This is a genomic window from Phaeobacter sp. S60, from assembly GCF_000826845.1.
GTDB lineage: Bacteria > Pseudomonadota > Alphaproteobacteria > Rhodobacterales > Rhodobacteraceae > Phaeobacter > Phaeobacter piscinae.
This window is the reverse complement of record NZ_JSWJ01000003.1, coordinates 513,932-571,602: the sequence shown is the minus strand read 5'-3', so window position 1 is coordinate 571,602 and position 57,671 is coordinate 513,932. Positions and strand designations below refer to the sequence as shown.

43 protein-coding genes and 2 tRNA genes (1 of these 45 cut by a window edge) are annotated in these 57,671 nt (G+C 59.7%); 24 read left to right on the top strand and 21 right to left on the bottom strand.

Translation table 11 applies throughout. The annotated features are described in order from the left end of the window. Nucleotides 1-1,060, bottom strand: partial view of a glutamate--tRNA ligase gene (gene gltX, locus OO25_RS04195; protein WP_040178621.1) — the 5' portion only. The gene continues 341 nt to the left of window position 1, outside the view; only the first 1,060 of its 1,401 coding nucleotides appear in the window; its start codon is at nucleotides 1,058-1,060; the stop codon falls past the left edge of the window. Between the two features lie 79 nt (nucleotides 1,061-1,139). Between gltX and OO25_RS04190 the strand changes: the two genes are divergently transcribed. Then, nucleotides 1,140-3,182, top strand: coding sequence for a ComEC/Rec2 family competence protein (locus tag OO25_RS04190; RefSeq protein ID WP_040178620.1), 2,043 nt, complete (start codon nucleotides 1,140-1,142; stop codon nucleotides 3,180-3,182). A gap of 409 nt (nucleotides 3,183-3,591) precedes the next feature. Here OO25_RS04190 and lexA read toward each other — a convergent pair whose 3' ends face one another. The 7 genes from lexA to OO25_RS04155 form a co-directional block, all read right to left on the bottom strand. Then, the gene (lexA, locus tag OO25_RS04185; protein ID WP_040169283.1) at nucleotides 3,592-4,275 is read right to left on the bottom strand and encodes a transcriptional repressor LexA; all 684 of its coding nucleotides are present in this window, start codon (nucleotides 4,273-4,275) and stop codon (nucleotides 3,592-3,594) included. Nucleotides 4,276-4,414: 139 nt separating this feature from the next. Continuing rightward, nucleotides 4,415-5,587, bottom strand: a complete 1,173-nt coding sequence (gene glp / locus OO25_RS04180) for a gephyrin-like molybdotransferase Glp (RefSeq protein ID WP_040178619.1) — start codon at nucleotides 5,585-5,587, stop codon at nucleotides 4,415-4,417. Continuing rightward, nucleotides 5,588-6,058 (bottom strand): cyclic pyranopterin monophosphate synthase MoaC, encoded by a 471-nt coding sequence (gene moaC, locus OO25_RS04175; RefSeq protein WP_040169280.1) that lies wholly within the window; start codon nucleotides 6,056-6,058, stop codon nucleotides 5,588-5,590. After that, a complete protein-coding gene (gene trpC / locus OO25_RS04170; protein WP_040178617.1) occupies nucleotides 6,058-6,870 on the bottom strand; it encodes an indole-3-glycerol phosphate synthase TrpC in 813 nt (270 codons plus the stop codon). Before trpC ends, moaC begins: the two co-directional genes overlap by 1 nt. Before the next feature lie 14 nt (nucleotides 6,871-6,884). Further along, nucleotides 6,885-7,538: a uracil-DNA glycosylase gene (locus tag OO25_RS04165; protein ID WP_040178616.1), complete on the bottom strand. Its 654-nt coding sequence runs from the start codon at nucleotides 7,536-7,538 to the stop codon at nucleotides 6,885-6,887. Then, complete coding sequence (gene trpD / locus OO25_RS04160; RefSeq protein ID WP_040178615.1) at nucleotides 7,535-8,563, bottom strand: anthranilate phosphoribosyltransferase; 1,029 nt, start codon at nucleotides 8,561-8,563, stop codon at nucleotides 7,535-7,537. The genes OO25_RS04165 and trpD overlap by 4 nt, the downstream gene beginning before the upstream one ends. Beyond that, complete coding sequence (locus OO25_RS04155) at nucleotides 8,560-9,141, bottom strand: aminodeoxychorismate/anthranilate synthase component II (protein ID WP_040178613.1); 582 nt, start codon at nucleotides 9,139-9,141, stop codon at nucleotides 8,560-8,562. The genes trpD and OO25_RS04155 overlap by 4 nt, the downstream gene beginning before the upstream one ends. Before the next feature lie 197 nt (nucleotides 9,142-9,338). Between OO25_RS04155 and OO25_RS04150 the strand changes: the two genes are divergently transcribed. Beyond that, nucleotides 9,339-10,994: a divergent polysaccharide deacetylase family protein gene (locus OO25_RS04150; protein WP_040178612.1), complete on the top strand. Its 1,656-nt coding sequence runs from the start codon at nucleotides 9,339-9,341 to the stop codon at nucleotides 10,992-10,994. A gap of 131 nt (nucleotides 10,995-11,125) precedes the next feature. Here the strand turns inward: OO25_RS04150 and trpE are convergent, their stop codons facing one another. The 6 genes from trpE to fabI form a co-directional block, all read right to left on the bottom strand. Beyond that, entirely contained in the window at nucleotides 11,126-12,637 is a 1,512-nt protein-coding gene (gene trpE, locus OO25_RS04145) for an anthranilate synthase component I (RefSeq protein ID WP_040178611.1), read from the bottom strand. A gap of 15 nt (nucleotides 12,638-12,652) precedes the next feature. Then, nucleotides 12,653-14,494: a peptidylprolyl isomerase gene (locus tag OO25_RS04140; protein ID WP_040178743.1), complete on the bottom strand. Its 1,842-nt coding sequence runs from the start codon at nucleotides 14,492-14,494 to the stop codon at nucleotides 12,653-12,655. A gap of 146 nt (nucleotides 14,495-14,640) precedes the next feature. Continuing rightward, the gene (locus OO25_RS04135) at nucleotides 14,641-15,831 is read right to left on the bottom strand and encodes an aminotransferase (RefSeq protein ID WP_040178609.1); all 1,191 of its coding nucleotides are present in this window, start codon (nucleotides 15,829-15,831) and stop codon (nucleotides 14,641-14,643) included. Between the two features lie 199 nt (nucleotides 15,832-16,030). Further along, complete coding sequence (gene gpt, locus OO25_RS04130; RefSeq protein WP_014874783.1) at nucleotides 16,031-16,534, bottom strand: xanthine phosphoribosyltransferase; 504 nt, start codon at nucleotides 16,532-16,534, stop codon at nucleotides 16,031-16,033. A gap of 49 nt (nucleotides 16,535-16,583) precedes the next feature. Beyond that, the gene (locus OO25_RS04125; protein WP_040178608.1) at nucleotides 16,584-17,198 is read right to left on the bottom strand and encodes a LysE family translocator; all 615 of its coding nucleotides are present in this window, start codon (nucleotides 17,196-17,198) and stop codon (nucleotides 16,584-16,586) included. Nucleotides 17,199-17,314: 116 nt separating this feature from the next. Then, complete coding sequence (fabI, locus tag OO25_RS04120; protein WP_024097099.1) at nucleotides 17,315-18,133, bottom strand: enoyl-ACP reductase FabI; 819 nt, start codon at nucleotides 18,131-18,133, stop codon at nucleotides 17,315-17,317. A gap of 167 nt (nucleotides 18,134-18,300) precedes the next feature. Between fabI and pdxH the strand changes: the two genes are divergently transcribed. The 5 genes from pdxH to OO25_RS04095 all read left to right on the top strand — a co-directional run bounded on the left by pdxH (nucleotide 18,301) and on the right by OO25_RS04095 (nucleotide 24,700). Then, nucleotides 18,301-18,906: a pyridoxamine 5'-phosphate oxidase gene (pdxH, locus tag OO25_RS04115; RefSeq protein ID WP_040178606.1), complete on the top strand. Its 606-nt coding sequence runs from the start codon at nucleotides 18,301-18,303 to the stop codon at nucleotides 18,904-18,906. Nucleotides 18,907-19,024: 118 nt separating this feature from the next. Then, a complete protein-coding gene (locus OO25_RS04110; RefSeq protein WP_024097101.1) occupies nucleotides 19,025-19,561 on the top strand; it encodes a cold-shock protein in 537 nt (178 codons plus the stop codon). A 4-nt stretch (nucleotides 19,562-19,565) separates the two neighbouring features. Next, complete coding sequence (locus OO25_RS04105; protein ID WP_040178604.1) at nucleotides 19,566-20,108, top strand: DUF192 domain-containing protein; 543 nt, start codon at nucleotides 19,566-19,568, stop codon at nucleotides 20,106-20,108. A 43-nt stretch (nucleotides 20,109-20,151) separates the two neighbouring features. Continuing rightward, nucleotides 20,152-20,228 (top strand) — tRNA-Pro (locus OO25_RS04100). Nucleotides 20,229-21,055: 827 nt separating this feature from the next. Then, nucleotides 21,056-24,700 carry a vitamin B12-dependent ribonucleotide reductase gene (locus OO25_RS04095; RefSeq protein WP_040178603.1) on the top strand — a complete coding sequence of 1,215 codons (3,645 nt, stop codon included), beginning with the start codon at nucleotides 21,056-21,058 and terminating at the stop codon, nucleotides 24,698-24,700. 193 nt (nucleotides 24,701-24,893) lie between these two features. Here the strand turns inward: OO25_RS04095 and OO25_RS04090 are convergent, their stop codons facing one another. Further along, the gene (locus OO25_RS04090) at nucleotides 24,894-26,063 is read right to left on the bottom strand and encodes an MFS transporter (protein WP_242406975.1); all 1,170 of its coding nucleotides are present in this window, start codon (nucleotides 26,061-26,063) and stop codon (nucleotides 24,894-24,896) included. Between the two features lie 545 nt (nucleotides 26,064-26,608). On the opposite strand from OO25_RS04090, the gene OO25_RS04085 reads away from it, so the two are divergent. From OO25_RS04085 to OO25_RS04055, 7 genes are read left to right on the top strand one after another with little or no spacing between them, the layout of a single operon-like run. Further along, a complete protein-coding gene (locus OO25_RS04085; RefSeq protein ID WP_040178602.1) occupies nucleotides 26,609-27,355 on the top strand; it encodes a FadR/GntR family transcriptional regulator in 747 nt (248 codons plus the stop codon). Beyond that, complete coding sequence (locus OO25_RS04080) at nucleotides 27,348-28,499, top strand: aminotransferase class I/II-fold pyridoxal phosphate-dependent enzyme (RefSeq protein WP_040178600.1); 1,152 nt, start codon at nucleotides 27,348-27,350, stop codon at nucleotides 28,497-28,499. Before OO25_RS04085 ends, OO25_RS04080 begins: the two co-directional genes overlap by 8 nt. Before the next feature lie 41 nt (nucleotides 28,500-28,540). Continuing rightward, complete coding sequence (locus tag OO25_RS04075; protein WP_040178599.1) at nucleotides 28,541-29,797, top strand: sugar ABC transporter substrate-binding protein; 1,257 nt, start codon at nucleotides 28,541-28,543, stop codon at nucleotides 29,795-29,797. Continuing rightward, nucleotides 29,779-30,729, top strand: a complete 951-nt coding sequence (locus tag OO25_RS04070) for a carbohydrate ABC transporter permease (protein WP_040178597.1) — start codon at nucleotides 29,779-29,781, stop codon at nucleotides 30,727-30,729. The genes OO25_RS04075 and OO25_RS04070 overlap by 19 nt, the downstream gene beginning before the upstream one ends. A 9-nt stretch (nucleotides 30,730-30,738) precedes the next feature. Continuing rightward, on the top strand, nucleotides 30,739-31,590 hold the full coding sequence (locus OO25_RS04065) for a carbohydrate ABC transporter permease (RefSeq protein ID WP_040169251.1): 852 nt from the start codon (nucleotides 30,739-30,741) through the stop codon (nucleotides 31,588-31,590). A 12-nt stretch (nucleotides 31,591-31,602) separates the two neighbouring features. Then, nucleotides 31,603-32,670, top strand: coding sequence for an ABC transporter ATP-binding protein (locus tag OO25_RS04060; protein WP_040178596.1), 1,068 nt, complete (start codon nucleotides 31,603-31,605; stop codon nucleotides 32,668-32,670). A gap of 42 nt (nucleotides 32,671-32,712) precedes the next feature. Next, the gene (locus OO25_RS04055) at nucleotides 32,713-33,966 is read left to right on the top strand and encodes an AGE family epimerase/isomerase (RefSeq protein ID WP_040178595.1); all 1,254 of its coding nucleotides are present in this window, start codon (nucleotides 32,713-32,715) and stop codon (nucleotides 33,964-33,966) included. 80 nt (nucleotides 33,967-34,046) lie between these two features. Here the strand turns inward: OO25_RS04055 and OO25_RS04050 are convergent. Next, nucleotides 34,047-34,121 (bottom strand) — tRNA-Asn (locus tag OO25_RS04050). A gap of 597 nt (nucleotides 34,122-34,718) precedes the next feature. On the opposite strand from OO25_RS04050, the gene OO25_RS04045 reads away from it, so the two are divergent. Further along, nucleotides 34,719-37,583 (top strand): hypothetical protein, encoded by a 2,865-nt coding sequence (locus tag OO25_RS04045; RefSeq protein ID WP_242406974.1) that lies wholly within the window; start codon nucleotides 34,719-34,721, stop codon nucleotides 37,581-37,583. A gap of 16 nt (nucleotides 37,584-37,599) precedes the next feature. Here OO25_RS04045 and OO25_RS04040 read toward each other — a convergent pair whose 3' ends face one another. The 3 genes from OO25_RS04040 to OO25_RS04030 all read right to left on the bottom strand — a co-directional run bounded on the left by OO25_RS04040 (nucleotide 37,600) and on the right by OO25_RS04030 (nucleotide 41,576). Then, entirely contained in the window at nucleotides 37,600-39,060 is a 1,461-nt protein-coding gene (locus OO25_RS04040) for a phosphatase PAP2 family protein (protein WP_040178594.1), read from the bottom strand. Between the two features lie 132 nt (nucleotides 39,061-39,192). Beyond that, nucleotides 39,193-40,965, bottom strand: a complete 1,773-nt coding sequence (locus OO25_RS04035) for an adenylate/guanylate cyclase domain-containing protein (protein WP_040169240.1) — start codon at nucleotides 40,963-40,965, stop codon at nucleotides 39,193-39,195. 122 nt (nucleotides 40,966-41,087) lie between these two features. Continuing rightward, on the bottom strand, nucleotides 41,088-41,576 hold the full coding sequence (locus OO25_RS04030) for an Lrp/AsnC family transcriptional regulator (RefSeq protein ID WP_040178592.1): 489 nt from the start codon (nucleotides 41,574-41,576) through the stop codon (nucleotides 41,088-41,090). A gap of 94 nt (nucleotides 41,577-41,670) precedes the next feature. Here OO25_RS04030 and OO25_RS04025 point away from each other — a divergent pair, with 94 nt between their 5' ends. Then, nucleotides 41,671-42,876 (top strand): methionine gamma-lyase, encoded by a 1,206-nt coding sequence (locus tag OO25_RS04025; protein WP_040178590.1) that lies wholly within the window; start codon nucleotides 41,671-41,673, stop codon nucleotides 42,874-42,876. Nucleotides 42,877-42,990: 114 nt separating this feature from the next. Beyond that, complete coding sequence (locus tag OO25_RS04020) at nucleotides 42,991-45,402, top strand: 1-deoxy-D-xylulose-5-phosphate synthase N-terminal domain-containing protein (protein ID WP_040178589.1); 2,412 nt, start codon at nucleotides 42,991-42,993, stop codon at nucleotides 45,400-45,402. 104 nt (nucleotides 45,403-45,506) lie between these two features. Here OO25_RS04020 and OO25_RS04015 read toward each other — a convergent pair whose 3' ends face one another. After that, complete coding sequence (locus OO25_RS04015) at nucleotides 45,507-48,758, bottom strand: chemotaxis protein CheB (RefSeq protein WP_040178587.1); 3,252 nt, start codon at nucleotides 48,756-48,758, stop codon at nucleotides 45,507-45,509. A gap of 271 nt (nucleotides 48,759-49,029) precedes the next feature. On the opposite strand from OO25_RS04015, the gene OO25_RS04010 reads away from it, so the two are divergent. From OO25_RS04010 to OO25_RS03980, 7 genes are all read left to right on the top strand, one after another. Further along, the gene (locus OO25_RS04010; protein ID WP_242406973.1) at nucleotides 49,030-49,695 is read left to right on the top strand and encodes a hypothetical protein; all 666 of its coding nucleotides are present in this window, start codon (nucleotides 49,030-49,032) and stop codon (nucleotides 49,693-49,695) included. 529 nt (nucleotides 49,696-50,224) lie between these two features. Beyond that, entirely contained in the window at nucleotides 50,225-51,361 is a 1,137-nt protein-coding gene (locus OO25_RS04005) for an ABC transporter substrate-binding protein (protein ID WP_040169230.1), read from the top strand. A 99-nt stretch (nucleotides 51,362-51,460) separates the two neighbouring features. Beyond that, nucleotides 51,461-52,381 (top strand): branched-chain amino acid ABC transporter permease, encoded by a 921-nt coding sequence (locus OO25_RS04000; protein ID WP_040169229.1) that lies wholly within the window; start codon nucleotides 51,461-51,463, stop codon nucleotides 52,379-52,381. Continuing rightward, the gene (locus OO25_RS03995; protein ID WP_040178582.1) at nucleotides 52,381-53,364 is read left to right on the top strand and encodes a branched-chain amino acid ABC transporter permease; all 984 of its coding nucleotides are present in this window, start codon (nucleotides 52,381-52,383) and stop codon (nucleotides 53,362-53,364) included. Before OO25_RS04000 ends, OO25_RS03995 begins: the two co-directional genes overlap by 1 nt. Then, on the top strand, nucleotides 53,357-54,127 hold the full coding sequence (locus OO25_RS03990) for an ABC transporter ATP-binding protein (protein ID WP_040178581.1): 771 nt from the start codon (nucleotides 53,357-53,359) through the stop codon (nucleotides 54,125-54,127). The genes OO25_RS03995 and OO25_RS03990 overlap by 8 nt, the downstream gene beginning before the upstream one ends. Next, nucleotides 54,124-54,813, top strand: a complete 690-nt coding sequence (locus tag OO25_RS03985) for an ABC transporter ATP-binding protein (RefSeq protein ID WP_040178578.1) — start codon at nucleotides 54,124-54,126, stop codon at nucleotides 54,811-54,813. Before OO25_RS03990 ends, OO25_RS03985 begins: the two co-directional genes overlap by 4 nt. A gap of 73 nt (nucleotides 54,814-54,886) precedes the next feature. After that, nucleotides 54,887-55,630 carry a glycosyltransferase family 2 protein gene (locus OO25_RS03980; protein WP_040178577.1) on the top strand — a complete coding sequence of 248 codons (744 nt, stop codon included), beginning with the start codon at nucleotides 54,887-54,889 and terminating at the stop codon, nucleotides 55,628-55,630. Nucleotides 55,631-55,691: 61 nt separating this feature from the next. Here the strand turns inward: OO25_RS03980 and OO25_RS03975 are convergent, their stop codons facing one another. Beyond that, on the bottom strand, nucleotides 55,692-57,242 hold the full coding sequence (locus tag OO25_RS03975; protein ID WP_040178574.1) for a trimethylamine methyltransferase family protein: 1,551 nt from the start codon (nucleotides 57,240-57,242) through the stop codon (nucleotides 55,692-55,694). Nucleotides 57,243-57,671: the final 429 nt, after the last annotated feature.

The following is a 57,671-nucleotide window of genomic DNA, read 5'->3' as shown; positions in this document are numbered from 1 at the left end:
CCTTGAGGCAATACATCGCACGTTCAAGATCGTTTGACTGAACGTCATTTAACTGTGGCTTGTCAGCTGCCGCCAGATAGGCCTGAAGCTCATTCCGCAGTGCAGCATCATCGCTGATGGCGATATGCTGACCGCAAAGGTTTTCCAGCTTCTTGGTATCAAACCGCGCCGGGCTTTTGCCGATGCCGTCAAGGTCGAACCAATCGCGCGCCTGCGCATCGGTAAAGAACTCATCATCGCCATGGCTCCAGCCCAGACGGGCCAGGTAGTTGCGCATGCCCGCAGCCGGATAGCCCATCGCCTGATATTCCTGCGCGCCCAAGGCACCATGGCGTTTGGAGAGTTTTTTGCCATCGGGGCCGTGGATCAGCGGGATATGCGCCCAGACCGGCACATCCCAGCCCATCGCCTCGTAGATCATCATCTGACGCGCGGCGTTATTGAGGTGGTCATCGCCTCGGATCACATGAGTCACGCCCATATCGTGATCGTCCACCACAACGGCCAGCATATAAACAGGGGTCCCGTCTGAACGCAGCAGGATCATATCATCGAGCTGGTCATTCTTGATCGTAACATCGCCCTGAACCTCATCGCGGATCACTGTGGTGCCGTCCTGCGGAGCCTTGATGCGGATCACGTAAGGCGCGTCCGGATGATCGGCCTCTGCCGCATCGCGCCAGGGCGAACGGTAGAGAGTCGATTTCCCCTCGGCTTTTGCCTGATCGCGGAAGGCCGCGATTTCTTCTTGTGTGGCGAAGCACTTATAAGCCTTGCCTTCCGCAAGCAGCTCACGGGCGACAGCGGCGTGACGTTCGGCGCCTTCGAACTGGCTGACCACCTCGCCGTCGTGATCAAGGCCGAGCCAGGCCATGCCCTGCAGGATTGCGGCCGTCGCCTCGGGATTGGAGCGCTCGCGGTCGGTGTCCTCGATCCGCAACAGGAACTTGCCGCCGCGGCCACGGGCATAAAGCCAGTTGAACAGCGCGGTGCGGGCGCCGCCGATATGCAGATAGCCTGTGGGCGAGGGGGCGAAACGGGTGACGACCGGTTTGGACATGGGGGTGATTTACCTTTTGGAAACCATGGAAGGGCTAGTTTTGTCGCCTGTCTACCGAGCCAGAAGGCAAGGAGCAAGCATGCGCGCCCTGGGCGTCCTTGATGGTCTGCTGCAATCCCAACGCGGGGATCTCTTTCCCTGGGTGCCGGTCTTGTTCGGGATTGGCATTGGTCTGTTTTTCTCACTCAGGGTTGAGCCGGGGCTGGCGCATTATCTTTGGGGCGCCGGGATGGGCTGCGCCGCGCTGGCGATGCTGTGGCGCGGCGACCGCCAGGATGCTGTGGTCTTTCTGGGCTGGATACTGCTGCTGGTCGCCCTCGGGTTTGCCACCGCCGGGTTGCGCGCCTATGCGGTTGAAGCGCCTGTGCTTCAGTACCGCAGCTATGGCGCGGTGGAGGGGCGGGTGATTGCCATCGACCGCTCTGCCCGTGACCGGCTGCGGATCACGCTGGACCAGCCTTATCTCGACCGCATCTCGCCAGATCAGACCCCTGCACGGGTGCGGCTGTCGTTGCCGGACGGGGCGCGGGTGCCGCGCATCGGCGACCGGGTGATGACCACGGCCCATCTGATGCCGCCACAGGGTCCGGTTGAACCGCATGGGTTTGATTTCCGGCGACATGCCTGGTTTCAACAGCTTGGCGCGGTGGGCTACACCCGTGTGCCGGTGCTGATCGTGAGCCACGGCCCGCGTGATCTGCCGGTTGAGCAGTTGCGCCAGCGGCTCTCCACCGGCATCCGTTCGCAGATGCCGGTGGCGACCGGCGGCTTTGCCTCGGCCATAACCACGGGCGATCGTTCGGCGATCCCCCGCGCGGCGCTGGAGGCGTTGCGGGCCAGTAACCTAGCTCATTTGTTGGCAATTTCCGGGCTGCATATGGGACTGCTGGCTGGTGTTGTCTTTGGCGGGCTGCGGCTGTTGTTGGCGCTTGCGCCAGCCATTGCGCAGCGTCTCGACACCAAAAAAGTGGCGGCGGTTGGCGCCTTGCTTACGGCCAGCGCCTATCTGTTGCTGTCTGGGATGCAGGTGGCCAGCACGCGGGCCTATATCATGGTGGCCATGATGTTGGTGGCGGTGCTGCTGGACCGGCGGGCGCTGTCGCTTCGCGCGGTGGCGCTGGCAGCAATGGTGATCCTGCTCATGCGTCCGGAAAGCCTGCTCAGCTCCGGATTTCAGATGAGTTTTGCAGCCACAACCGCCTTGATCGTGATCTTTGGCGGCCTGCGAGACCGGCTGACCCCGCGTAGTCCGCGCTGGCTGCGGATGGCGGCGGGTATTGTGCTGTCCTCGCTGATTGCGGGACTTGCAACCGCGCCATTTGGGGCCGCGCATTTCAACATGATTTCGCATTACGGGTTGTTGGCCAATGTCCTGGCGGTGCCGGTGATGGGGGCGCTGGTGGTGCCGGCTGCAGTTCTGGCGCTTTGCCTCGCGCCAGTGGGGGCATCATGGATTGGCCTTGCGTTGATGGATCTGGGGATCAGCTGGATCCTGTTTGTTGCCAATTGGGTTGCCGCTCTTGACGGCGCGCAGGGGGCGGTGACGATGCCGCCAGCATCGGTGCTGCCACTGGTGGCTTTTGGGGGGCTGTTGCTTGGCCTTTGGCGGGGGCGGTTGCGCCTTCTTGGTGTGCCGGTGCTGATTGGGGGGGGGATGATCTGGTATGGCAGCCCGCGCCCTGAGGTTCTGGTGGCGCCCAATGGCGGCATCGTCGGGGTCCTGACGGCGGAGGGCCGGGCCCTGTCGCGTGCAAAGGGGCATGGCTATGCGGCGGAACGTTGGACGGAAAATGACGGACGTTTGCAGACACAGGAGGAGGGCGCGGAATTGTGGCCGCTAATTGCCGGGTCAGAGGCGCCCGGTAAATCGGTCACCGCATATCTGGCGGCGACGGATCAACGGCTGACCCATGTGATCGGCAAGGCAGCGGCCGAGGCAATAACCGAATGTACAGCCGGTGAGGTGATCATCAGCGCCAAATCAGTGGCGCCGATCGGGGACTGTCTGGTGTTTGACGCAGATGCGCTGAATCGTCTGGGCAGCGTTCAGATGGATGCGGAGGGGCGCTGGATTTCGGTGCGAGATGTGGTGGGCACGCGTCTGTGGAGCCGCGATCCGTAGACATCACGATCAAGTCCATAACAACAATCCAATGATGTTTGGTGCTGACACTGACCGATGTTAACCATGATTTTGGTCGGTGATCATCCGGGCCTTGGCTCACTCAGCCTGCCGCTGACAGGGCGGCAACTACAGGATTGGTGTTTTAGACTGCACTCGCGTGGTGTCAGGATTCAGCGTCTGGCCAGTCTATGCTCGCTCAGCACCTAGGGCGCCAAGCGACGCAGACCAACCACAAGTGAGAGAGCGGCCAAAACAAAGGCTGCGTCTCGTTAGGCCTATGTCGCGTGACCTCATATCGTAGTGCCCCTCGCACACTGTTCGTCACGCAGGGCTCTTAACCTCATCAATGTGCCTGTCCCAAGATGCCGCACTTCCGCCTAGGACACGGGGGGGGGCGTGATGTCGATCAGTAGGTGCGGATGAGGCCGACGAGGCGGCCTTGCACCTTTACCTGATCCTGCGGGTAGCGGCGGGTTTCATAGGCAGGGTTGGCGGCCTCCAGCGCGATGGTGCTGCCCTTGCGATAGATGCGTTTCAGCGTGGCTTCTTGCCCCTCTACCAGGGCCACCACCACGTCGCCATTGTCTGCCACCGCCGTTTCCCGGATCACGACGATATCACCATCGTTGATCCCAGCCTCGATCATGGAGTCGCCGCGCACCTCCAATGCAAAATGCTGCCCTTGCGCCGAGAGCATGGAGGCGGGAACAGCGACCTGATGAGAGACCTGATTGATGGCCTCAATCGGAACACCGGCAGCGATGCGTCCCATCACCGGCAGTTCCATCGCGGCGATCATCGCAGGCGCCGATACCTGATTTGCAGGGCTCGGGGCAGGAGGTGCCACCTCCGCCGTCTGAGCGGTTTTGCCAAGGCTGTCCGGCAGGCGAATAATCTCAATCGCGCGGGCCCGATGGGCGAGACGGCGAATGAAGCCGCGCTCCTCCAGCGCGGTGATCAGCCGGTGGATGCCGGATTTGGACCGCAAATCCAGCGCCACCTTCATCTCATCAAAGCTGGGCGGGACGCCATCCTTCTGCAGGCGTGTGTGGATGAAATCCAGCAAATCCAATTGCTTCTTCGTCAGCATGACATCCCTCTCAACCGCTCGATGTTTCTCTTTGTTCTACGCATGTTCCCGTTTTGTGTCAACGGGTCCTTGCGTAAAACCTGTCATATCCAGAGGAATTGACGATGAATTGTTGGCAAAGTGAAAGCGGAGCGCCCTGTTAGATCACAATATAGGCGAGCGGTTCGCCCTTGCCTCGGGGGGGGTCATGCGGGGGACGAATGGCGAGGGCGTTGGACTCGGCCAGAAGGGTCAGCCGAGCGCTGTCCTGATCGTCGAAGACATGCAGATCGCCGCCGTTTAACCTGGCGCGCATATAATGTGTTCGCGGGCCGTTTGCAGGCAGGTCATGAGCCAGATCTGCGGTCGCTGGCTGCTGATCCAGAGGTGACAAACCTTGCATTAAGCGCAGCATGGGCAACAGAAAGATATGCCCGCAAACCATTGCAGAAACAGGATTTCCCGGCAGTCCCACCATCGCGGAGCGGCCCAGCGTTCCAGCCATCAGCGGCTTTCCCGGACGCATCGCAACCTTGTAGAACGCGCGCGACATGCCAAGCCCCTCGGTCACCCCGGCGACCAGATCGTGATCCCCAACCGAGGCCCCGCCAATGGTGACGATCAGGTCGGCGTCCTGCGCCAGATCCAGCGCCATGCGAAGGCTGCTTTCAGTGTCGCGGGCGATGGGCAAAATCCGGGGCTCAGCACCTGCAGCGCTCAGCATGGCGTCCAGCCCAAAGGTGTTGGAGGCGATGATCTGATCCGGGCCGGGGCTTTCGCCGGGCAGGACCAGCTCATCCCCGGTGGAGATCAGCGCCACTGTTGGTTTGCGGTGCACGGGCACCTCGGCGATGTTCATCGCCGCGAGCAGGGCGATATCCGCCGGTGTCAGGATGCGTGGCGCATCAACAGTGGTGCCGATTTGAAAATCGCCACCTTTGGCGCGGATGTTGTGGCCAGGTCCGGGATGCTCCGTGATGGTCAGCAAGGATCCGGTAATACTGGTATCCTCTTGTATAACAACGAAATTTGCACCTTCAGGCACTGGTGCGCCAGTGAAGATCCGCACCGCCTGGCCGGGGCCGACGCGCCCCTGAAACCCGTGGCCAGCAGCGCTTTCTCCGATGACTTTGAACATTGCATCCCGCTCGACCTCTGCCGACTTCACCGCGTAACCGTCCATGGCGGAGGCAGCAAAGGGGGGCTGGTCCCGGTTGGCGGACACAGGTCTTGCCAGCACGCGGCCAGCAGCGGCGCGCAGGGGAACGGTCTCCACCTCAAGCGGTGCCACCAGGTCAAGAAGTGTGGTCAATGCATCGGAAACTGAGATCATTTAGGCCTCGTATCGTCCTGATTTTCCGCCATCTTTCAATGTTACACGGATGCCGCCGATTTCCATCGCCTTGTCGACGGCCTTGGCCATGTCATAGACCGTGAGCGCGGCGGTAGAGACCGCGGTCAGCGCCTCCATTTCGACGCCGGTCTGGCCTGTGGTTTTCACGGTCGCCGTGATGTTTACGCCGGGCAGATCGGGGTCGAGGGTCAGATTCACGGCAACCTTGGTCACGGGCAGCGGATGGCAGAGCGGGATGATGTCCGGTGTCTTCTTGGCCCCCATGATGCCTGCAAGCCGCGCCACCGACAGTACATCGCCCTTCTTTGCGCGACCTTCTGCAATGATATCATAGGTTTCGCGCGCCATGGTGATGTGACCCACAGCGGTGGCGATCCGCGAGGTGACTGCCTTGTCCGAGACATCGACCATATGGGCGTCGCCCTTGCCGTCGAAATGGGTGAGGGGCATTACATTGCCCCCGGCATCAGCGGATTTGCGAGGATGTCACGGGTCGCGGCGGCCACGTCATCCTGACGCATCAGGCTTTCACCGATGAGGAAGCTGCGCGCGCCGTAGCGGGCCATATCAGAGAGATCCGCAGGCGTGGACAGCGCGCTTTCACAGACAATGGTCCGATCGGCGGGAACCAGACGGGACAGGGTGCGGGTGGTGTCCAATGTGGTCTCAAAGGTTTTGAGATTGCGGTTGTTGATGCCAAGGAGAGGTGATTTCAGCATGCAGGCGCGATTCAGCTCTTCCTCGTCATGAACCTCCAGCAGCACGTCCATATTCCAATCAGCGGCGGCGGCTTCCAGCTCTGCTGCCTGCGTGTCGGAGACAGAGGCAAGAATGATCAGGATACAGTCAGCACCAAGCGCACGGGCCTCAGCCACCTGATAGGGATCATACATGAAATCTTTGCGCAAGGCCGGGAGAGAACAGGCCTCGCGCGCCTCGGTCAGAAAGGATTTCGCGCCCTGAAAACTGGGGGTGTCGGTCAGCACGGAGAGGCAGGTTGCACCGCCGGCCTCATAGGCCTGAGCCAGATCTGCGGGGTGGAAGTCTTCCCGGATCAACCCTTTGGAAGGGCTGGCTTTCTTGATTTCAGCAATCAGCCCGTAGCCATCGCGGCTGGCCTGCATCAGCGCCTTGGCAAAGCCGCGTACAGGGCTGGCATCCCGGGCCTCGGCCTCAACCGCCTCGAGGGGTTTGGCTGCCTTGTCGGCGGCGATTTCTTCCAGCTTGTAGGCCTTGATCTTGTCCAGCACTGTTTCAGTCATCTTGACGCCTCCCGTCACGCGTTCCAGTCAATTGTCGGCTGGCCCTGCTCAGCAAGCCAGCGGTTCACCGTCGAAAAGGGGCGCGAGCCGAAAAAGCCACGCCGCGCAGACAGTGGTGAGGGGTGCGCGGTCCTCAGGATAAGGTGATCACCCGGTTGGATATATTTTTCAAGCCCTTGGGCCTGTTTCCCCCAGAGAATATAAGCCGTGGGACGCTGACTGGACAGGCTGAGGACCTCATGTGCGAGCTGCTGCCAGCCAAGGGTTTTGTGGCCGTTGGCCTCGCCTGCGGGGACGGACAAGACGGTGTTGAGCAGCAAAACGCCCTGACGTGCCCAGCCGCGCAGGTCGCCGGTCTGGCGTTCAACGCCAAGATCGTCGTGCAACTCTTTGAATATATTGTTCAAAGATCTTGGCAGCGGGCGCACATCGGGTTCGACCGAAAACGCCAACCCATGGGCATGACCAGGCGTCGGATAGGGGTCCTGACCCAGAATGACCACGCGGGTTTCTTCCGGCGGGGTCAGTGTGAGAGCCGCAAGGCGCTGGCCCGCTGACGGGAGGATATCGCGCGGATCCTCAGCCACCGACGCAGCAATGGCCGGGTAGCGGTCGGCAAAAAACGGCAGCTTGGACCAGCCACCCAGATCCGGCAGACCTGCGTTCATTTGTCAGCGGCAGCGGTGGTGATGCGGGCGACGGCGTCAATCTTGTCGCGGGCCGCACCGCTGTCGATGCTGGTGCGGGCCATCTCGGCGCCGGATTTCAGATCATTTGCTGTGCCCGCAACCACAAGGGCTGCGGCAGAGTTCAGCAAGACGGCGTCGCGATACGCAGAGGGTTCACCAGCCAAAAGGGCATCAAACGCTTTGGCGTTTTCTTCCGGGGTGCCGCCGACGATCGCCTCAAACGGGTGTACGGGCAGGCCTGCGTCCTCCGGGTGGAGTTCCATCTCAGTGACACTGCCATCGGGGGCTAGGGCTGCGACCCAGCTGACGCCGGTGATCGTCAGCTCATCTGTGCCGTCGGAGCCATGGACGAGCCAGGCCTGCTCCGATCCCAACTGGCCTAGGGTTTCCGCCATCGGGCGGATCAGATCACGGTTGAACGCGCCGGTCAGCTGTCGTTTGACGCCGGCAGGGTTGGTGAGTGGGCCGAGGATGTTGAAGATCGTACGCGTGCCGAGTTCCTGCCGGGTGGGCATCACATGGGCGATGGCAGGGTGGTGCATCGGCGCCATCATGAAGCATATACCGGCCTCGCGCAGCGCCTGTTCAGCCACCTTCGGGCCGACCATGACATTGATCCCCATCTGACCAAGCGCATCCGCTGCGCCGGATTTCGACGACAGATTACGGTTGCCGTGTTTTGCAACAACGGTTCCGGCCCCGGCCACGACAAAGGCGGTTGCGGTGGAGATGTTCAGCGTGCCCTTGCCGTCGCCACCCGTGCCGACGATGTCCATCGCGCCTTCAGGCGCCACAACGGGATTGCATTTGGCGCGCATGACCGCCGCTGCGGCTGCATATTCGTCGACGGTTTCGCCGCGGGTGCGCAATGCCATCAACAATCCGCCCATCTGGCTCGGCGTGGCGTTGCCCTCAAACAGATGGGTAAAGGCGGCCTCGGCCTCATCCCGGCTCAGGGCGCGCTCCGCAGCGGCATCAATCAGCGGCTTCATTGCGTTGCTCATGCGGGCACCTTCATCACGTTGAGGAAGTTCTTCAGCAGCGCGTGGCCGTGTTCGGAGGCGATGGATTCCGGGTGAAACTGGACACCATGGATCGGCAGCGTCTTGTGCTGCAGGCCCATAATGGTGCCGTCGTCCAGCTCGGCGGTGATCTCAAGACTGTCGGGCAGGGTGTCGCGATCAACAATCAAAGAGTGATAGCGCGTCGCCTCAAATGGCGACGGCAGCCCGGAAAAAAGGCCCGTGTCGGTATGATGCATGGTGCCCATCTTGCCGTGGACGATATCTTTGCAGCGCACGACGTTGCCGCCAAAGGCCTGTCCGATGGTCTGATGTCCAAGGCAGACGCCAAGCAGCGGGGTCTTGGTCTCAGCTGCAGCCTCGGTCAGGGCAAGGCAGATACCCGCCTGATCCGGATCGCAGGGACCGGGTGACAACAGAATGCCGGCCGGGTTCATCGCCATGGCCTCCTGCACATTCAGCGCGTCATTGCGGCGGACCTGCACGTCAGCGCCCAGCTCCCCCAGGTAGTGCACGAGGTTGTAGGTAAAGGAGTCGTAGTTGTCGATCAGCAGCAGCATAGTCGCGGGCTCGTTTAAGGGCTGGCGGGCCGGGGCCGCGCCGCAGTATAGTGGTCACAACATACATGTTCAGGGTTGCGCGGCAGCGTCAAGAGCACATCACCAACCGCAGGCGGGCCAAGCGTGCCCGACCGCCTTGGTGTGGCTTGGCCAACAGAATGCGACCGTTCCAGAAGGCAACGAGAGGCAGGACAGAGATGCGAGGGTTTCTTGGAGGCGTGAGTTTCGGGGCCTTGGTGGCCGCAGGCGGCGCCGTGGTATGGTCGCTGTCGGTGCCCTTACCCAAATCGGTTGAGGTCAGCGTCGCCGAACCGGTCCGCAGTGAAGTGCAGGCGCCTGCGGCGGAAACCCCGGTTGACAGTGCCGGGAGCGATCCGGATCTGGTGGAAACCCCACCAGCAGCGCTGGACCCGCAGGTGGTGGGTGATGATCTGGAAGCACTTGCGGATGCCGATACCGATCCCGCCAGCCGTCCCGACGTGGGTACAGAATTGGGCAGCGGGGATCGCGCCGCGCCCGGTGACGTCGGCGCGCCGGCAATCGATGTGGCGCGGGATGCGCCCGTCACCCCGGTTGAGGCTCTGCCGGCACCCAATGCCCCCAGTCAGGAGCAGCGTCTTGTGGTGGTGTCTGAACCAGCGCAGCCACCTGTGCCGCAGGCTGCGAGCGAAACGCCCTCCAGGCTGACGACAGCGCCGGATCAAGCCGCTCCCGAACCGTTGGGGCAGGATCAATCCGGGCCATCGGCCGAGGTTGAAAAGGGCAGAGATGAGGGGTCAGCGGCTGCCAGCTTTCCGGTGCCGAATGTGACAACCGGAGGTCCGGCCCTCAGCGGGCCAGAGGCTGGGGGCGACCAAGGACCAGCCTTGGGCGCGGTACCGGGCCCGACGGCGATTCCCGTGGTGCCGGGACTGGGGCAGGCCGGGCCAACGGAGGTGGGCACGAAGCCTGCCGCAAGCGCTGAACCTAAGACGGGTGCCGAAGGCCAGGACGAGGATACCGGGCCTCGACGGATTTCCGATCTTCCAACAACCACCCCCACGGCAGACCCGGGCAACACAGCGGATGAAACCGGCGGCCGCCCACGGATCGGGACCCCGGTCCGCCCGCTGACGGAGCGGGATCAGGCCAATGCACCGGCGGTCGGCAGTCAGACCAATGCGCAGGCGGATGGGGTGCCGTTTGAACGCAACGCCGAAGCCTTCACACCGGAGGCAGACCGCGCCCTGATGTCGATTGTTCTGATTGACGACGCCGATGCGATTGGTGCTGAGGCCTTGCAGGATTTCCCCTATCCGCTGAGTTTTGCGCTGGACCCAAGGGACCCAGAGGCGGCCGCGAAGATGGTACGCCACCGCGCTGCCGGGTTTGAGGTGATGCTGATCGCCGATCTGCCCCGCGATGCCGCTCCGCAGGATGCTGAGACGGCCTTGCAGGTCTGGTTGGAGACTCTGCCAGAGGCCGTCGCCGTGTTGGAAGGCGTGACCACAGGCTTTCAGGGCAACCGCCCGCTGGCCGATCAGATGGCCACGGCGCTTGGCGCGATGGGATACGGGATGGTGACGCAGGATGCCGGGCTCAACACCGTGCAGAAGCTCGCCCTGCGCGAAGGTGTTCCGGCCGGCGTGGTGTTTCGTGATTTCGACGGCGCCGGGCAGGACCCCCGCGCGATCCGGCGCTTTCTGGATCAGGCTGCGTTTCGCGCCGGGCAGGAAGGGGCCGTGATCATGCTGGGCCGGGTTCAGCCGGATACGATTTCTGCCTTGCTGATCTGGGGTCTTCAGGACCGGGCAAACCGGGTGTCGTTGGCGCCGATCTCGGCCTCTCTGCGCGCAAAGCTGCAGGCGGAATAAACGACGCGGCAGCTGGTTTTATGACAAAGGCGCCGCTCCGGTTGGGCGACGCCTTTGGGGCCTTCGGCGAGAGTATTTTGGGAAAGGTGACAGGCAGGCGCTCATGACAGGGTGCCCGCCCTGCCTTTGACCTAGCTGTTGCCGTTGCCGGTGAAGCGGGCCGCATCCGCAGCGGCGCGGCGGATGGCGTTGGATTTATGGACTGTCTCCATATACTCAGCCTTCGGGTCGCTGTCGTAGACAACGCCGCCACCGGCCTGGATATAGAGGTTCTGGTCCTTGACGATGGCTGTGCGCAGCGCGATGCACATGTCCATGTCGCCGCCGGCCGAGAAATAGCCGACGCCGCCGCCGTAGATGCCGCGTTTTTCCGGCTCCAGCTCATCAATAATTTCCATCGCCCGCACCTTGGGCGCGCCGGAGACGGTGCCTGCGGGCATGCCGGCAAAGAAGGCGTCCAGCGCGTCCTTATCCTCTGCCAGCTCACCGACGACGTTGGAGACAATGTGCATGACGTGGCTGTAGCGTTCGATGATGAATTTCTCGGTTGGGCGCACGGTACCGATTTTGGCAACCCGGCCAGTGTCGTTGCGGCCCAAATCCAGAAGCATCAGGTGTTCTGCCAGTTCCTTCTTGTCGGCCAGAAGATCCAGTTCCAGCGCCTTGTCTTCTTCGGGTGTGGCGCCGCGGGGCCGGGTGCCGGCAATTGGCCGAATGGTGACCTCCTGCCCGAAGACGCGGACGAGGATTTCCGGGGAAGCCCCCACCACCTGAAAGCCGCCGAAGTTGAAGTAGAACATGAAGGGCGAGGGGTTGGTGCGGCGCAGGGAGCGATAAAGCGCGAAAGGGGGCTGGCGGAATTCCTGGGTCCAGCGCTGTGCTGGCACCACCTGAAAGATGTCGCCCGCGCGGATGTAGTCCTTGGCCGTCTCCACCGCGGCCATGTAGCCGTCCTTGGTGAAATTGCTCACAGGCGGCGCTACCTCATCGGCATCGCCGAGATCGCGGCTTTCGGCGGGCATGGCGCGTTCCAGATCGCGGACCGCGTCCATCACCCGCTCAGCGGCCTGGGCGTAAGCCGCCTTGGCCGACTGGCCGTCGCTGGCCCAGGCGGGGGAGACCACGGTCACCTCACCCTTAACCCCGTCGAGCACCGCGATAACAGAGGGGCGCAGCATCAGCGCGTCAGGCAGGCCAAGCGGATCGGGGTTCACGCCCGGCAGATGTTCGACCAGCCGGATCATGTCATAGCCAAGGTAGCCAAACAGGCCGGCTGCGGCCTGCGGCAGATCATCCGGCAGGTCTATTTTGCTTTCGGCGATGAGGTCACGCAGGCAGTCCAGCGGGTTGCCGTCCAGAGGTTCAAAGGCATCAGCGTCAAAGCGGGCAGACCGATTGAGGGCGGCGCGTTCCCCGTGGCAGCGCCAGACCAGATCCGGTTTCATGCCAATAATTGAATAGCGCCCTCGCACCTCGCCACCGGTGACGGACTCCAGCATAAAGGCGTCCTTCTGGGCGCCTGTCAGCTTCAGCATCAGCGACACCGGCGTGTCGAGATCGGCGGCAAGCCGGGTGTAGACGACCTGGTTTTCACCGGCCTCGTAGGCCTTGGCGAAGGTGTCGAAATCGGGGGTCAGGGCCATTTAGGTCTGCCTTGATTACTGGAAGTTGGCCTGCACGGCATTGAGCGCCTGCGGGTCGATGCGCGGGGCCGCGCGGGTCTGGGCATCTTGGACGAAGGCTTCGAACAGGGCCTGTGCCAGCGCCTGATCAAGCTGGGTCCCCATCGCCTCGGCCAGCGCTGTCATTTCTGGCGTATCGGCCACCGGCAGGGTCTCAGTGAGGCGCACCACAACAGTGGCAGTTTCATCGCTGACCACGGCAACCTCGCCCTCTGCCAGATCAAAGACGCGGGCCATCAGTTGCTGTGGTGCCGCGTCGATATAGGCGGCGCGGGTCAGGCCGGTCTCTGACGTCAACTCAATACCCTCGGGGAGGTCAGCGCCAGTGCGCAGCATATCAGCCAGACGCTCGGCCTCGGCCTTCAGGGCATCCTGCAACCGTTTGCTCTGCCATGCCGCGCGCAGTCTGTCCTGCGCATCCGCGAAGGTTTCGCGACGCGGGTCCAGTTCCTCATCCAGGCGGATGGCAAACAGGCTGCCATCCTCAAGGAAGGCCACTTCGGGGAAGTCTTCGGCGGTGACGGCGGATGCGGCCTGACGGAACCCGTCATAGGCGGCGATGCCATCAGTGCTACCATTGTGCCAGTCGACCTTGCCAAGTTCCATGCCGGGTTCGTCGATCAGCTCCTCCAGCGTGGCACCGCCGGCCAGCATGTCGTTGATCTCCTCCGCGCGGGTTTCGATCAGGCGACGGGCGCGGTCGGTGGCCAGTTCGGCGCGCAGCTCATCCTTGACGTCCTCAAGGCTGGTCACGCGGGCCTCAAGGCGGCCATTGATGCGGAACAGGGCCGGGCCCAGATCGCTGTCGAGCGGACCAACCACCTCACCGACCTGTGCGGCAAAAACGTCCTGACCGGCGCTGCCAAGGTCACCCATGGTCACATCGCCCAGATCCACGTCCTGCAGGCTGAGGCCGCGATCCGCGACCAGCGCGTCAAAGGTGGTGCCGTTGATGTCGAGCTGCGCCTTGGCGCCGTCGGCGGCGTCCCGGTCAGCAAAGACCAGACGCTCCACCAGACGGCGCTCGGGCACCTGATATTCGGCGCTGCGGTCGTTGAAGAGCTTTTCAAGCGCTGCGTCGTCGATCTCGATCTCATCCACCAGCGCGTCGGGGCGCAGGGCGGCGTAGGTGATCACCTTGGTACGGGGCAGGGTGAACTGGTCGATATTGGCGTCATAGAAGGCGCGCAGCTGGTCTTCACTCGGCTCGACCGCGGTGAGGGCCACGCTGTCTTTGCTGACTGTCAGCCAGTCAAAGCTGCGGCGCGCGCCGACATAGCTGGTCAGTGTGTCGCGCAGGGTATCAGGCATTTCGGTGCCGGCCATGATGGCGCCCTGCACCAGGGTGCGGGCGGATTCGCGGCGCAGGTCGGCCTCAAACGCGGCCTCGGTCAGGCCGATATTGTCGAGTGCATATTGATAGGTGTCACGGTTGAAGGCGCCGGTGCCATCCTGAAAGGCCGGGATCCGGCTGATTTCATCAAACAGGTTCTGATCGCCAATCGACAGGCCAAGATCGCTGCTTTCCTGATCCAGGGCGGCAATGGCGATCAGACGTCCCAGCACCACGCGGTCCATACCAAGCGCGGTCATCTGGGCGATAGGGATGCGCTGGCCGGTCTGCGCCTCAAGCGCGCGCTGTTCGCGCTGCAATTCGCGAGCGTAATCATCGACCGAGACCTCCTGATCGCCAACCACGGCGACGGAGGACACAGAGCCTGTAAAATTCACGGCGCCAAATCCGGCCAGACCGATAATCAGCATCCCCATCAGGATCCAGACAAATGTATTTGATAGTTTTTTCATGCCTGCAGCCATGATGTCCTCGTATTGCCGGTCGCCGAACTGCACCGGGCAGTCGGGAATGCTGAAATGTCGAGGCTCTGAATACGCTGCCACCATGAAAGGGGCAAGGGACGACTGATCAGCCTCCATGTTCAGAGCGGGTGAGTGGGGTGGATGGGTCAGGCTGTCCAGCTTGCCAGTCGGTCAAAAAGCGTGCGGATGCCATGTGTGTCGACATTGGCGAAGGCAATACGGAACTGCCGTGCGCCGCTGGGATCGCCGTCCGGGGTGAACATGCTGCCGGGCAGCATCAGGACACCGACCTCTTTCACCAGACGTCTGGCCAACGCGTCAGAAGAGGCCGCAAAGGGATGGGCGACATAGGCGAAATAGGCGCCACAGCCGAGAAGTTGCCAGCCCTGCGCCGCAAGTGGCGCAAACCCCGCCTCAATTGCAGAACGCCGGTTGAGCAGTTCCTGCCGTTCACCCGCGAGCCAGTCGTCAAGGTTCTCCAGCCCCCAGAGCGCGCCGACCTGTCCCAGCTGGGCCGGACATATGGTGACGGTATCGAGGAATTTCTCCATCTCCAGCAGATGGTCCGGGCGGGCCGCAATCGCGCCGAGGCGATGGCCGGTCAGCCGGTAAGCCTTGGAGAAGGAGTAAAGATGGATCAGCGTATCCGACCAGTTCGGATCCTGAAACAGCGTATGTGGCGGGCCGTTGCGGCTGTCAAAGTCGCGATAGGTTTCATCCACGATCAGCGCCAGACCATGGGCGCGGGCCAGATCGTAGAACCGCTGCACCAGACCGTCGGGATATTCCACACCGCAGGGATTGTTGGGGGTTACCAGAACAATGGCGCGGGTTCTGTCGGTGATCAGTTTTGCGGCGGCATCGGGGCAAGGCAGCATGGCCTCTCCCACAGGCAGCGGGCAGGTCTCCACCCCCTGTATATCGAGCCACATTTTATGGTTGAAATACCAGGGCGTCGGCAGGATGACCTGATCGCCCTCACCACAGAGCGCCGCAATGGTCGCGGCAAAGGCCTGATTGCAGCCTGATGTGATCGCCACATCTGCCGCAGACAGATCAGCTGCGTAGTGACGGTTCATTTTGTCGGCGAGGGCTGCACGCAGCTCATCCCGGCCAAGCACCGCACCATAAAGATGGCTGCTGTCGTCGTTCAGGGCCGCCTCAGCAATGGCGCGGCGCAGCCCGTTCGGCGGTGGATCAGCTGGTGCCGCCTGACTGAGGTTCAGCAGCGGCAGATCTGCGGGCAGCGTCAGCCCCCGAAGCCAGCGCCGGGATTCGACAATCGGCGAGACAAAGGTGTCGCGGGTACGGGCATTTGGAAATGAAGCCTGTGGCATGGGTGTCCTGTTCTGCGTCGGCGTCTGTGGGTGAAACGGTGGCGCCTGTTTGGGCCACTCCGCCGCAAGTTCAGAGGTTTTGCAAGGGGCTTTGGTTGGGGGTGGTCAAATGGATAGCCCACATCTGCGCGCAAAAGAAAAAGACGCCCCCGAAGGCGCGTCTTGTTAGGTGGTCATTTGTTGCTTGGATCAACAGAGATCAGTCGGTGCCGCGATAGGGTTCGACATATTGCAGCGCCATATCCCAGGGGAAGAAAATCCAGGTGTCCTGGCTGACTTCGGTGATGAAGGTATCGACCATCGGTCGGCCCTTGGGCTTGGCGTAGACGGTGGCAAAATGTGCCTTCGGGTACATCTGGCGCACCAGCTCCAGGGTTTTGCCGCTGTCGACCAGATCGTCGATGATCAGCACGCCTTCCCCGTCGCCCATCAGCTCTGCGTCTGGGGCTTTCAGCACTTCGGCCTGTCCCTGATCCTGATGGTGGTAGGATTTCACGCCGATGGTGTCGACAATGCGGATGTCCAGCTCGCGGCTGACGATCATGGCCGGGGCCATGCCGCCACGGGTGATGGCCACCACGGCGCGCCAGGCGCCATTGTCGGGCCCTTGCCCATCCAGACGCCAGGCCAGTGCGCGGCTGTCGCGGTGCAGCTGGTCCCAGGAAATATGAAAGCCTTTTTCATGAGGCAGACGATCGGTCATGTTTTTGATGCTCCTGTTAGGATCTGGCGTCCGGATCGCACATCAGCCCTCAGAGGACAGCGATCTTGACCCCGAGGGCGGCGAGCAGGCCGCCAAAGACCCGGTCGATCACATGTTTCAGATTGATATACCCACGGCGCGTTTTCTCAAAGGAGAAGATACGGGCCACAAAGGTGTTCCAGGTGACTTCACCCAGAAAGATGCAGATAAGCAGCGCCGCGAGGGTGAATGGGCTGCTGCCATCGGGCACGGTGCCGACAAAGACAGCACCGAAAAAAGCTGCCGCTTTGGGGTTTGCGAACTGGGTGAGGATCCCCAGGCGAAACGCGGCAAAGGCGGTCTGCGGCAGTTGCGTATCGCTGACCTGCGACATCGGCTCATTGGCGTGACGCCACATGTTCCAGGCCATGTAGATCAGGAACAGGGCGCCGCCCACCTTCAGCAAGGTCAGCAGGAACGGGGCGTAGTCAAACAGCAGGTTCAGCCCGAACAGCGCGGCCGAGGCCCAGAGCACCGCGCCGGTGCCGATACCAATCGCCAGCGCCAGCCCGCTGCGCCAGCCATGGGCAAGGCCAACGCGCGCGGCCATAAGGACGGCGGGGCCGGGGCTGATGGCCGCCATCAGGCAGAGCAGGACGGAAGCGGTAAAGGCAGCCAGTGTCATAATGCGGTCTCTGTCATTGGAAGAGGCGCGCGTGGGCCGCGCGCCTGCTGTGTCTTGCTTTGTGATACTGCCGCAACTGGTGTGGCAGCTGGACCTGCGCTTGCTTACACGCGGCCTTACTTGCGTCCGGTGGCCGCATCGATGTCGGGGGCGTCGACCGCCTTCATCCCGACGACGTGATAGCCAGCGTCCACGTGCAGGTTCTCCCCGGTCACACCAGAGGACAGATCCGACAGCAGATAGAGCGCGGAATTGCCCACGTCATTGATAGTCACGTTGCGGCGCAGTGGCGAATTGAATTCGTTCCACTTCATGATGTAGCGGAAATCACCGATACCGGAGGCTGCCAGCGTCTTGATCGGGCCTGCCGAGATCGCGTTGACGCGGATGCCGTCTTTGCCCAGATCTTCGGCCAGATACTTGACCGATGCTTCCAGCGCCGCCTTGGCCACGCCCATGACATTATAATGTGGCATGACCTGTTCCGCACCGTAATATGTCAGCGTTACAGCGCTGCCACCTTCGGACATCATCTTTTCGGCACGCTGCATCACCGAAGTGAAGGAGTAGACCGAGATGTCCATAGTCATCTGAAAGTTGCTGCGGCTGGTGTCGACATAGCGGCCGCGCAGTTCGTTCTTGTCGGAAAAGCCGATGGCGTGCACCAGAAAATCCAGCTTTCCCCATTTCTCTTCCAGTGCGGCGAACAGCGCATCGACAGAGCCCTCATCGGCCACATCGCAGGGCAGGACGATATCGCTGCCCAATTGCGCCGCCAGCGGGTCGACGCGTTTTTTCAGGGCCTCGCCCTGGTAGGAAAACGCAAGCTCAGCGCCGGCGTCGGCGCAGGCTTTGGCAATGCCCCACGCGATGGATTTGTCATTGGCAAGGCCCATGATGAGGCCACGTTTGCCGGCCATCAGTTGACTAGACATGCAGGTTCTCCGCCTGTGATCTTCGAATTAGACGACCTTTAGTCTGTCACGCGGGACGCTTCAAGAGCGCTGTCTCTTGTCGTGGGGCCGATGTCGACCTAGGTTGCCATCAGCCACGCGCATTCACGCGCCAGCCAACCCAAACACAATAGACTATGAGGTGCGCCATGTCCGATCGCAGCGGTATCTTTGCGGGAGAGGATCCCTTTGCCATCGCCCGCAGCTGGCTGAGTGAGGCCGAGGAGAGCGAGATCAACGATCCCAATGCGATCGCGTTGTCCACGGTCGATGCAGATGGACTTCCGAATTGCCGGATGGTGCTGCTGAAGGAGATCGAGGACGCGGCCTTTGTCTTTTATACCAACTACGAGAGCGTTAAGGCACAGGAATTGGACGGGGCGGGCAAGGCTGCGTTTGTCATGCATTGGAAATCGCTGCGCCGTCAGGTGCGCGCCCGTGGGATCATCACCCGCGAGAACGGCCCGCAGGCGGATGAATACTACAAATCCCGATCTCTCAAGAGCCGCTTGGGGGCCTGGGCCTCGGCGCAATCGCGGCCACTGTCCAGCCGTGGCGCCCTGATGGCAGAGGTGGCGAAAGTGACTGCAACCAAAGGATCAAACCCGGATCGCCCTCCATTCTGGGGTGGCTACCGGCTGACGCCGCTGGAGATCGAATTTTGGGCCGATGGGGCATTCCGTCTTCATGACCGGTTTGTCTGGCGGCGCGAATCCCCCGATGCGCTTTGGACCGTGGATCGGCTGTGCCCTTAGGTTATCTGAGGGAAATAGCAGATTTGTGATATTGGCGGGTGTTTTTAGCTTGAACTCCGTTCCGAGAATAGAGCATCACCTACGGGTTAAATACTGAAGAATACGGTGGACTACGGCAGTGGCAGAAGACTTGAGCAGTTTGCAGCAAATACGCGGGCTGGTGAAATGGTTCGATCCGACCAAAGGGTTCGGATTTGTTGTCTCTGACGAGGGCGGACCGGATATCCTGCTGCATGTGAACGTGCTGCGTAACTTCGGCCAGAGTTCTATCGCGGATGGGGCCGAGGTTGAGTTGGTGACGCATCGCACAGAACGCGGTGTTCAGGCGGTGGAAGTCCTGTCGATCACGCCTCCGACGCGCGACGACAGCCCTGTGCTGAGCGATTTTGCCGAAATGGATTCGGATGTTCTTTATTCTGAGCCATTGGTGCCTGCGCGGGTGAAGTGGTTTGACAAGGGCAAGGGCTTTGGCTTTGCCAATGTGTTCGGGCGCGATGAAGATGTGTTCCTGCATGTCGAGGTTCTGCGCCAGTCCGGCCTGTCGGAGCTGCAACCGGGGGAGGCCCTGGGAATGCGGGTCATCGACGGCAAGCGGGGCCGCATGGCGGTTGAGGTGCTCGCCTGGGAAGCCGCCCTGCTGGAAAAGCAGGACTGAGAAGATGCAGCCCCTCTGGATCCGAATGTCACGCCCGGTCATGCGCCGATTGACAGCAGGAGCCAGAGCCGCAGCAGCCTGTATTCTGTCTGTCGTCGCAATTGTGGCAGCAGATGGCGCGTCCGCCCAAAACGGGTCGGAGGCCTGCCAGCCCAATCGGGTCGCTCTGCGCGGGCCCTGGGGACAGACCCAATTTATCGTGGAAATCGCTGATACTATTGAAGAACGTGCCGAGGGGCTGATGCATCGGCCGCATATGGCGCGTGGCGCTGGTATGCTGTTTGTCTATGAGACGCCGCAGCGGGCCAGTTTCTGGATGAAGAACACGCTGATCCCGCTGGATATGCTGTTTGTCGATGTGACCGGGACGGTTCGGCACATCCATCACCGGGCGATCCCTGGCGATTTGACACCGATTCCCGGTGGCGACAACGTCTTTGCGGTGTTGGAAATCAATGGTGGGCTGGCGGAGCGCTTCGGTATTTCTGTCGGCACCGAGCTGCGCCACGAAGTTTTTTCAAAATCAGGCGCAATTTGGCCCTGTTAGGGCTTTTCAAATCAGATTGGCAACGCTAGGAAGGCGCACGGTCCGGGGCGTGGCGCAGTCTGGTAGCGCACCTGTTTTGGGTACAGGGGGTCGTGAGTTCGAATCTCGCCGCCCCGACCATATCATCCTACGGGATGCAACGTAGACGCCGACTCGCCTGGTTCAGGCAGTCGGCGTTTCGCGTTCGGATACTCTCTGAATCGGACTGCTCGAAAGTCGATGCTCTATTTCGATGACGCTCGTTATCGCCGAAAAACCCACCAGCTGATCCACCTCTGCGTGTCCAGATCGGAGATTCGAAGTGGTTTCCATTTCGTAACCAAAATCGCGTCGGAGGCGGGTCTGTTAAGGGGCGCTTAACCAACTGTTGCGCTTTGGCGTCGAATTGGTTTAACGCTTCTTGTCATCATAGAAAAAAATCTCAGGGACACGCGCCAGACTTAACTTGCGGGTATTTCACTTTATCAACCCACGGAAAGGTTGTGTGTCGGTGCCTCGGATCGCAGTTCCCTCGAAGCCCCCGTTTATCACAACCACAGCAACCCCCTCTCTTGAAGGGGAATTATCGCATCAGGCACCTGAGAAGGCGGCGCATGTGTGGCGTAAAGAGATCAACTTTGAATCGCGGCTTCGTGATCGACCTCAGACCAATAAGCTATCGTCAATCAAAAAGTTGGTTACGAAAGGCTAAAAATGCCGTTGACCACATATGCTCGAATACGTCAAATTGTGTATGTCGGATGGCGCAGCACAAAATATGGTGGTTTTCACCCGGCGCTGCACCAGACGGAGCAAAGCATCAAGCGCTGGCGGAAATGGGGTTTCGGCCCTGACTCGCATCTTCTATGAGATGCGCAGCTCGGTGATTTGTTGCGAAAACCGACATGCGATACGTCGAAATAAGACGTGATTTGTGACAGTGGGACTGCAGAAAAGAGGCAGATGGCATGAAGATTGAACGGAAATTCACAAAATCTGGGCAGGACGCATATGCCGATCTGGACTTCGTTCCTGCAACGTCGGAAATCCGCAATCCGGACGGCACCATCGTGTTTCGTCTTGAGGGCGTCGAGGTTCCGGCGGGCTGGAGTCAGGTTGCTAGCGACGTTATCGCGCAGAAATATTTCCGTAAGGCGGGCGTGCCGAGCAAACTGAAAAAGCTCCGTGAAAAAGGCGTTCCTGAATTCCTCTGGCGCTCTGCACCAGCGGGGGATGATGTAGAGTTTGGCGGTGAGACCTCCTCCAAGCAGGTGTTTGATCGCCTCGCCGGTGCCTGGTGCTACTGGGGCTGGAAAGGGGGCTATTTCTCCACCGAGGAGGATGCGCGCGCTTATTTCGACGAAATGCGCTACATGCTGGCGACCCAGCGCGCCGCGCCCAACAGCCCGCAGTGGTTCAACACGGGTCTGCACTGGGCCTATGGCATCGACGGTCCGGCCCAGGGGCACCACTATGTCGACTATAAAACCGGCAAGCTGACCAAATCCGACAGCGCCTATGAACATCCCCAACCTCATGCCTGCTTTATTCAGTCGGTCTCTGACGATCTGGTGCAGGACGGCGGCATTATGGATCTTTGGGTGCGCGAAGCGCGCCTGTTCAAATATGGCTCCGGCACCGGCACCAACTTCAGCCATCTGCGCGGTGAGGGCGAGCCCCTGTCCGGTGGCGGCAAATCCTCTGGCCTGATGGGCTTCCTCAAAATCGGTGACCGTGCGGCTGGCGCCATCAAATCCGGCGGCACCACGCGGCGCGCGGCCAAGATGGTGATCGTCGATGCGGATCACCCTGATATTGAACAGTTCATCGACTGGAAAGTGATCGAAGAGCAGAAAGTGGCGTCCATCGTCGCGGGCTCCAAGATGCATGAGAAGATGCTGAACGGCCTGTTCGAGGCCATTCGCAGCTGGGACGGGGCCGAAGCCGATGCCTATGATCCGGCTGTGAACGACGGGCTGAAGCTGGCCATTCGCGAGGCAAAAAAAGTCGCGATCCCGGAGACATATGTCAAACGCGTGCTGGATTATGCCAAGCAGGGCCACACCTCGATTGAATTTCCGACCTATGACACCGACTGGGACAGCGACGCTTATAGCTCGGTCTCAGGGCAGAACTCCAACAACTCGATCCGGGTGACCAATGCCTTTCTGCATGCGGTGAAGAAAGACGCCGACTGGCAGCTGATCAACCGCGTCGATGGCAAGGTGGCCAAAACGGTGAAGGCCCGCGATCTGTGGGAAAAGGTGGGGCACGCGGCCTGGGCCTGCGCTGATCCGGGGATCCAGTTCCACGATACGGTCAACGAATGGCACACGTGCCCGTCTGATGGCGAAATTCGCGGTTCAAACCCGTGTTCGGAATATATGTTCCTGGACGACACCGCCTGTAACCTCGCGTCGCTGAACCTGCTGACCTTCCTCAAGGATGGGGAGTTCCAGGCCGAAGATTATATGCACGCCTGCCGCCTGTGGACCGTGACGCTGGAAATCTCCGTCATGATGGCGCAGTTCCCGTCGAAGGAAATCGCGCAGCGCTCCTATGATTTCCGCACGCTCGGCCTCGGCTATGCCAATATCGGCGGTCTGCTGATGAACATGGGCTTTGGCTATGACAGTGCCGAGGGGCGCGCGCTCTGCGGTGCGCTAACAGCGATCATGACCGGCGTGTCTTATGCGACCTCGGCAGAAATGGCGTCGGAACTGGGGCCATTTGCCCGTTATGAGCAGAACGCCAGCGATATGCTGCGGGTGATCCGCAACCATCGGGCGGCTGCGCATGGGTCGGTTGACGGCTATGAAGGCCTGGCCGTGAAGCCGGTGCCACTGGACAGCGCAAATTGCCCGGACCCGCGTCTGGCGGAACTGGCAATGAGCAGCTGGGATGAGGCGCTGGAGCTGGGCGAGCGTCACGGGTTCCGCAATGCGCAGGCGACCGTTGTCGCACCCACCGGCACCATTGGTCTGGTGATGGATTGCGACACCACCGGGATTGAGCCGGATTTTGCCCTGGTGAAGTTCAAGAAGCTGGCCGGTGGCGGCTACTTCAAGATCATCAACCGGTCGGTGCCTGCGGCGCTGGAGGGGCTGGGCTATTCCCCGGCGCAGATTGAAGAGATCGTCTCCTATGCGGTGGGCCACGGCACCATCGGCAACGCGCCGGGCATCAACCATACCTCGCTGGCCGGCCATGGGTTTGGCCCGACAGAGCTGGCGAAGGTCGATGCCGCACTGGAAAGTGCCTTTGACATCCGGTTTGTCTTCAACCAGTGGACGCTGGGTGAGGATTTCTGCACCGGCGTTCTGGGCATCCCGGCAACCAAGCTGAACGACCCGACCTTTGATCTTTTGCGTCACCTTGGCTTTGGCAAGGCCGATATCGAGGCCGCAAATGACCATGTCTGCGGGTCGATGACGCTGGAAGGTGCGCCGCATCTTAAGGAAGAGCATTATCACATCTTTGATTGTGCCAATCCCTGCGGCAAGAAAGGTAAGCGGTACCTTGGGGTTGAGAGCCATATCCTGATGATGGCGGCGGCGCAGAGCTTTATCTCGGGCGCGATCTCCAAGACCATCAATATGCCCAATGACGCGACCATTGAGGATTGTCAGAAAGCCTATGAACTCAGCTGGTCGCTGGGGGTGAAGGCCAATGCGCTCTACCGTGACGGTTCCAAGTTGAGCCAGCCGCTGGCCGCGGCGCTGGTTGAGGATGATGACGAGGCGGCGGAGGTTCTGGAAAGCGGCTCGCAGCAGGAAAAAGCCATCACCCTGGCCGAGAAAATTGTCGAGAAAGTGGTCATCAAAGAGGTGGTGAAATCCCATCGCACCAAGATGCCACAACGCCGCAAGGGCTATACCCAGAAGGCGGTCGTCGGGGGGCATAAGGTCTATCTGCGCACCGGCGAGTATGAAGATGGCAACCTAGGCGAGATCTTCATCGACATGCACAAGGAAGGGGCTGGCTTCCGGGCGATGATGAACAACTTCGCCATCGCGGTCTCGGTTGGTCTGCAATACGGCGTGCCGCTGGAGGAATTCGTGGATGCCTTCACCTTCACCAAATTTGAGCCTGCGGGCATGGTGCAGGGCAACGACTCGATCAAAAACGCGACCTCGATCCTCGACTATGTGTTCCGCGAATTGGCGGTGAGCTATCTGGATCGCACCGATCTGGCGCATGTCAAACCGGAAGGCGCCAGCTTTGACGATCTGGGCCGGGGTGAGGAAGAGGGTGTCTCCAACGTTTCCGAACTGAGTGAGACCGCCGCGACCCGGTCACTGGAAGTGCTGAAGCAGATTTCCTCCACCGGCTATCTGCGCAAGCGCTTGCCGCAGGAGTTGGTTGTTCTTCAGGGCGGCCAGACAGAGATGCTGGCGGATGGCACTGATCCTGTCTCTGCCTTGCAATCGCTGGTGCCTGAGACATCAACCGCAGCAGCGCCGGCAGTCTCCGGCGGCATGGATGCCCGGACCAAGGCAAAAATGCAGGGCTATGAAGGCGAGGCCTGCGGCGATTGCGGCAACTACACGCTGGTGCGCAATGGCACCTGCATGAAATGCAACACCTGCGGCGGCACCTCTGGCTGTAGCTGAAACGGGCTAGCAACGGAATGATGATCGTCGCGGCACAAGGGGTCTCGCGGCGGTTCGGAACCCGGGATGGGTGCGCTCATCCCGACACGGATCAGGACACAGGCAACGACCTCGGGCGGTAACAAGAACCACCTGATCCGTGCACCTGGAGGGGGAGGCCACTGTGCCTCCCTTTTTCTTGTTTGGTGATGGATCAGCTGCGTCTCAGAACGTGTGAGAACATAACGATAAAAACCGCAAGTGCGGCCAGGATAAGAAAGGCTGCGGGCAGCGATATCAGCTCAGCTGTGACGCCAATCATTGGCGGGCCGATCAAGATACCGCCGTAGCCAAAGGTTGCAACGCTGGCAATGGCCGCGCCTGCGGGCAGGTCCGGATCGCTGGCCGCCCGGCTGAAGGCCAGCGGCATGACCAGCGCATAGCCAATCCCCATCAGGGCAAAGCCGGCCATTGCCGCGCCATAGCTGCCCCAGCCGACCGCGATCAGCGCGCCGAGGCTGGCACTTGCTCCGGCAAGACGGCCTGCTGCGACGGCACCAATACGTGCGACGACAAGGTCGCCAACCAGCCGCATCGCCACCATCGCAACGGAGAAAACGGCAAAGCCAAGTGCCGCATCAGCCTCGGATGCACCAGTTGTCAGAACCAGAAAAATCGCGCTCCAGTCGGCCATGGCGCCTTCGCCGACTGCGCCGCAGAAGGCAACGAAGCCAACCGCCAACAAGGGACCGCGCGGCAGCAGGGACGGTTTGGCAGCACCCCCCATTGGGGCGGGGTTCGCCACCCAGGGGATCTGCGCCATATAAAGCGTGAGCAACGCTGAAACACTGCCGACCACGAGGAAGTGCATTGTGATATCGGCACCGATGGAAGCCGCACCATATCCGGAGAGCGCCCCGAGACCGGCGCCAAGGCTGAACATCGCATGAAAAGAAGACATCATTGGCCGCGCCGCGCGGGCCTCCACTTCGCTGGCCCAAGCGTTCATGGCGACATCCATGCTGCCATGGGCCGCGCCAAAGACGAACAAAGCCGCCGCCAGAAGCGGCAGGGTCGGGGCCAGCGCCAGCAACACCAGCCCCAGAACATAGGCCAGCGCCACCCGACGGGTGACACGGGCCGCGCCGATCCGGTCAGCCGCGCGTCCGGCCAATGGGAACGACAGAATCGCACCGGCCGCCATCAATAGCAGCAATAGTCCAAGCCCGCCCGGGCTCAGCCCGTGAAACTCGGACACCGCAGGAATGCGCGAGGCCCAGATGCCGAATAATGCGCCGTTCAACATGAACATCGACGATACAGCACGCCACGGACTGCGCAGCCTGAATGTCTGGCGGAGGTAATCTGAACGGGTTTCGGTCACAGGATAACCTTTGGAGGGCAAACGGCTGACGGGTATTTTCCGCAGGTTGATCTGAATCCGAAGCAGACGCAAGCGGGCGCACCGTGATTGGAAGCTGCCACTTCCCCGATTGGCAATTGACAGGATTGATGCGGGTGAAACTGCACTCTGATCTGTACGCCAGATACCGTTGTGCGGGCGGATATAGATGGCCGCCAGTGCCAGTGTCGAGGTACTGCGGCGCTATGTGTCTAGCTACCCGTCGGGTTGCGCGGCTTTTCATATCTGTGCCATCCCGTTGCAGGGCATTTTTGCAGTGGCAACAATTTCGGTGGACTACCATCGTGAGGACAGGTCGAATCATTCTTTGAGACGCCTTCACCACCCTCTCAGATACATTGCGTGCTGAGCAGTCATCGGGCAAATCGATGACACATAATTACCTTATCCATATGATAAACATATGTATTATATTGTCCGACAATAAAGTTGATAATGTCGGACAATACTGACATACTTTTCTGAGACGGGGTTTGGCACAAGGCCGACCCAAAGAGAGGCAGAGCATGGCAGTGCGTGATCCAAAACAATTCAGCCACAGCATGGCGCCACTTCCGGCGCGCAGCAGCAGCCGCGATGTTCTGGAAGCTTTGACGCATTTGATTGAGGTGGAGGGACTTGGCATCGGTGATCGGCTGCCACCGGAGGTCGACATTGCCCGCCAGCTTGGGATTGGTCGCGCCAAAGTACGTGAGGCGCTGACCGCCTGGCAGAACATGGGCATTGTGACCCGCAATAAAAAAGCCGGTACGCGGCTCGCCACCGAGGTGGTCTCCAACGCCATTCACCTGCCCGTGACGCTCAAGCTGGAGGCCGAGAGTCTGCTGCGGACCCACGCCGTGCGTCGCCCGCTTGAGATCGAAACCGTACGCCTGGCGACGCGCAATATCACGCCGCAAAGCGGCCGGATCATCATGGGGCGCGTGGGTGAGTTGATTGCGATCCATGGCGCCGGGCAGGACTGGCGCGCGGCGGACTATCGCTTTCACGAAGCGTTGCAGGAAGCCTGCGGTAACCCGCTGTTCGGTCAGCTGATCCAGCAGATCCAGCATGGCTTCAACGAGGTATATGAGGCGCCGTTTGGCAAACCGCATCTGGGCGAGGCGTCGATCCCGTTGCACCTGCCGCTCGCCGAGGCGGTGGTCGCCGGTGACGAGAGCGCTGCGGCTCAGGTCATGGAACGCATTCTGGATATGGTCGAGGCGGAGATCCGCGAGTCGATGCAGTCCATGGTGGAGGGACGCAATGACTGAGGGGGCGGATCTGGCGACATTGATGGCGGCGGTCATGGACGACGGGAGCGGTGCGATCACGCCGCCGATTGTGCAGACGTCGCTGTTCAGCTTTGACAGCTATGAGGCATTTGAGGACCGGATGGCGGGACGCAGTGACGCTGCGATCTACACGCGTGTGCAAAACCCGACGGTTGCCGCGTTTGAGGCGCTGATGGCCAAGGCGGAACAGGGGGAGGCGGCAGTTGGCTTTGCTTCCGGTATGGCGGCTATCTCGTCGACGCTGCTGGCCTTTGTCAAACCGGGGGACCGGATCGCCTGCGTCGAGCATGTCTACCCCGACAGTTATCGGTTCATGGAACGGATGCTGCGACCATTTGGGGTGGAGATCGACTATTACGCGCCGCATCAGCTGGAAGAAGAGCCGGAGCTGTTGAACGGGGTGCGCCTCGCTTATCTCGAAAGCCCCAGCTCGGTCGTGTTTCAGCCGCTGAACCTCAAGAAGGTGACAGCCCATGCCAAACGGCACGGCGTATTGACGATGATCGACAACTCCTGGGCCAGCCCGGTGTTTCAGAAACCGCTGGCGCAGGGTGTTGATATTGTTCTGCATTCCGCGTCCAAATACATCTCCGGCCATTCCGATACAGTGGCCGGCGTGGTGGTTGCGTCGCAGCAGCATATTGACCGGATCCGTGATCTGACACTGCCGCTCCTGGGCGCCAAACTGGCGCCGTTTGAGGCGTTTCTGCTGACACGGGGCCTGCGAACCCTCGCTGCCCGGATGCGTCAGCATCAGGCCACAGCGACGCTGTTTGTTGACCGGCTGGCCGCGCTGCCACAGGTGCGCCGGGTGCATTCTCCGGGGCCGAACGCGGTGCCGGGGCTGACCGGACGTTCTGGGCTGATGGCGGTCGAATTTGACGACAGCGTGGATATTCCTGCGTTTTCCAATGCGCTTCGCCATTTTCGGCTGGGTGTCAGCTGGGGCGGATTTGAGAGCCTGATCCTGCCAGCCCGTGTCGGGCTTGCACAAATTGGCGAAGAAAATTCGATGCAGCGTTTTGGCGTTTCGCCGAACCTCGTTCGGCTGAACCTCGGGCTGGAGGAGGCCGAGGACCTGTGGGCGGATGTCACATCTGCCCTCGCGACCAGCACGGTCTGACAGGGCCGTGTGCACCGTCACACGACAAGGGGAAGGACAAGATGAAAAAATTTCTGACAGGGATCACCACGGCAGCGATGCTGATGGGAAGCGCCGCCTATGCGGAGACAACGCTGAAGCTGGTCGAAGTGATCACCAGCCCGGAACGCACCAAGGTTTTGCAGAGCATCGTTGACGGGTATGAGGCCGCGAACCCGGATGTGACGGTTGAGATCATCAGCCTGCCTTGGGGACAGGCGTTTGAGAAGCTGGCCACGATGGTCGCCGGTGGTGATATCCCGGATGTCGTTGAAATGCCGGATACCTGGCAGGCGCTTTATGCAGGCTCCGGCCAGCTGGCCAGTCTGAGTGATCACGTCGCCGACTGGGAGCATGGTGCCACCCTCACAGAGAAGACCGTCGCCATGGGCAGTCAGGCCGGGGATCTCTATATGATCCCTTACGGGTTCTATCTTCGGGCGATGTTCTACAACAAGAATCTGCTTGCCGAAGCCGGGGTTGCGCCGCCGGAAACCATGGCAGACTTCATGGCCGCATCGGCTGCTGTGTCCGAACTAGAGGGCAAATCAGGCTACTGCCTGCGCGGCGGTCCCGGTGGAACCAACGGCTGGGTGATGATGGCGGCCGCCATGAACGGCACCAATGATTTCTTCACCGAGGATGGCAAAAGCCGGATGAATGAACCCGGCTCGGTTGAGGGGATCCAGTTCATGCTTGATCTCTACCAGAACGGTTACGCGCCGAAAGATGCGGTCAGCTGGGGGTTCAATGAGATCGTGGCCGGCTTTTATTCCGGCACCTGTGCGTTCCTTGATCAGGACCCGGATGCGCTGATCGCGATTTCGGAGCGGATGCCTGCCGAGGATTTTGCGGTCATCCCGATGCCTGTCGGCCCTTCAGGGAAGGCGTTCCCGACCATCGGTTTTGCGGGCTGGTCGATCTTCAAGGCAACAGCACATGAGGACAAAGCCTTTGATCTGGTCGCGGCCCTGTCCGCGCCGGAGGCCAACGGCACCTGGGCGAAACGTGTTGGTGTGATCCCGGTTCACAAAGGCGCGGATCAGGATCCTTATTTCCAGACCGAACAATTCGAAGGCTGGTTCAAGGAGCTGAATGGCGATCAGTATGAGCCCACAACCATGCCGACCTATCTGGAGAAATGGGGCTATTTTGCCAGCACGGTGGTTCTGGAAACCAGCCAGGAAGCACTGCTGGGTCAGCGCAGCGCACAGGATCTGGCGGATGAATGGGCAGAATTCCTGAGCGACGAACACGCCAAATGGCAGGCAAAGCAGTGATTGCGCGCGCAAAAACAACCGTCGTGTCCGGGGGAACCGGGGCACGACGCTCGCTCTACTGGCAGTATATGGTGGAGCCATTTCTATATCTGTCGCCGATGATCCTGTTGATCGGCAGCGTCATGTTGGTGCCGTTGATTGTCGGAATTTCCTATTCCTTTCAGTCGATTGAGCTGCTCAATCCCTTTGCCACCGGTTGGGTTGGCTTTGAGAACTATGAAAAACTGTGGAGTGATCGAAAGTTCTGGATCGCGCTGGAGAACACCGTCTTCTGGACCTTTTGGTCGATCTTCTTTCAGTTCTTCCTTGGGCTTGGTCTGGCGATGCTGCTGAATACGCAGTTCTTCGGTAAAAAGCTGTTCCAAGCGCTGGTATTCCTGCCTTGGGCGGTGCCCACATTTCTGTCGGCTTTGACCTGGGCTTGGCTGTTTAACCCGGTGATCGGACCGATCCCGCATTGGCTGGCCGCTCTTGGCGTGCTGTCTGAGCCTTATAATATTCTGGGTGATCCTGATCTGGCGATCTGGGGACCGATCACCGCCAATATCTGGTTCGGGGTGCCGTTTTTTGCGATCACGCTGCTGGCGGCACTGCAATCCATTCCCGGCGAGCTGTACGAAGCGGCAGAGATCGATGGCGCGACGCCTTGGCAGAGCTTCACCAAGATCACGCTGCCGTTTCTGGCGCCGATGATTGCCATCACGGTGATGCTGCGCACCATCTGGATTGCGAATTTCGCGGATCTGATCTTCGTGATGACAGGCGGTGGCCCGGCCAATTCGACGCAGATCCTGTCCACCTATATTTTCACCACGGCGTTCCGCAAATTGGACTTTGGCTATGCCTCGACCATTGCGGTGGCGCTGCTGATCATTCTGCTGGCCTATGCTGTCATCCTGCTTTGGATGCGCAAGCGGCTGGTCAAGATCTGAGGGTCTCCCATGGGTTCTGTTGCACGCTCAAACAGCCGCCATCCGGCGCTGGCGTTCGGGAAATACGCGGCCATTGCCTTCTATCTCGGCTTTGCGCTGTTTCCGCTGTACTGGCTGATGAAAATCGCAATCACACCGGATGCGCTGATCTTCTCCGAGGGCACGCGGATGCTGCCCTCGGCAGTAACGTTCGAGAATTTTGCCACGGTTCTGTTCGAGACAGAGTTCCTTGCCTATTTCCGCAATTCACTGACAGTATCGCTGGGGACTGCGTTTTTTACCACGCTGATTGCAGCCGGAGCGGGTTATGCCTTTTCGCGGTTTGTCTTTGCGGGCAAGCGGATCATCATCGCAGTGATGCTGATCACCCAGATGTTTCCGCTGTTGATGATCATTGCACCGATCTACAAAATCGTGGCCGACCTCGGACTGCTGAACTCACTCACCTCGCTGATCGTGGTCTACACCGCGTTCAATATCCCTTTCGCGACCTTCCTCATGCAATCCTTCTTTGACGGGATCCCGAAGGATCTGGAAGAGGCTGCGATGATGGATGGGTGCTCGCGGTTTCAGGCGTTGCGCACGGTGGTGTTTCCACTGACCCTACCGGGGCTGGGGGCGACACTTGGATTTGTCTTCACCGCCGCGTGGTCGGAGCTGCTGTTCGCGCTGATGCTGATCTCGAAGAATGACGCGATGACCTTCCCGGTCGGGCTGTTGACCTTCGTGTCGAAATTCTCGGTTGACTGGGGGCAGATGATGGCGGCCGGGGTGCTGGCGCTGGTGCCAAGCTGCCTGTTTTTCATTTTCATACAACGCTACCTCGTGCAGGGCCTCACGTCCGGCGCGGTCAAGGGATAGGGGGCCGGGATCATGGCACGGATCGAACTCAGAGATGTGGCGAAACGCTATGGCGCCGTGGAGGTGCTGCGCGATATCAATCTTGATATTCAGGACGGTGAGTTCATCGTCTTGGTGGGGCCATCGGGCTGCGGAAAATCTACGCTGTTGCGGATGATTGCGGGGCTGGAGCCGATCACATCGGGTGATTTCGAGATTGACGGCCAGCGGATGAATGATGTCCGTCCGCGCGACCGCGATATTGCGATGGTGTTCCAGTCCTATGCGCTCTACCCGCATATGGATGTGGCGCGGAATATGGGGTTCTCCATGGAGATCCGCAAAGATCCCGCCGAGGCGCGCCGCTCCCGCGTTGCCAAGGCGGCGGAGACACTGGGGCTGTCCTCCTTGGTTGATCGCCTGCCCAAGGCCCTCTCGGGCGGTCAGCGACAGCGTGTTGCGATGGGGCGCGCGATCATCCGGGATCCCCGCGCGTTTCTGTTTGATGAGCCGCTGTCCAATCTGGACGCTGCACTGCGTGTTGAGATGCGGCTGGAGATTGCCCGGCTGCACAAACAACTGGGCGCCACGATGATCTATGTGACCCATGACCAGGTGGAGGCGCTGACCCTCGCCGATCGCATCGTGGTGTTGAACGGCGGAGATATACAGCAGGTCGGCTCGCCGCTTGAGCTTTATGAACGCCCGGCCAACAAATTTGTCGCGCAGTTCATCGGCTCCCCCACAATGAACATTCTGCCGGTGTCCGGTGCGGCCTCTGGCGTGATGGCGAGCAATGGGATGATGCTGACGCTGGATCATCTGCAGGACACCGCTGCTGCGGTTGAGCTGGGCATCCGGCCAGAACATCTGGATGTAGTGGAGCCGGGTGAGGGGCATCTGACCGCCGTTGCCGATGTGGTGGAGCGTCTGGGCTCTGACACCAATATCTATGCCAAAGTTGACGGGATTGGGCCGCTGATGATCCGCAAGCACGGCAATGTGCCGGTGCGAAGTGGAGAGCGTCTGGGCTTGCGCCTGCAGGCCCAAAACGCGCATATTTTCGATGAGCGCGGCATTGCCCTCAGGCCTGCAGCCTGAGCCGCTGCGATCACGACCCTGGCAGCAAAAGGAGAGCCGCCGATGAGAACGCAGTCCGCAGTCGGAGATCTTTCCGCGCCCGGTGGCTGGTTGGAGGATGCGGGCCATCAGGCCTATCTGGTTGCAGATGCCAGGCGGCAGCTGGATTTCTTCGCAGGTAGTCTGCGGGCAGGGCCGGGGTTTCACACTCTGGATGCTGAAGGGCGACCCTTGCCGGATGACAAGCAGGAGCTGCACACCACCACACGGTTGGTCCATTCTTACGCGCTAGCGCATATCTGCGGCTATACGGGTGCCGACCGGATGATTGATCACGGCATCGCCTATCTCAACAGCCACCACCGCGATCAGATCCATGGCGGATACCTTTGGGCGCTGTCCGGGGATACGGTCGTGGATGATCGCAAACTGGCCTATGGGCATGTCTTTGTCCTGCTGGCTGCGGCGTCGGCGAAACTGGCCGGGCACCCCGCTGCGGATGCCTTGCTGAGCGATGTGGCGGAGGTCTTGGACCAGCGGTTCTGGGAAGCGGAGCCAAAACGGTTTGCCGACGAATGGAACCGCGATTGGACACCGTTTTCGACCTATCGCGGAATGAACGCCAATATGCACGGGGTGGAAGCGCTGCTGACGGCATATGAGGCCACGGGTGAGACGGTATTTCTGGACCGCGCAGGCCATATCCTCGATTTTTTCGTGGGCGAAGTTGCGCCTGCAGAAGGCTGGCGTCTGCCTGAACATTACACTGAGAGGTGGCAAGTCGACCGCAGCTATGCCGGGGATCCGATGTTTCGGCCCGCAGGGACCACCCCTGGCCATTCATTTGAGCTGGGGCGATTGATGTTGCAGCACTGGGATCTGGCAGGGCGGCGGGACACAGGCGCCCCGACACGCGCGCGCAATCTGATTGAACGCGCGCTAGCCGACGCCTGGTTACCTGATGGTGGCTTTGCCTATACGCTTGATTTCGACGGCAAGGTCGCGATGGGCAATCGGTTCTGGTGGCCGGTGACGGAGGCAATCGGTGCCGTTGCCACGCTTGTGAAACTGGACGCCAGAGACGCAGATGAGCATTGGTATCGCCGCCTCTGGGGATTTGCGCAGGCGCATTTCATCGATGAGACCCGCGGCGGCTGGTATCCTGAAATTGATGGGAATGGGCAGGTGACACGGTCGATCTTCACTGGAAAGCCGGACATCTACCACGCGCTACAGGCCTGCCTGCTGCCATTGGGGGCGCTGCCGTTGGGCCATGTGGCAGGGCTAAAGAAACTGCCCGCTCCGCTCTTGTCCTGAGCGTAGCGGCAGACGCATCAATAACACAGGTATGGAAGCCAAAAGGGCCTAGCGTATATACGCTAAGCCCTTGGAAACTTTGGCTCCGGCGGTAGGGATCGAACCTACGACCAATTGATTAACAGTCAACTGCTCTACCGCTGAGCTACGCCGGAATGTGGGGCTGATATATGGTTTCCGTTCTGGCGCGTCCAGAGAAAAAATGCGCTGGTTTCAAATTTTTTGCCTCCAAGGGGCAGATCATTTCTCAAACGGTCAGAGATCCAAAGTAGCCAACATGTCGCCGGGCCATCCGTGATGGTTTTGCAGCTTTCGCCGATCACTGGCGGAGTGTGCTGTCAGCCTACTGTTGGCGCTGAAACTATGGTAGGCTCATCCTGAGGTGGGGTTTGCGTTTGCAGCGCACCAGATGCTCGACGTGGCCGACGCCGCAAGTCCAGCAGCGCGCCTCCAATGAAAGGACGGGATTGAAAAACCGCGTCACTCTTTGCTGAACGGCGGCATATTATGTCGTTGCGTGTCTGCGGAGGGTCGTTCCTGAGGATGTCGGGTGAACATTTTGGCACAGACATAGCATGCCCTTCGGCGCATGCACCAAAGGGGATGATATGGCGAAACTGACACATCCTGGCAAATGGCCTCCCACTGACGTTTCTGAAGGTACAACACCGCGGGCTTGGTTGCGATATGAGTGGCAATATTCGGGGTCACGCCGCCCGTCGCGCCTGATATCACATCCGACGGTGCCTTATGTGACGGCTGCGCGTGTGGGCGGTGCTGATGGTGAGATTGATCGGGCGGCGCTAAGCACGGCGGTAGAACAATACCTCAAACAGCTGAAGCACTATGTGAACGCAACGCCGCCGCCGCTGGGTAAAGCGGATCCGATGCTGGATCTGTTGGCGGATGTCGCCGCAAGCGGCAGCCTGCTGCATTGGTGCGATATCTGGCCCAAAATCAACGCTGAGCCGAGCCGTCTTGAGGGGCAGATCGCCAGCTGGAACCTGTCGCGCCATCCAAAGAGCGCGATGCCGGGCACCGTGATCCTCGTGGCGACAGAAGGTATTCCTGACCCGATGCACGGGTCTTTTCTGATGCGGTTCCCGTCCGCCGGATTCCGCGTCCCGATTGAGGTGCGCGCCACTGATGATGGCTTTGACCTGATTATCCGTGGCCTGACGGCAGAGTTTCCCGGTGGATCCCACCAAGCGCTGTCATCGCTGTTGGCCGGGCGCAGTGATGCGGAAAAACAGTTGGTTCTAAGCGGCTTGTCGCGCAGCCTCTCCGGTGTTCCCTTGGGGTTTCAGACCGGTGTGGCACCGGCCACACTGGTTGCATCCTCTGAGACGGACACGGGCGACGCGCCCGTTGAGGCTGCGGTCTCAGACGACGCCAGCAGCGCGACATCGCCGCCACCCTCTGATACATCCTCTGTCCCGCCGACACCTCAAACGGATGCGCAGCCTGCGGCGCGGTCCTCGGTCTATCGGATGATCACGATGCTGGAGGATGATATTGCCAAACCGGCCGGAGTGGTGCCCAAGTCTCTGCTTTTGCAAGATATTCGATTTTCTGCGCAGCCCGAAAACGTCACCGACGGGGCCTGGGAAATCACCCTGACCCTGCTGGCGCGCGGGCAGGATACGCCGCGTGGCGAACCTGTGAGCTATCGTTTGACCGTTCGGGTGCGTCTCGCGGAGCCGGGCGCAAATGAGGTTGAGTTGCTCTCCGTGACGCGGGTGCCGCTTGTCAGTCATGCGGTGGCGGGGACGGGCGCTCCGCTACCGCCGCCGCTGCCTTTTGTGCGGGTATTTCCGGTGCCGCCGCCCGATTGGCGCGCCCCCTCGGGGCGGGTATCGCCACACCCCGCACCACCGCTTGCATGGCGCCGACCAACGCGGCCGGACATGATATTAGACCTGTTCCGGGAAAACCGGGCGATTGGGTTGGGTAGTGGCCTGAAGATGCAGCAGCCGGCCTATGAAGTGCGCAACTGTCCGCGATTTGTGCCGGGCGACGGGGTTGGAAAACTGCCAAAGACCCTGCCGGGAACAGGGCTGTCTGATCTGCCGCCGCGCCGCAATATATCCAGTGCGATCAGCGCCTATTGGCACAGCAAAACCTTCTTTGACACGATGCGCGGGCTGGGCCTTGCACCAGAGAGTTACATGGCGACGGCTGAGGGGCCGCTGGCCGTACACTACCGCTCGGGCATCGTGCCGGGACCGGGCCGGGATGGGCGAACAATCAATGCTCAGGTGCGCTATGAAGTGGCGCCGGATGCCACCCTTCAGAGCAAACCCAGTATTGATATGCATCTGGCGCTGGCCAATCTCAACCGTTGGGCGCGGGTGAAGGCTGGGACGCCGGGCAGTCAATTGGAGCCTCTGGGTATGGCCAGCTGCGGACGCTGGATGATGCATGAATTCGGGCATTACCTTTTGGCGGCCCGGATTGGGCAGCTTGAGTTCGATTTCGCCCATAGTGCAGGGGACTCGCTGGCGGCGGTGTTCTTCGATCCGCTGTCGGATCTGTCCAGCCCGGCCTATCCCGGCGACCCGAGGATGCGGGGGTGGACGTTTCCCTTTGTCTTCGCGCCGCGGCGGCACGACCGGACGCCCGCAATGGGCTGGGGCTGGTATGGGTTGCTGAATCGCTCTGTGATTGAGGATCCACCGGATTCCGGGACCGAGCATAAAGCCTATCTGACCGAGCAGATCCTATCGTCCACCTGCTTCCTGCTGTATCGATCCTTGGGCGGCGATACGCTTGCCGGTACAGAGGCTAACTGGGCACAGCGCACCCGGGCCTCTGATATGGCGCTATATCTGCTGATGCAGGGGATGGCCGGGCTGGCACAATCGCCGTCGCGGGCGGAAATGCTGGAGGTTGGCATGGAGGAGGCCGGTTGGAGCGCCCCGGCTTCCGTACCCTTGCCGAGAGGCGGAGCAGACTGGCAGCCCGCCACCTCTCACAAGGTGACGCGATGGGCCTATGAAACCATGGGCATGTTCCCCTCCGAGCCGAGTGAGATTATCAGCAAGGCGGGGGCGCCGCCGCTCGTAGATATCTATATTCGCGACCGCCGTCCTGATGTGTTCCCGACCGGGGACGGGCCGGTGAAGGTCGGACCGGGCAGCTATGTGCCCGTCTCGCTTCATTGGGCGGCAGATGCCGATTGGGTGATGCCCGGCTGGCTGCCGAGCTTTGGCAACAGAGGGGCGGTGGCCGCTGGTGGCGCGCGGCTGCGGGCGTGGGCTGGTTGGGTGCTTAATGACAAACCGTCGGCTCAGATTATGGAGCGCAGTGTTGTTTGGAACGGCCAGGTTGATATCGGACCGTTCGATATTGCGCCGGACGCGGCCGGCATGACGCTGGTGCAGACTGATCAGCAGCAGATTACACAGCTGACCACGGCGGCAGGCACTGCGGCCCCTGCAGGCACCCAGCTGGTGGTCTTTTATGAGCTGAGCCAGATCAATGACCGTGCCAACACCGACCCTGCCGCTGACTTTACGATCAAGATTGGCGCAGCGGCGTCACCGCCGACGAAGGTGCAGGCCCTTGTTGATCTGGTCGCGGGTGACAACAATCTGGGCCTGCATATGGCGTCCTAGGAGGTCTCTGCGATCCTCATGTTATGTCAGCGGAGACCCAGGGTGTCGGCCATTCGGTCTTCGCCTTCTCCAGGATACGATGCAGTGTGGGGACCGAGATATGCGCCCATGGGTCGCCGCTTGCCTCTGGGTTCACCGGGGCGCTGTCCATCAGGCAATACCAGATGCCTGCCGCGATGTGCCGTCCAGCGGTCGAGTCGGAGGGGTAGTGCACCCCGATCCTTTCACGGTTCACCGCAATCCGGTTCGCCATGGTCAGCAACGGCGAGGCGATCACATCACTGCCAAGCAGATCATTATAGGTCGGCTTGCGTAGCAAGGTGCCCGCCGGGATTTGCACATCCGTGCCTGAGCCATCAGATTTATACCCTTTCACCACCCCAAATCGCTGTGCCACGCCGGGAATTTCCAGCAACAGCAGGGACAGGAAATGCGCCAGAAACGCATGGCCGCTGGGAAAGGCTGGATGAGCGGGTGGCCCAAAGGGCACCGTCAGGCCGGGCCGCAGTATCGATGGGCGCACCCGTTTAAAATGGGCTTTATAGCTCATATAGGCGACATTGCCGACAGCCAGTCCAAGATCAATCAGTTTGAGCGTGAACGGATGGTCAAAGCTGTTGGCTCCCAGAAAATGGATCAAATAGGCCGGCAGGCCATCCGCCTGGATATCGCATTCAACCATATACTGTTGACGATCATCCTCCATATACATTTTGAGCACTTCGAGCTCAGCAACGATGATATCAAGGGCATCTTTGGCGGCGACCTGAGATTGCGTTGGGCTTCCTGTTTGAACATAGCGCCAACGTAGATCGTTTCGTTCCAGCCACCGGTCGCCGACATGGGCGGGATGCCAGTTCTGATATTGTGAGGCGAATTCCAGTGCTGCCATGGTGCCGGGTTCGGATCTGTCTGCTGCACGCAGCCATTCCCCAAGATTGGGATCAAATGGAAGCGCCCAGAACCGCAGAGCGGGATCCCAGTCCTCGGTGATCCATTCCAGCGTTATAGGGTATTGCGGTTGTCCCGGTGTCCCCTTGTCTTTTGGGATTTGATAGGGGCTGATGATCATCGACAGCGGGAACGGGTCACCGCCGTTGTTGTCGGGGCTAAAATCCAGCGTCCAGGGCAGCAGCCCCAGCTCCATTGGCGTCGCGTAGTAGCTGCGCAATGTGCCGATACCAGCGTCAGCGCCATTGCCAAGAAGATAGCCGTTGTCTTCCAGCCCGAGTCCCAAACCCGAGCCGAGCCCCAAACCGTTGCCGAGGCCAAGACCTGATCCTAGCCCAAGACCAAGGCCGGATCCCAAACCCAGGCCAAGCCCTAAGCCCTGACCTGCGCCCAATCCGTTGCCAAGTCCGAGGCCATTGCCCAACCCCAAACCATTTCCGAGGCCCAGACCATTGCCGAGGCCCAGCCCCAACCCGAGGCCCAGACCGTTTGACGCGCCTTGTGAACTGCCATGTTCCGCCATCATAAATCCCCCTTAAATCGTTGAATACGAGTTAAAAAACGTCCTACGTGGCTGCTGATATCTGGCCTTTGCCGGTCTGCCTCTCGGTTTATTTTGTTATTGTCGGGTATCCCGATTATGCGCTGTGGCTGCCGTCTATTCCGGCAGTCCTGCGCGTATCAATCCGTCGATCAGTCGCTCCAGAGCCTGCTTCGATTTAAGTGGATACCAAGTTGCAAATTTTGAGACCGAGAAGCCGGGATCCAGATCAAGAATTTCCTGAGCCACCTTGCGTGCGTTGTCTGCCTGACCGCTGAGGGCAAAAGACGCCGCAAGCAGACGCAGGCTCGCCATGAAGCGTGGTTTGTTACGGCGGGCGTTCTTCAGGAAACGGATCGCTTCCGGCATGTTCCCGTCAACAAACTCAGCAAGGCCGGCCGCAGTTAGGAAAAAGAAGCTCAATGGATCATAGGGGGCCAGCCGCCAGACATTGAGAAGCCTGTCGCGGGCCTCTGCACCGTCACCGAGATAGGCATATGTCGTCGCACTCAGCCCCCAGGCCAGCGGCAGGTTCATATTATGCGCTAGTGCATCCTCAAAGAGTTCCAATGCGTCTTCCGGGCTGTTTTCATGCAGGCTGAGCACATGGGCGCGTACCGACAGGGTCAGCGCGTCATCGGGGTCCAGTTCCACTGCGCGTCGGGAATGGTTGATCATGATCAAGATGTCGTCACGCGGGTTTCGAGAATGACCTTCCGCTAGAAAGAAATTCATACACCATGCAAGGTAGGCATGGGCCTGTGGGTAATTGGGATCGAGAGACACGGCTCGTTGCAGCAGGGCGATCGCCTCTTCATAGCTGCGGTCATCCAGCTGATAGAGTCGTGCGAGCGCCCGCAGCACACATTTATACGCATCCAGACTGTCGGTGCTTCGGGCGCTGATATGCTCCGCCTCCGTTGACAGCACTTTTGGTTCCAGCATCGCCAGCACACCGGAGGCGATCTCATCCTGAAAGGCAAACAGCTCCTGCAAATCTCCGCGGTAGGTCTGGGCCCAGATGGCGCGGTTGCGCAGCACATCCATCAGTTCAACAAAAATGCGCAGCTGATCCCCGTGGCGGTCGACCGAACCGGTCAAGAGATAGGAGACCCCAAGCCCGCGACCAATCTCGGCCGGGTTCTCATTGCTGCCTCGGAATTTAAGCGTCGAAGTGCGCGCCATGACAAACATTGTGCGGCTGCGGGACACGCCTGAGATGATTTCCTCGGTGATACCATCACCGAAATACTGCTCCTCTGCCTGCGCGCCGCGATCCTGAAATGGCAGCACCGCCAACGTCGGGCGGTTTTTCCAATCCGCATGGGGGTGTAAGGGAAGGGTGTCACCGCTGCCGTCACAGACTTGATAGACCTGAACTGGACGGTCGATGTTCTTCAGGAGCGGTGAGCCAAGATCTTGAAATCGCAGAGAGAGTTTCCCGCGCACGATGTCGCGAACCATTTTGGTCACCACTACCGTTCCCGGATCGGCAAGCTGATGAATGCGCGAGGCAACAACAACGCCATCGGATTGCACAGTGCCCTGATCGTCGATCACGTCGTCGATATTGATACCGATACGGATCTTCATCGGGTTGGCATCGTTGTCCGACTGGGCAAGTCGGTCCTGCACTGCCATAGCCCATCGCACGGCATCAGTGGCACTGGTGAATTCTACCAGTAGCGCATCACCAGCATCAGACCGCCGCACACCGTCGTACCGTTCCAGTTCATCTAGCAGCACTGTATCACGCAAATGACACCATCTGCGCACCGTTTCTGTGGTGCTGATCTCGATATGCCGCGTGTAATCGGCCACATCAGCAAAGGCAAACGCCGTGAGCCGCGTCGAGACTTTGGGAAGGATTGTCGGGATGGGCCCCTGCATGGATGATGTCCTGCCGCCGATAGGGGGGCAGTATATCGAATAGTATAGAATTATAAAGAATGTAGCGCGGGGGAGGTCGTATCTTTGCCGACCATCTGCAAATCAGCGAACCTGATGGGTGATCAGCCTCCGTTGCCCTCAACCTCAGGGTAGACTGCGGTCTTTTTCACGACGCCGTAGACAAAGCTGGTATCGATGGAACTGATGCCCCCGATGGGATGGAGCCGGGCGCGCACGAAGCGCTCATAATCTTCCAGATCCGCCACCACCACCCGCAGCAGATAGTCGGCCAGACCGGTCATTACAAAACACTCCAGCACCTCCGGCGTGTCGCGGATCTGGCGTTCGAAATTGGCCACCACGCTTTCTGTATGGTTCTCAAGGCTGACCCGGACAAAGACCGTGACCGGCAGCCCGTAGACCTTGGCATCGACGTCGATGCTGTAGCCCTGAATGACATTGGTATTTTCCAAAATACGCAATCGGCGCAGGCAGGGCGAGGGGGAGAGATTGACCTCTGCCGCGAGGTCGAGATTCGTCATCCGCCCATTGCGCTGCAGCGCCCGGATAATTCGCCGGTCAGTCACGTCTAGTCTGGGTATTTCTGGCATAATATGCCAATCCTTATGCTATTTGAGGGTAAATTAGCAACTAATCGCCCGTGTGACCATCCTAAGATGCTGGAAACGCAACAGGGTGATTTCCATGACAAAAACCGGTTCCAGCTTCTCCACACGCGCAATCCACCATGGCTATGACACGCAGTCGCAGCAGGGATCGCTGAACCCGCCGCTCTATCTGACGTCGACGTTCACCTTCGATTCCGCCGAGGCCGGCGGTGAGATGTTCACCGGCGAACGTGAAGGGCATTTCTACAGCCGGATCTCCAACCCGACTTTGGACCATCTGGAGCAGCGGATTGCCAATCTGGAAGGGGGCGAAGCAGGGCTTGCCACAGCGTCCGGCATGGGGGCGATCACCTCGACCCTGTGGTCGTTCCTTGCAGCGGGTGACGAAATCATTCTCGACAAGACGCTTTATGGCTGCACCTTCTCGTTTATGACCCACGGCCTGCCGCGTTTTGGCGTGAAGGTACGCCTGGTGGATATGACGGACCCAACCAATCTGGCTGAGGCGATCAGCCCGAAGACCAAGCTGGTCTATTTTGAGACGCCGGCGAATCCCAATAACCGCCTGATCGACATCGCCGCGATTTCCGAGATTGCACATAAAGCCGGTGCCAAGGTGGTGGTCGACAACACTTTTGCCACGCCGGTCATCACGCGACCGATCGAACTGGGCGCTGATATCGTCGTGCATTCAGCCACCAAATTCATCAGTGGGCACGGGGATGTCATTGCCGGTCTGGTGGTGGGCTCCAAGGAGGATATCACCCAGATTCGTTTGGTCGGGCTGAAGGATATGACCGGTGCGGTTATGTCACCCTTCAGCGCAATGCTGCTGATGCGCGGCCTGAAGACGCTGGAACTGCGCATGGAGCGCCATTGCAAATCCGCATTGAAGGTTGCCGAGGCTCTGCAATCGCACCCTGCGGTGGAGCGGGTCTATTATCCCGGCCTTGATGATTTTGCCCAAGGTGATCTGGCGCGACGGCAAATGTCGGGCTTTGGTGGCATGATCCCGTTTGAGGTGGTCGGCGGCAAGGCGGGCGGTATCGCCATGATGAACCGGCTTGAGATGGTCCAGCGCGCGGTCTCGCTAGGCGATGCGGAAACCCTGATCCAACACCCGGCCAGCATGACCCATTCGACCTATACCCCTGAGGAACGCGCCGAACATGGGATCGCTGAAGGTCTGGTGCGGATGTCAGTAGGGCTTGAAGGTGTCGACGATATCATCGACGATCTGATGCAGGCGCTGTCCTCGCATAACGCCTACGCTGCTGCCTGATTTCGGCTGTGCACGGGCGCGCGCCATTTGGGCGCCTATTGTAACTGCCGCGCCCTTCGGGGTGCCTTATGTAAAGCCCCCTCCGCACCCAGGCGGGAGGGGAACATTAAACTTATGCCAACGAGTTTGACCATGACCCCGACATCCGCCGCGCCGACACCCTCTTCTGAAATGCTCAAGACGATTGAGCAGCGGCTGCTATGGCTGTCACACTGGATGATCCACAACGCCAACCACCTGCGCGCCAAGGAAGATGGCATCAAGATCGGGGGTCATCAGGCCAGCTCCGCCTCCATGGTGTCGATCATGACCGCGCTCTATTTCAGCGCACTGCGGCCTGAGGATCGGGTGGCGGTGAAACCCCATGCCTCGCCGATCTTTCATGCGATCCAGTATCTTATGGGCAACCAGACCCGGGAGAAGATGGAGAATTTCCGAGGCTTTGGCGGCGTGCAAAGCTATCCGAGCCGGACCAAGGATATTGATGACGTGGATTTCTCCACCGGATCTGTGGGTCTGGGCGTGGCGATCACCTCCTTTGCGTCCATGGTTCAGGACTATATCACCGCGAAATCCTGGGGTGAGGACGCGCCGCAGGGGCGCATGGTGGCGCTGGTCGGCGACGCTGAGCTGGATGAGGGCAATGTCTATGAATGCCTTCAGGAAGGCTGGAAAAACGATCTGCGCAACACCTGGTGGATCATTGATTACAACCGCCAGTCCCTTGACGGGATCGTGCGCGAAGGATTGTTCCAGCGGATCGAGAAGATCTTTGACGCCTTTGGCTGGGATGTGGTGAAGGTAAAATATGGCGCCCTGCAGCGCGCCGCATTTGAGGAGCCGGGCGGCGACAAGCTGCGTCAGTGGATTGATGATTGCCCGAACCAGACATATTCGGCGTTAACCTTCATGGGCGGAGCGATCTGGCGCCAGCATCTGATGGAGGATCTGGGCGATCAGGGGGATGTGACTGCACTGATCGAGCGACGTTCGGATGCGGAGCTGGCGTCTCTGATGGAAAACCTCGGCGGCAATTGCGTAACCACCATGGCCGAGACCTTTGCCGCCATCGACCATGACCGCCCGGTTTGTTTCCTGGCCTATACGGTGAAGGGGTGGGGCACGCCCATCGCGGGCCACAAGGACAACCACGGCGGCCTGATGAACAAGACCCAGATGGCGGAATGGCAGCGCTATATGGGCGTCGCTGAGGGCGAGGAATGGGAGCCGTTTGCAACGGTCAAAGATGCGGCTGCGCTGCAAGGGTTTCTGGATCAGGCCCCGTTTTTTGCCAAGGGCGCGCGGCGTTATCAGGACGCGCGCTTGCCTGTGCCGACGGTGGAGGTGAAGACCGACCGCGAAATGTCGACACAGATGGGATTTGGCAAGATCCTTGATGACCTCTCCAAAGGCGACAGCGATCTGGCAACGAGGATTGTCACCATGTCTCCGGACGTGACCGGCACCACCAACCTTGGTCCTTGGGTGAACCGGCGCAAGCTGTTTGCCCGCACGGCCCAGGCGGATGCGTTCATCGAGCATAAGATCCCGTCGACCGCCAAATGGGAGTTTACACCGGACGGCCAGCATATCGAGTTGGGCATTGCGGAGATGAACTTGTTCTTGCTGCTGGGGGCTGCCGGCCTGTCTCAATCGCTGTTTGGCAAGCGGTTGATCCCGATTGGCACCGTCTATGATCCCTTCGTCGCGCGTGGCCTCGATGCGCTGAACTATGCCTGCTACCAGGATGCCCGTTTCATGATCGTAGGCACGCCATCTGGGGTGACATTGGCCCCGGAAGGGGGCGCGCATCAATCCATCGGCTCGCCACTGATCGGGATGAGCCAGGACGGGCTGGCTGCGTTTGAACCTGCCTTCGTGGATGAGCTGGCGGTGATTATGGAATGGGCGTTTGACTATCTCCAGCGCGACGGCGAGGGTGACCCGGATGAGCGCACATGGCTGCGCGATGAGACCGGCGGCTCGGTCTATTTGCGACTAACCACCAACCCGATTGAACAGCCCGGCAAACGTGGTGACGATGATTTCCGGCAGGGGGCCATTGATGGCGCTTACTGGCTGAAAAAGCCGGGGCCGAACTGTGATGTGGTGATCGCCTATCAGGGGGCCGTCGCGCCAGAAGCCATCAAAGCCGCTGCCGCCATTGGCGAGGGTCGCCGTGACGTGGGCGTGCTGGCCGTCACCTCAGCCGACCGGTTGAATGCGGGCTGGACCGCAGCGCAGCGGGCGCGGGCACGTGGCCTGCCGCAGGCGCAAAGCCATATCGAGACCTTGCTGGCCCAGCTGCCCAGCCATTGCAAGCTGATCACGGTGATTGACGGGCATCCCGCAACCCTGAGCTGGCTGGGGAGCGTTCAGGGGCATCAGTCTATTCCGCTTGGCGTCGAGCATTTTGGCCAAACCGGCACCATCGGCGATCTCTACCGTCACTTCGGCATCGACGCGCAAGCCATCACCGCAGCCGCAGATGGGCTAACCGCAGGCAAACGGCTGAAAGTCGTATAATGCTCGTGCCGTGGGGACTGGGCAAAACACGCAGAAATCGAATATAAAGAAAGGCGCAGTCACCTGCGCCTTTCTTAAACTGCTATTGCCGAAGTTAAAGCTGGTCAGCCGACAGCCTGTTGCGCCTCGCGGAAGATACCGACCAACCGTGTCACCTCGCCGTTTTCGTCGCGCACTGCCACGCCCTGGCTTTCCACATGAATCTCCGAGCCATCGGCGCGGATCAAACGTTTGATGAAGTTAAAGCCAGTGCCGGCTTCGATGGCCTCGGAGACGATGCGTTGAACGTCCTCGCGATCGTCAGGGTGGAAGAACGCAATTGCGCTGTCGATTTCCGGATTATAGCTTTCGGGATCTACACCATGAATCTCGTAGACTTTGGGCCACCAAAAGGGGGTCTGACCATCGGAGTCAATGGACCAGAAGCCAATCCCAACCATGTCTTGCACCATTTCAGCCTGCATCAGCAGCGCCTCAGCGTGTTTACGCGCCTCCACAGTTTCGGTCACATCAGTGCCAATGGTGAAGATGGTCGGTTCTTCAATGATATGATGAGGGAAGCGGTGGCGATCCATGCTGATCCAGCGGGTGCTCTCTTCATGAGGAAGGTTCACTTGCAGCAATTCATGATCAAAACCGTTTTGAGTGTCGAGAACTTTTGCATCATTCTCGAACATCTGCTCATCAACGCCGGCATCAGAGGCCAGGTTGAAGACATTTTTCGACAGCGCTTTGTCGCGGCTTGGACCGAGAAGTTCTGCGTAGGCCGAACTGATCCGCAGGATCTCTCCGCTACGGGTTCGGTTCATCAGCAACAGCTTGGAATTGTCGAGGATCATCTCCATCTCGTGCGCCATGCCGGGGAATTCTGACGCCACCATGGTCACCCCAAGGATCTGCCCGTTGACGTCGAAATAGGGCGAGCAGATCAGGTGGATGCGCGTCCCTTTAGAAGTGAATTCCTCAGTTACAGTTTGGCCAAGACGCAACGCTTCGCTGCAAATGGGTGCCAGTATCGGGAAACCTTCGGGCAGAGCGCATTGGCTGATGTGAGGGCTGGAGATCGGACGGCGAATGTTGAACATCCGCGTCGCTGCCAGAGTTGCCTGCGTGATCTGCAAGGCGCTGTCCGCCACGACAATCGCCAATGGCGTGCTCTCAAGAACGGAAATCAGCTCGCCTGTACGACCACTCAGCTCGGATGCCGTGACCTGCAGCTCCTCGTTGACGGTGATCAACTCTTCATTGGTGGATTGCAGTTCTTCGTTTGAGGTTTCGAGCTCTTCATTGGTGGCTTGTAGCTCTTCGTTGGTGGATTGGAGCTCCTCATTGAGTGACTGCAACTCTTCGTTTGAGGTTTCCAGTTCTTCGATGGTCTGCTGCAGCGCTTCTCGGGTTGTTGCAACCTCATTTTCCAGATTGCGAATCCGTTCGAAGGTCGCGTCGCCCTCATCGCCGACAATTGGCGCCGCGTTCATCCTGGACCGGTCGACGGTTACCGGGGTGAATACCACCAGTGCGGCGCGCTCGCTGATATCTTTGGCGATAATCGGATAGACATCTAAACGTATTTCTTCATCGTCATTTTCAGCCAGAAGATGACGGACGCCCCCCTTATGGGCGCCGTTCTTCAACGCGATGGTAATCAGGCTGCGGGCCTCTTCGCGCAGAGGACTGCGCAACAGGTCAAGATGCATCCGCAGCGAACTGGTCTCATTTACTTCGATAAACTGGCTAACGGACCCATAGACTCGCGCAATAGAGAAATCCTCGGTGACCAAAAGCGAGTTCTTGCCGAGAGACTGTGCCAGCGCTTCGAAAAGCTGACGATCGGTGGATGGACCTTGCTGTGGCGGTGGCTTGATTGTCGGCCGCTGCGCCATCATCGGAACCGAGGGCATATTGTAGGGTTGCTGTGCCTGATGGGCGCGCAGGGACCGCTTGCGATAGACATGCGACGTGGAGCGGTCCTGCACGAACAGTTCATCCGACCCCGCAACACTTTCCGCAGTGCCGAGGAACAGCAGCGCATGCGGTGACATCGCATAGTGGAACCGAGACATGACTTTCTGCTGAAGCGGATTGCCAAAATAGATTAGCAGGTTACGGCAACAGATCAGATCTACTTTCTGGAAAGGGGGATCCTGGCAAACATTGTGGTCGGAGAACAGAACTGCATTGCGTAGATTGTCGACCACCCGCACACCGTCGGTCTGACGGATCAAGTACTTATCCGCAAGCTCAGAGGGAATATCGTTCAGCGCCGCAAGGCTGTAGACCCCTTTGCGCGCCGTTTTCAACGCTTCCTTATCGATATCAGTCGCAAAAATCTGTACCCGCGATTTGAGCTGATTGGTCGGATTGCCAAGCGCCTCTGAGACCACCATCGCGATCGAATAGGCTTCCTCACCAGTGGCGCAGCCCGCGACCCATATTCGCAGCGCTCCGGGACCACGCTCCTTTATAAGCTGAGGCAGCAGCCCCTTCAGCAGTTCGAATTCTTCGCGATCACGGAAGAACCGCGTGACTGAGATCAGCAGGTCTTTGAACAGAGCATCAACCGCATGGGGATTGTTACGGCAGAACTGCGTGTACTCCTCTTGAGTTTCAATCCCAAGGGCTATCATACGCCGTTCAATCCGGCGGCTGATGGTTGTCTGCTTGTAGTCGCGGAAATCCACACGCGTGCGCGCCAATAGGATTTGAAGCAGGTCCGATACCGGCGAATCTCGCAGGCTGTTCTCGTGACGAAAGGAGGTAAAATCACGCGGTGAGGACAGGATTTTCTGCAGGTTTGCACCAATATCCTGGGGCCGTAGGACCAAATCTACGCAACCAGTCTGAACTGCGGCTACAGGCATGCCGTCGTATTTTGCGCTCTCGGCATCCTGAGCAATGGTGATGCCGCCGGCCTCGCGAATGGCTTGTACGCCATAGGCGCCATCACTGCCCGTCCCAGAGAGAATTATCGCCATCGAATTATCGCCATTTTGCTCCGCCAGACTGACAAGGAAGCGGTCCACCGAGGGACGTGGCGTTCCAGGTTCGGCATTTGGATCCTGCAACAGATGGAGACGACCGTTTGAGAAGATTACATCGCTTTTGGGGGGCGTAATATAGACAACATTGGCCTCAGGCACGGTGCCATTCTCTATGGTTCCGACCTTCAGCTGGGTCTGACGCGCCACCAGTTCTGTCATCAGGCTTTTGTGGTGTGGCGACATGTGCTGTACGACAACGTAGGCCGCAGGCACATCCACCGGGAGAGTGGCAACCAGTTCGCGGATGGCTTCTAGCCCGCCTGCCGACGACCCGATACCGATAATCGTCAGGTCTTTTGTAGTTCGCGTTGTCATATGTGTGCCTATCGTCTATCGTATGCTCTATCTATTAGCGCCTTCAGCACCAAGAGGTCCATGATCAATTAAAAAAAGGTCAAATTGGGATGCTGGTTTACTCGGGATGAGGGTATTGGGGGTGAAATGCATTATTGCAATCTATGGTTGCATAAGGCTTGACTGGGATTGTTACTCCAATCTACGCTGCATAAATAATTTATAAACGACTCCTAACTAGATATTAAAGCATCTCCAATTGTACAGGTTGGTTGTGATGAATGTGGTAACTATGACTGACAGTTCCGAGGCTGGAGAAGATCAGCGGCGGTTCATAGTGAACTTGATCGCCGATCAGGGTGAGGCTCCCCATGTACGGTCCTGCGAAGTGGTTAGTCCTGCATTTCGAAATCGAACATCCTTCGTAAACACGATGCCTCTTGATGAAGTGTTCTGCGATGCCATTGCGGATGGCCTGACTGACTGTGTCAATATGTTGTCGGGTGAAACACAGGTGATTTCGTTGCCATCGCTCATTCTTGAGGTGCCGGGCCTTGTTCTGGCAGGGGCACATGTTCTCTCAACTGTCGACGAAGACGGTAGCCAGTCGATCATCATTCGGTTTCGGTGTAGCGTCGGCGGTATCGGCTACGCTTTCCGCCCCGACGTGGGGTTCGGTGCCGGGCTTGAGGATTTGACCCGAGAGGTAAGCGCGCAGGTGCTGACGGATCTGGCATTGCCATTGCTCAATGTCCTTTCCGCGACGGAGGCCGGCCTGGTCGACGCAAAAAGTGCAATCGGGTCACTCAGTCAGCAGCTGGCTGACCGTGTCCACGAGATCCGCTTTCAGATTGAGCTTGTGAAGCGCTACACTGACGGTCTCGAGCGCCAGCGTAGAAGCAGTCAAAGTGCAGAAGCGATGAGAGAGCAACCGCGTCACCTCACGTCCTGTCAGTGAATGACATCGTTTGCAGAGCCCGACTGTATGTTTGCGCGCCGACGGCAGCATTACAACCTGCCATCGTATCGCAAATTCAATGTGTTGTTGTGATCGGCGTGCCTAAGACTACCGCTTGGTCACATTTCTCCTGAAATTTCCAGTTCTGTTCACGGCATCGCCAATCGCGCGCCCACTCCCGGCAGGCAGGCACCGTCTCAAACGAGGGTTAGAAAACCCGCTGCAACGTCGGGGCCGGACGTAAGGTTGCTGGTGCAATAAGTTTTAAGGTTAGATATTTTAATCTTGAAATAAATATGGACTTCAGCCTAGGCTTCCTTGAAGGACTGATGAAACGGTCCTTGGACATAGCGCGACCTGTCTCCTGCGCATGTGCTCTGCCTCCGGCATGAGCATATGCGTGTGGACTGACAAATCTGAAGAACGCCGCAAAAAGCTGGCGCCGTGCAGTCCAATCAGAAAGAGTAAGCGGCGGGGAGTTGCCACAGAAGCGGCCCTCATTGCTCAGACAGATCAGGGAGATGGATCAATGACGACACTGAAGACCATGGCGCTGGCAACAGCCGTATCAACGCTGGCCTTGGCCGCGAGCGCTGAGACCAAGATTGGTATGATCACAACACTCTCCGGCGGCGGTGCGGGCCTTGGCGTCGATGTGCGCGACGGTTTCATGCTGGCGATGGAGCAGGCAGGCCGCGATGATATCGAAGTGGTGATCGAAGACGATCAGCGCAAACCCGAAAGCGCCGTACAGATCGCTGATCAGATGATCCAATCAGAAAAGGTCGATATCATGACCGGCATCATCTGGTCGAACCTCGCTATGGCGGTGGTTCCGGCGGCCACGGCGCAAGGCGTATTCTACCTGTCGCCCAATGCCGGTCCGTCAGCACTGGCCGGAAAGCGTTGCCATGAAAACTACTTCAACGTGGCCTGGCAGAACGACAATCTGCATGAGGCGGCGGGTGCCTATGCCAATAATGCGAGCCTGAAGAACAGCTATATCCTCGCCCCGAATTACCCGGCTGGGAAGGATGCATTGACCGGCTACAAGCGGATGTATCAGGGCGATCTGGCCGGTGAGACATACACCAAATTGGGTCAGACCGATTACGCGGCCGAAATTGCTCAGATCCGCGCTTCCGGTGCCGACAGCGTCTATTTCTTCCTGCCGGGTGGCATGGGCATTTCCTTCCTCAAGCAATATGCAGACAGCGGTGTCGATCTGCCGGTTGTTGGCCCGGCCTTCAGTTTTGATCAGGGCATTCTGCAGGCGGTCGGTGGTGCTGCATTGGGGATCAAGAACACCTCGCAGTGGAACAAAGACCTCGACAATCCGGCCAACACGGCCTTTGTCACCGCCTTTGAGCAGAAATATGAACGCCTCCCTTCGCTCTATGCAAGCCAGGGCTACGACACCGCAAACCTGATCCTCAGCGCATTGGACAAGGCAAGTGTTGATGACAAGGAGGCCTTCCGCGCGGCGCTGAAGGCTGCGGAGTTCGACTCCGTTCGGGGTGATTTCAAATTCGGCGACAACCACCACCCGGTCCAGAACATCTACGTCCGCGAAGTCATTCAGGAAGGGGATGTTTTCACCAACAAGATCATCGCAACCGGTTTGGAAAATCACGCTGACGCCTATGCGGCAGAGTGCAAGATGTAAGACAATCTGAGGCGTGCGGGCCGGTGAGAGATCCGGCTCGCATCCTCCCATTCCAATGGCTGCGGAGGTGTGATGCCTCTGCCTTGGTGGAACGAATTCATGTCCCTCATACTTATACTGGAGCAGATCCTGAACGGATTGCAGTTCGGGGTGATGCTCTTTCTCATGGCGGCCGGCCTGACCTTGGTCTTTGGTGTCATGGGGCTGATCAATCTGGCGCATGGTGCGCTTTATATGGTTGGTGCCTTTGCCGCCGCGGTTGTTGCGGCTTGGACCGGTTCATTTGTTCTGGCCCTGATCGCCAGCCTGGCCGCCGCCGCAGCGGCTGGCGCGCTGGTCGAACTTCTGGTGATACGGAAACTCTATGACCGGGATCATCTGGATCAGGTGCTGGCCACGTTTGCGCTGATCCTGATCTTCTCCGAGGGCACGCGCTGGGTCTTTGGATCTTTCCCGCTGTTTCTGGATGTGCCGGGTTATCTGTCGGGTCCGATCAGCCTGCCGGGGGGCATTGAATACCCGCTTTATCGTCTGACCATCATTGCCATTGGTCTCGTGGTCGCAGCCGGGTTGTTCTGGCTGATCGCGCGCACCCGTATCGGGATCCAGATCCGCGCCGGCGAAAGTGACCGGGAGATGATTGCGGCACTTGGTGTCGATATTTCAAAGCTTTACACGCTGGTCTTCGCCCTTGGCGCAGCGCTGGCCGGGCTGGCCGGTGCCTTGGTCGGAGCCATTCAATCGGTGCAGGTCGGCATGGGTGAGCCGGTGCTGATCCTGGCCTTCGTGGTGATTGTCATCGGCGGCATCGGTTCGATCAAGGGAGCGATGGTCGGTGCATTGTTGGTGGGGCTGACGGATACATTGGGCGGCGTTTTCCTGCCGCAGCTGTTTGCGCTGTTCATGGAGCCTGCCAGTGCGACATCCGTCGGGGCATCGCTGGCGTCGATGCTGATTTACATCCTGATGGCGCTCATCCTGTTGGTGCGCCCGTCCGGTCTCTATGGGGGGCAGCACTGATGAGCCGTGAAAACCTGTTGAACGCTGCGGTGATCCTGCTGCTGCTCGCGATCCCGCTGTGGGCGCATATGGCAGAAGAGCCGTTTCTGATCACCCTCGCCACAAAAGTCGCAATCCTTGCGCTGGCTGGGGTTGGTCTCAATATTGCGCTGGGGATTGGTGGGCTTGTGAGCCTTGGCCATGCTGCATTTTTCGGGATCGGCGGTTATGCGATGGGAATCCTGGCGGCCCACGCGCAGAATTACGAACCGCTGGCCGAATGGCCGATGCTGATCGAAGGCACCAACCAAATGCCGGTGATCTGGCTGGTGGCGGTTGTCGCCAGCGCGCTTGCGGCACTGGTAATTGGCGCGCTGTCGCTGCGCACCTCTGGCGTCTATTTCATCATGATCACCTTGGCCTTTGGTCAGATGCTCTACTACTTTGCCATCAGTTGGTCAGCCTATGGTGGTGAGGACGGGCTATCGATCTGGGTGCGCAATGAGTTTCCGGGTCTGAACACATTGGTTCCTTTGCAGTTTTTCCTGATCTGTTATGCCATCCTTTGTGCGGCGCTATGGTTTGCCGCCCGGCTGGCGCGCGCGCCCTTTGGGCTGGCGCTTTCTGCTGCGCGTCAATGCGAGGCGCGGGTGGAGACGGTTGGCATCACCCCTTACCAGCTGCGTCTGACGGCCTTTGTTATCTCAGGCGCGATCACCGGCTTGGCCGGGGCGCTGTTTGCCGATCTGAACCGTTTCGTCAGCCCCACCATGCTCAGCTGGCATACCAGTGGTGAGATCATGATCTTTGTCATCATCGGTGGCGTGGGTCGGCTGTTTGGTCCAGTCATCGGCGCTGCGCTGTTCATCCTGCTGGAGCACCTTCTGGGTGGGATCAGCGATTACTGGCAGATCTATTTGGGCGGGCTGCTGCTGATCATCGTGCTTTACGCCCGTGGTGGCGTGATCGGTGCGATCAGCGGACGGGAGGTAGCCCATGACTGATCTAACGGGCGCAAAACGGGTCCTGGAGGTCAGGGATCTGTGCAAATCCTTCGGCGCGTTGCAGGCCAGCAAGAACATCTCACTGGATCTGCGCGCCGGTGAAATCCATGCGTTGATCGGCCCCAACGGCGCCGGAAAATCAACCCTTATCAAGCAGATATCCGGCGAACTTCGTCCTGACAGAGGGTCCATCTCGCTGCTTGGTCGCCCGGTTGATGACCTGAGCCGCGTCGCACGAGCCCGGATGGGGCTGGGGCGCACCTTTCAGATCTCCGCGCTCGCGATGGATTTCACGGTGTTGCAAAACGCGGTGCTTGGCGCGCTTGGTGCGCGGGGTGGCGTGTTTCGGTTCCTTGGCAATGTGATGCGAGACAAGGCACTGGTGGCGCAGGCGGAACAGGCGTTGGAGCGCGTGGGCCTGCTGAGCGATGCAAAGCGGCGGACCGCTGATCTGTCACATGGTCAACGGCGCCAACTGGAGGTGGCGGTGGCGCTGACGCTGCAACCGAAACTGTTCTTGATGGATGAGCCGATGGCCGGTCTTGGCGCGGGGGGATCGCAGGCGCTGACCGGGTTTTTGGACACACTGCGCCACGAGGCGCCGATCCTTCTGGTGGAGCATGATATGGACGCGGTCTTTGCCTTGGCGGATCGGATCAGCGTGCTGGTTTATGGCGAGGTCATAGCCACCGGCACCACCGATGAGATCCGCAACAACGCTGAGGTGCGACGCGCCTACTTGGGTGAAGAGGAGGCGGTATGATGTTGCTATCTCTTAAAAATGTTACTGCATCATATGGACCATCTCAGGCCTTGTTTGGTGTAGATCTGGACATTGGCGAAGGCGAAGTGGTGGCGCTGATGGGGCGCAACGGGATGGGTAAGTCGACCACAATCAAGACCATCTGCGGCATGCTGCCAGCGAGTGAAGGCACGCTGCATTTCGCCGGAAATGACCTGCGCAAGCTGCCCTCACATAAAATCGCGCGCCTGGGCATCGGGCTGGTTCCTGAGGGCCGCCGGTGTTTTGCCCCACTCACGGTCGAAGAAAATTTAAGAGCTGCCGCACGGCCCGGCCCCTGGGATTTTGCCATGGTGGCAGATCTCTTTCCCCGCTTGGCGGAGCGGCGCGATCAGACTGCGTCGTCTTTGTCCGGAGGGGAGCAACAGATGCTCGCCATTGGCCGCGCGCTGATGATCAATCCCCGGCTGCTGATCCTGGATGAGGCCACCGAAGGGTTAGCGCCAGTGGTGCGGCAGGAGATCTGGGCGGCGATTGCACGGCTGAAACGCGACAGTGGCCTGTCGATCCTGGTGGTGGACAAAACGCTGCGGGAACTCGCTGCCGTGGCCGATCGCGCGGTGATCGTGAACAAGGGCACGACGGTTTGGACAGGTGCGATGGGCGCGCTGACGCCCGAGCTGAAGGACCGCTATCTGGGCGTTTAGGCAGGTCCGCGGCTTGGACTTGCGCTGTGGCTTTGCTAGGCAGGGCAAAACAGCCCCGGCCAAGGAACCTGCCATGCCTGCAATCACCCTCTGCATTCCTGCCTATGCCATGGGCGGGGATGGTGCGCGTTACCTGGCGGATTCCTTTGACCATCTCTGCCACCAGAGTTTTAGCGATTTTGATATCGTCGTGTCAGATCAATCCGATGACATGGCGGTTGCGGATGTCTGCCGGGACTATGCCGACCGGCTGACCATCACCCATCTGTGGAACCGCGAGGGGCTGCGACAGGCATCGGTCAATGTGAATAACGCAATGGCCCATGCAACCGGCGATATTATCAAGGTTCTGTTCCAGGATGATTTGATCATAGATCCCAACGGGTTGACGCACATACATGATGCAATGGGGCAGGGGGCGGACTGGTGCCTCTGCGGCTCTGGTGTCACGCGGGACGGCAGCAGTGTGACCCGTCCGATGCGTCCCCGCCTGACGGATCGGTTGCATTTTGGCAAGAACACGGTGTCCAGCCCCTCGGTTCTCGCCATGCGCCGGACTTCGGCCATGGAGTTCGACGAAGCCTTGATCTGGCTGATGGATGTGGACCTCTATAAACGTCTGTGGGATGCCTACGGAGATCCCGTGGTGGTGCCAGACACAGTGATCGCCAACCGCATGCACGAAGGCCAGGTCAGCGCCTCTGTCAGCAAGGCGCTACGGCAGAAAGAGCTGCGATACATGCGCAAAAAATTTGCCAAGAGCACCAGTTTTCGTGGCTGGCTGGAATATTTGCGGCAGCGGCTGAAGGCCATCTGAGATCGGCGTCGAAGTTCACCTATGGGCAGTCCGTGACGATGCCCATAGGTATTTCAATGACTTATCTGGGCAGGTGAATGTTAAATCGCTCCCGCAGCGCCTGATCCAGAACCGGGTCGAATTGCGCCTGCGAGGCCTGGCTCAGGATTTGTTCCTTGCGGGCCACGGCCTTTTCTATGAGGTCGGGTTTGTCCAGCTCGGCCCATTCCTTGGGCGAGGTGCGATCCCCGAATGTCGGGTAGACAAAATCCTGCTGCATCCGGCTCAGCGTAGCGTCCGTACCCAGATAATGGCCCGTACCGCTAAGGCAGACTTCAGCGATCTGATCAATGGCAACGGTATCCTCGCTCACCTCAATCCCGCGCACGCAGCGCATGGCCTGACCAAGCATATCGTCGCTCAGGATCAGGGACTCAAGGCAGAACCCAAGCAGTGAAGCATGCATTCCGGCTGCTTCATACACCATGTTGCACCCCGACAGCCCCGCCATCACGTTGGAGCACATCTGCTCCCATCCGGCCTGCATGTCGGGCAGTTTGCTGTCAGAGGCGCCAGCGGCGGCCCCGCCCGGCAGGTCATAATAATGATGCATCTGCGCGCAGCCCGCCGTGAGCAGGGCCTGTTCGCCAGATCCGATCGACATCGCCCCGGTTCGCAGATCAAGCCCAAACGGCCAGGTGCCAAAAATCGCGGGCGCGCCGGGTTTGACAGCGTTGACGTAAACCAGACCGGCCAGGCATTCGGCCACCGCCTGCACAATCGCGCCGGCAATTGTTGAGGGGGCGGTTGCGCCAGCCATGCCAGCGGACAACAGGAGAACCGGCATGCCCCCCTTGATGCACAGCTCCATCACCTCGCAGCTTTCGGTGGCGAACTTCATCGGGGGCACAACGAAGCAGTTGGAATTGGACATAAACGGACGCTCGCGCCATTTGTCCTCACCGCCTGCAATCATATGCAGCATCTCCAGAGCCGGCGGCACATGGCTCGGCTCGGTAAAGGATGTTCCGATATGTTTCAGCGTGCCAGAGCAGCTTGCGTAGACCGTATTCAGGTCCATTTCCATATTGTCGAGAATATCGCGGCACACCATGGGCCGTTGCAGGAAATGGACATTGTCCAGCTGGTCGGTGATCCGGGCGGCGTCGTGCAGGTCCTGCACAGTTGAATCGCGGTATGTCCGACCATGAACGTCAACCACATGGACCGCAGCACCGGCGGTGCCATAATGCACCCGGCTACCGGAGAGTTCGAGATCGTTTTTGCCATCCCGGCTGAACAGGGTGACTGATCTGTTGGCCTTGGCAATCGTGTCCTCCACCAAGGCACGGGGGAAGCGGATGCGGCCATCGTCCCCTTCGATACAGCCCGCAGCTTTCAGATAGGCGACCCCGCTGGGGGGCGCGTCGGCAAGGCCGATCTGCTCCAAGGCATCCAGCGCGGCTTGGTGAATGCGTGCGACACCGGCGTCGCTGAGCGGGCGGTAAAGCCCGCCCTCCAACCCGGCCCGGATGGGGCGCAGATGGTCGGCAAGGGGGGCTGCACGGGCAGCACGGCGGGCAGCGCGGCCACCGCTGCGGGCCGCACGAGGGGAGTTTGATTGATCTGTCATAAGGTCTCTCTGGGTCTGAAATGAAATCTGAATGTCTCAGACCCGCCGCGGTCGTCCCCGTGCCGCCCGACCACGGGACGCGCCGATAGTGCGTCCGATCAGGCTGATGACCCACCGTTCCCCTGACTGTTTCCCTGGCTGGTTGGCTGCCATGTCGCTGCTCCATCGTGCTCTGGACATCGTTGCACAGGGGGCGACCGATTCTATCTCATTTGCGACTTTTGTGAAATTTGCGACCAATATTTCACAGTTGGTATATGTAGACTGTCACGCATACCTTTTGATGATACGCCTAAAAATCGAAACATTTTAGAGTCTTGCGTGACCATCTTCATCTATATCTATATAGCCTGTTCGGTCAGACTAAGAACGTCAACATGCTGAACCTGCTGTTAAGCATTTGCAGAGATACTGGTCGGAGATGGACAA

Coding starts and splice junctions, on each gene's coding strand:
- OO25_RS04190 (WP_040178620.1), top strand. CDS start 1,140: ATGCGCGCCCTGGGCGTCCTTGATGGTCTGCTGCAATCCCAACGCGGG.
- lexA (WP_040169283.1), bottom strand. CDS start 4,275: ATGCTGACGAAGAAGCAATTGGATTTGCTGGATTTCATCCACACACGC.
- glp (WP_040178619.1), bottom strand. CDS start 5,587: ATGATCTCAGTTTCCGATGCATTGACCACACTTCTTGACCTGGTGGCA.
- moaC (WP_040169280.1), bottom strand. CDS start 6,058: ATGCCCCTCACCCATTTCGACGGCAAGGGCGACGCCCATATGGTCGAT.
- trpC (WP_040178617.1), bottom strand. CDS start 6,870: ATGACTGAAACAGTGCTGGACAAGATCAAGGCCTACAAGCTGGAAGAA.
- OO25_RS04165 (WP_040178616.1), bottom strand. CDS start 7,538: ATGAACGCAGGTCTGCCGGATCTGGGTGGCTGGTCCAAGCTGCCGTTT.
- trpD (WP_040178615.1), bottom strand. CDS start 8,563: ATGAGCAACGCAATGAAGCCGCTGATTGATGCCGCTGCGGAGCGCGCC.
- OO25_RS04155 (WP_040178613.1), bottom strand. CDS start 9,141: ATGCTGCTGCTGATCGACAACTACGACTCCTTTACCTACAACCTCGTG.
- OO25_RS04150 (WP_040178612.1), top strand. CDS start 9,339: ATGCGAGGGTTTCTTGGAGGCGTGAGTTTCGGGGCCTTGGTGGCCGCA.
- trpE (WP_040178611.1), bottom strand. CDS start 12,637: ATGGCCCTGACCCCCGATTTCGACACCTTCGCCAAGGCCTACGAGGCC.
- OO25_RS04140 (WP_040178743.1), bottom strand. CDS start 14,494: ATGGCTGCAGGCATGAAAAAACTATCAAATACATTTGTCTGGATCCTG.
- OO25_RS04135 (WP_040178609.1), bottom strand. CDS start 15,831: ATGCCACAGGCTTCATTTCCAAATGCCCGTACCCGCGACACCTTTGTC.
- gpt (WP_014874783.1), bottom strand. CDS start 16,534: ATGACCGATCGTCTGCCTCATGAAAAAGGCTTTCATATTTCCTGGGAC.
- OO25_RS04125 (WP_040178608.1), bottom strand. CDS start 17,198: ATGACACTGGCTGCCTTTACCGCTTCCGTCCTGCTCTGCCTGATGGCG.
- fabI (WP_024097099.1), bottom strand. CDS start 18,133: ATGTCTAGTCAACTGATGGCCGGCAAACGTGGCCTCATCATGGGCCTT.
- pdxH (WP_040178606.1), top strand. CDS start 18,301: ATGTCCGATCGCAGCGGTATCTTTGCGGGAGAGGATCCCTTTGCCATC.
- OO25_RS04105 (WP_040178604.1), top strand. CDS start 19,566: ATGCAGCCCCTCTGGATCCGAATGTCACGCCCGGTCATGCGCCGATTG.
- OO25_RS04095 (WP_040178603.1), top strand. CDS start 21,056: ATGAAGATTGAACGGAAATTCACAAAATCTGGGCAGGACGCATATGCC.
- OO25_RS04085 (WP_040178602.1), top strand. CDS start 26,609: ATGGCAGTGCGTGATCCAAAACAATTCAGCCACAGCATGGCGCCACTT.
- OO25_RS04080 (WP_040178600.1), top strand. CDS start 27,348: ATGACTGAGGGGGCGGATCTGGCGACATTGATGGCGGCGGTCATGGAC.
- OO25_RS04075 (WP_040178599.1), top strand. CDS start 28,541: ATGAAAAAATTTCTGACAGGGATCACCACGGCAGCGATGCTGATGGGA.
- OO25_RS04070 (WP_040178597.1), top strand. CDS start 29,779: ATGGCAGGCAAAGCAGTGATTGCGCGCGCAAAAACAACCGTCGTGTCC.
- OO25_RS04065 (WP_040169251.1), top strand. CDS start 30,739: ATGGGTTCTGTTGCACGCTCAAACAGCCGCCATCCGGCGCTGGCGTTC.
- OO25_RS04060 (WP_040178596.1), top strand. CDS start 31,603: ATGGCACGGATCGAACTCAGAGATGTGGCGAAACGCTATGGCGCCGTG.
- OO25_RS04055 (WP_040178595.1), top strand. CDS start 32,713: ATGAGAACGCAGTCCGCAGTCGGAGATCTTTCCGCGCCCGGTGGCTGG.
- OO25_RS04040 (WP_040178594.1), bottom strand. CDS start 39,060: ATGATGGCGGAACATGGCAGTTCACAAGGCGCGTCAAACGGTCTGGGC.
- OO25_RS04035 (WP_040169240.1), bottom strand. CDS start 40,965: ATGCAGGGGCCCATCCCGACAATCCTTCCCAAAGTCTCGACGCGGCTC.
- OO25_RS04030 (WP_040178592.1), bottom strand. CDS start 41,576: ATGCCAGAAATACCCAGACTAGACGTGACTGACCGGCGAATTATCCGG.
- OO25_RS04025 (WP_040178590.1), top strand. CDS start 41,671: ATGACAAAAACCGGTTCCAGCTTCTCCACACGCGCAATCCACCATGGC.
- OO25_RS04020 (WP_040178589.1), top strand. CDS start 42,991: ATGCCAACGAGTTTGACCATGACCCCGACATCCGCCGCGCCGACACCC.
- OO25_RS04015 (WP_040178587.1), bottom strand. CDS start 48,758: ATGACAACGCGAACTACAAAAGACCTGACGATTATCGGTATCGGGTCG.
- OO25_RS04010 (WP_242406973.1), top strand. CDS start 49,030: ATGACTGACAGTTCCGAGGCTGGAGAAGATCAGCGGCGGTTCATAGTG.
- OO25_RS04005 (WP_040169230.1), top strand. CDS start 50,225: ATGACGACACTGAAGACCATGGCGCTGGCAACAGCCGTATCAACGCTG.
- OO25_RS04000 (WP_040169229.1), top strand. CDS start 51,461: ATGTCCCTCATACTTATACTGGAGCAGATCCTGAACGGATTGCAGTTC.
- OO25_RS03995 (WP_040178582.1), top strand. CDS start 52,381: ATGAGCCGTGAAAACCTGTTGAACGCTGCGGTGATCCTGCTGCTGCTC.
- OO25_RS03990 (WP_040178581.1), top strand. CDS start 53,357: ATGACTGATCTAACGGGCGCAAAACGGGTCCTGGAGGTCAGGGATCTG.
- OO25_RS03985 (WP_040178578.1), top strand. CDS start 54,124: ATGATGTTGCTATCTCTTAAAAATGTTACTGCATCATATGGACCATCT.
- OO25_RS03980 (WP_040178577.1), top strand. CDS start 54,887: ATGCCTGCAATCACCCTCTGCATTCCTGCCTATGCCATGGGCGGGGAT.
- OO25_RS03975 (WP_040178574.1), bottom strand. CDS start 57,242: ATGACAGATCAATCAAACTCCCCTCGTGCGGCCCGCAGCGGTGGCCGC.